Raw genomic sequence first — 57289 nt, 5'->3', positions numbered from 1 at the left:
TCCTCCTGCACCACGACGACGCCGAGGCCGTGCGCCGCCCAGGCGATCTCGACCTGCTCGCGGGTCGGGTTCTCGGGGTCGTAGCCCCGGAACATCAGCACCTCATCGGTGTACTCGTGGTTGGCCACGAGGACCTGGCGGTGGTGCTCGCCCGGCAGCGGCAGCAGGGAGAGGAAGTCGTTGTTGTAGCCGAACTGCCCGGCCTGCGCCTTGGCGGTCTGCTTCTCCGGGTCGAACGCCGGGGCGCCGCGCAGGATGGGCTCGCCCCAGCGGATGACCACGTTCTGCTGGTAGCCGGCGGGGACGGTGACGCGGTCGTCGGTGTTGGGCGCGACCGGCTGGAAGCGCAGACCGCGCGCGCCGTCGGGCTTCGGGGTGGGCTTCGGGCGCCCGTGCGCCTCGGCGACCTGGGCGTCACCGAGCGCGAGCGCGGTGCCGGCGGAGGCGGCGACGGTCACGACGGCGGCGGCGCGCATCAGGGAACGGCGCGAGAGCGCCCCCGCTATGACGTCGCCTACGTACTCGTTGCCGCTGGTGTTGGGCACCTCCTGGAAGCAGGCGTCACCGCACCGGAACCGGCAGGTCAGGGCGGAACGCCCGCCCGCGTGCGAGGGGTTGCTCAGCAGCGGCAGCAGTGTGGGCACGTCTTCCTCCGGGTGTCGATCAGCGTCCGGCGGTGACGTTATGTGCGCACATCTGCACAGCGGAGGCGGGGGAGTGAACGCCGGATGAATGCACGGCGTCCGGAGGAGCCCGGGTCGTAGGGCCCGGCAGGCGCGGCCGCTAACCTTACGTGTCCGCCCTGGCCAGGGATGAAGGACGCATATCGCCTAACTCATGCGAAGGGGTTCGCCCATGGGTATTCGGAGCATGCTGCGCAAGGTATTCGGCCGAGACCGCGCGAACGACGCCGAACAGTCCTCCGCCCCGGCGACCTCCGTCCCAGCCCAGGCGACATCCCCGGAACCGACACCGGCGGAACAAGCGGCGGCGGACCTGGTCGCGGCCTCCTTCGACAACCCGCAGGTGCCGGGGGCGCGGCGGGGCGACGACGGGGCGGAGCCCGCACCGGCGGCGGACGCGGAGCCCACGAAGGCGGAGCCGGTAGCCGAGGCACCGGCGGCGGAGGCCGAGCCCGCGAAGGCGGAGCCGGTGGACGCGAAGCCGGAGGCCGAGCCCGCGAAGGCGGATCCGGTCGTCGCGAAGCCGGAGCCGGTGGACGCGGCGCCGGAGCCGGTCGTCGCGGAGGCGGAGCCGGTCGCCGAGGCGGAGGCGCCGAAGGCCGAGCCGGAGCCGGTCGCCGAGCCGGTGGCCGAGCCCGTCGCGGAGGCGGAGCCGGTTGCGGAGGCGGAGCCGGTTGCGGAGGCGGAGCCGGTCGCCGAGCCGGAACCGGAGGCCCCGGCGAAGGCCGAGGCGGAGCCGGTGACGGCCGAGGCGGAAGCGGAGCCGGTGACGGCCGAGGCGGAAGCCCCGGCGGAGGAGTTGGCCGAGACCCCGGCGGAAGCCCCGGCGGAGGAGCCCACCGAGGTCACCACCCCGGCCACCGTCGCCCCCATCCCCGCACCCACCCCCGCCCTCTCCCTCGCCAAGGTCAAGGCCGCCGCCCCGCACCTCGCGGACGCGTACAAGGCGGCCGGGGCCGTGCTGAAGAAGCAGGGGCTCACGGGCACGCGGGCCGCCGTGTACCTGGTGGTGGACCGTTCGGGCTCGATGCGCCCGTACTTCAAGGACGGCTCCGTGCAGCGGCTCGCCGAGCAGACCGTGGCGCTGGCCGCGCACCTCTCCGAGGACGCGACCGTGACCACCGTCTTCTTCTCCACCGACATCGACGGCACCGCCGAACTCCGCCCCGCCGACCTCACCCCCGACCGCGTCGAGACGGTCAACGCGACCCTCGGCCGGATGGGCCGCACGCACTACCACCGGGCGGTCGAGGAGGTCCTCGCGCACCACGAGAAGAACGGCGCGGACCGCCCGGCCCTGGTCGTGTTCCAGACCGACGGCGCCCCCGACGCCCGTACGGCCGCGACGCAGGCGCTGGCGGAGGCGGCGGACCGCCCGGTCCACTGGCGCTTCACGGTCTGGGGCGAGGAGGACAACAAGGCGTTCGACTACCTCCGCAAGCTGCCCGGCACCGTCCCGGCCGCAGGCGTCCACTTCGCGGGCACGACCCCGCTGGAGACCCCGCACACGGCGTTCTACCGGGGCCTGCTGGCCGGCATCCAGGCGCTCTGACCCGGCGCGGACGACCCGGGGCCCGTCCGGCCCCGGGTCACGGCGGGCGAGGGGGGCCCGCCCCGGCCGTTAAAATTCGGACCATGGCGGCCACTGGAACCGAGAAGCAGGGCACGAAGGCGTTCTACGTCTCGACCCCCATCTACTACGTCAACGACGCTCCTCACCTGGGCCACGCCTACACGACCGTCGCAGGCGACGTGCTCACCCGCTGGCACCGCCAGCGCGGCGAGAAGGTGTGGTACCTCACCGGCACGGACGAGCACGGTCAGAAGATCATGCGCACGGCCGACGCGAACAACGTCACCCCCCAGGAGTGGTGCGACAAGCTCGTCACCGAAGCCTGGAAGCCCCTCTGGAAGCACCTGAACATCGCGAACGACGACTTCATCCGCACCACGGAGAAGCGTCACACGGACCGCGTTCAGGAGTTCGTCCAGGATCTCTACGACAAGGGCGAGATCTACAAGGGCGGCTACGAGGGCCCGTACTGCGTCGGCTGTGAGGAGTACAAGCTCCCGGGCGATCTCATCGAGGCCGAGGACGGCACCAAGCTGTGCCCGATCCACAAGAAGCCGGTGGAGATCCTCAAGGAGGAGAACTACTTCTTCAAGCTGAGCGAGTACGGCGACAAGCTCCTCGCCCTCTACGAGGCGAACCCGGGCTTCATCCAGCCCGAGTCCGCCCGCAACGAGGTCGTGAACTTCGTCAGGCAGGGCCTTCAGGACCTGTCGATCTCCCGCTCCACGTTCGACTGGGGCGTCCCGGTCCCGTGGGACGACAAGCACGTCATCTACGTGTGGGTCGACGCGCTGCTCAACTACGCCACCGCGGTCGGCTACGGCGCGAACCAGGAGAAGTTCGACGAGACGTTCCCCGCGAACGTCCACCTCGTCGGCAAGGACATCCTCCGCTTCCACGCCGTGATCTGGCCCGCGATGCTGCTCGCGCAGGGCCTGCCGGTCCCCGGCAAGGTCGCGGCCAACGGCTGGCTGATGGTCGGCGGCGAGAAGATGTCGAAGTCGAACCTGACCGGCATCAAGCCGCAGGACCTGACCTCGCACTTCGGCGTGGACGCGTACCGCTGGTACTTCCTGCGCGCCATCGCGTTCGGCGCGGACGGCTCCTTCTCCTGGGAGGACTTCACCGCCCGCTACACCTCCGAGCTGGCGAACGACTACGGCAACCTCGCGTCGCGCGTGGCGGCGATGGTCGGCAAGTACTACGGCGGGGAGCTGCCGGCGGCGACGGCGGACGGCGACGCGGAGCGGGCGCTCCACGAGGGCCTGGCGGCGGCGGTCGCGACGGCGGACCGGAAGATCGGCGAGGAGCTGGACTTCCAGGGCGGCATCCTGGCGGTCTTCGACTTCGTGAAGCAGGTCAACGGCTACATCACGGAGCAGGAGCCGTGGAAGGTCGCGAAGGACGAGAGCGAGGAGGGCCGGGCCCGCCTGGCGACGATCCTCTACACGGCCGCCGAGTCGCTCCGCGCGGTCGCCGTCCTCCTGAACCCGGTCATGCCGACGACCTCGCGGGCCCTCTGGGACTCCCTGGGCGCCGAGGCGTCCCTGGGCGCCCTGTCGGACCAGCGGGTCCAGGACGCGGCCGACTGGGGCCGCCTCCCGGCCGGCACGAAGGTGACGAAGGGCGCGGTCCTCTTCCCCCGCCTGGAAGACCCGAAGAAGGACTGACCAGGTCTTCTTCCGTAGCAGGTACGACACGGTGGCCGCCGCCCCGCACCGGGGCGACGGCCACCGCCGTGCCCGGAGGTCGTCAGCCGCCGACGGCGTACGAGACGAAGCCCGCCCACGCGGTCGGCGTCAGCGCGAGCTGGGGACCGCCGAGGTTCTTGGAGTCGCGGACGTGGACGGTGGCGGGGGTGGTGGCGACCTCGACGCAGGACTCGCCGTCGGTGCCGCCGCTGTAGCTGCTCTTACGCCAGGCGACTTCGATGCAGGACTCGCCGTCGTTGCCGCCGCTGTAGCTGCTCTTGAACCAAGCCAGTTCGGAGGCGTCCCCGGCAGAGGCATTGCGGATCATGTTTCTCCCAGCAGTTGCTCGATGAGGGCCAGCGACTCCCGTGGGGGGAGTGCCTGCGCCCGGATGGTGCCATATCGCAGCTCAAGGATGCGGAGCTGCCTCGGGTCGGAGACCGGACGCCCGCCGAACGCCCCGTCGGAGCGACCCACCGCCGTGCCGTCCGCGAACTTCAGCAGTTCGATCCTGCCGTCCAGACCGGAATGGACCTCGCAGTGCGTCGGCATCACCTGGAGCATGACGTTACGCAATCGGCCCACCTCCAGCAGACGTTCGAGCTGCCTCCGCCACACCATTGTGCCTCCGAGGGGGCGCCTCAGCGGAGCCTCTTCCAGCACGAAGCTGAGCGCGGGAGCGGGATCCCGATCGAAGACGGACTTCCGGGCCACCCGAGCGGCCACCATCCGCTCTACATCGCCCTGCGAGTACGGAGGCTGCGCCGCCTCAATGGCGGCCCGGGCGTGCTCCGGGGTCTGCAACAGGCCGGGGACGATGTTGCACTCGTACACCCCGATCTCGACCGCACTGGCCTCCATCTTCGCCAAGGCGCGGACCTTCTTCGGGTAGCGGACCTTCGCGACGTCGTCCTTCATCGCCGCGATCAGCCCGCCCGCGCCCAGGACCTCGTCCGCCTTGTCCAGGAACTCGGGACGGGGAATCCGCTTCCCGCCCTCCATCTTGTAGATCATGTCCTCGCCGTACCCCGTGGCCTCACCGAGCTCGGCGGCCCGCATCCCGACCGCCTCCCGCCGCAGCCGCAACTGCCGTCCTACCGTCTCGACGACGGCGACGCCCCACTCGTCGTCGGGATCGACTTCCCACCCCGGCTCGTCCGCCTCCGTCTTGAGCCGCTGCACCCCATCGTCCACCGACATACCGCACCCTTCCCTCGCCCCTTTTGATGGCGCGACACCTCTACCCGTGGCGGGGGTGCGGACAGGCCGGACAGCAGTGGACAAGCCCCGGACAGTCACCCTACGCATCGGCATCGTCACTGTTCACGGTAGTCGGGGGCGGCCACGCTCGGTGATGTGAACCAGAAGAACCCCATCCAACTCAGCCAGCCCACACACCACTTCAGCGTCCTGGTGTCCCCCACGCCACGCGGGGCCCGGCTCGCCCGGCTGCTCGCCGTGGAGTGGCTGCGGAGCTGGGAGCTTCCGTACGGCGTCGTGGACACCGCCGCGCAGGTCGTCGCCGAACTCGCCGCGAACGCCGCCACGCACGGCCGGGTCTCGGGGCGGAACTTCCGTCTCGCGCTCCTGGCGCACCCGGACGCCCTCCGGATCGAGGTCACGGACACCCGGGGAGCCGACCTTCCCCGTCTCCGGACCCGGACCGTCGACGCCGAGTCGGGGCGCGGGCTCCTGCTCGTGGAGGCTCTCGCCGACCGGTGGGGCGTCGAGCTCGGGCCCGCGCCCCGGAAGACCGTATGGGCGGAGCTCGCCTTGTCACGCCCCTGACCAGCAAGAACGGCACGTTCACCGGAGTCCGGAAACGTGGGCTCCGGTGGCTCGGGTGGTCTTTCCAAGCAACGACGAGAGAGAAAGAACCCTCACCAAGCCCCACCCCTCCCGCCCCGGGGCGGGGCGCTCACTCATGCGGGTGAAGAACACCAACTCCGCTGGATTCCGACCCGGTTGCCTGCTTTACGCTCGGCTCGACCGGCATATGACAGCAGACATACGTCGGCCCTCGCCGGGAGGGCAATCCCGATGCGAGGGCCTGACCACGAGGAAGAAGACAGCTTCCCCAATGGGTGTTCAGAACACTAGCGCGCGCCCCCGCACCGAGTCCCGTAACAGCTGGAAAAATCACCCTCCCCGGCGCCCCCACAGGCGCTCGGCGCTCGGTGGCGTCATCCACGACAACGTGCGGCACACCACCCGCTTCACGGTGATCGGCAACCACCTCTGCCAGCACGACGGGATGTCCCTCGTGGCCATCGGCGTCGCCGTGTACATCCAGTCGCTGCCCGCCGGGTCTCCCGTCGACATCAAGACCCTCGCCGCCCGTTTCCCCGAGGGCGCCGTCCGGATCGCCAACGCCCTGCGCGAGCTGGAGCTGTACGGCTATCTGCGCCGGATCCGCGAGCGCGGCGAGGACGGGCGGATCGTCACCCGGACGATCTCCTGCAACCATCCGGGACGGACCGGCGGTTCGGAGGAGCCGGAGCCGGGGGCCGAGGCCGAGCGCGGGCCGGAACCCGAGGTCAAGCGCCCCGCCCGCCGGGCGGCCGATCCGCCGCGCCGCGCCCTGCCCGCCGTACCGCAGCCCGTGTATCCGACGCCCGACCTCCTGCTCACGGCCGTCGACATCCTCGTCGGCCTCCGCCGTGTGGACCCGCGCCTGTACCTCTCCGCCACCGACGCCGAGCACCTCGCCCCGGGCGTCGCCGCCTGGCTGGAGCGCGAGCTCACCCCCGACGCCGTACGCCGCGTCCTGACCCTCGTCCTCCCGGCGGAGCCCCTGCGCCGCCCGGCCGCCCTCCTGGCCCACCGCCTCAACGCCGCACTCCCGCCCCTGCCGCCCTTCCGGGCCCGGGACGAGGCTCCCGCCGTCCGGCACCCCCTCCAGAACTGCGACACCTGCGACCACGCCTACCGCGCCCCCGAACCGGGCACCTGCGGGTCATGCGCGTCAGCGGGGTAACGCCCGAAGACACCGACGCCACCGCATGCCCACCGGCAAGATGCGGCGAGCTGCCCCATGGCACCCGCTGATGCCACCCTCCCTGCGCTCGTCCCGACCGGCCCAGAAGAAGGACCCTGCGGGACGTCCCCGAGGACGTCGCCGACCCGATCATCGAATTCACCACCCAGGGGCTGGAGAAGCGACCGGCCCTAGAGCTCTGGAGGAACCTGGTGGCCGTGGACCTCTCCTTCTACACGTCGGTCATCTCCGAGGAGATCCGTGACGAGGGCCGCACTCAGGGGCGTGCCCAGGCCAGTGCCGAGGCCATACTGATCATCCTCGAGCAGCGCGGTCTCACCGTCTCCGACGACGCCCGTCAGCGCATCACCGGCTGCGATGATCCCGAGGTCCTGCGCCGCTGGGTCGCCCGTGCCGTCACCGTCTCGTCCGTCGACGAGATCTTCGCCGACGAGGGCGCGTAACCCCGCCCACGAACGCCGAAAGGGCCCGGAACCGAGAATCTCGGTTCCGGGCCCCTCTTGCGAGCGGGTGGTGTTACCGCGCCGCGTCCGGGTGGACCGACTCCGTCACCGGGCGGTCGTCCGCCGGCTTCTCCTTCGCGACCGGCTTGCGGAGCTGGATGTTCAGCTCGCGCAGGCGGGACTCGTCCAGCTCGGTCGGGGCGCCCATCAGGAGGTCCTGGCCGTTGCCGTTGAGCGGGAAGGCGATGATCTCGCGGATGTTCGGCTCGTCCGCGAGGAGCATCACGATGCGGTCGACACCCGGGGCGATGCCGCCGTGCGGCGGGGCGCCGTACTCGAAGGCGCGGAGCATGCCGGCGAACTCGGTCTCGACCGTCTCGCGCGAGTAGCCCGCGATCTCGAAGGCCTTGAACATGATCTCGGGCTCGTGGTTCCGGATCGCGCCCGAGGAGAGCTCGATGCCGTTGCAGACGATGTCGTACTGCCAGCCCAGGACGTCCAGCGGGTCCTGGGTCTCCAGGGCCTCCAGGCCGCCCTGCGGCATCGAGAAGGGGTTGTGCGAGAAGTCGATCTTGCCGGTCTCCTCGTCCTTCTCGTACATCGGGAAGTCCACGATCCACGCGAAGCGGAAGACGTTCTCCTCGAAGCGGCCCGCGCGCTTGGCGGCCTCGACCCGGACCGGGCCCATGATCTTGGAGACCTCGTCGAACTCGCCCGCGCCGAAGAACACCGCGTGGCCGTCGGCCAGGCCGAGGCGCTCGGTGAGGACCTTGACGTTCTCCTCGGTGAGGAACTTGGCGATCGGGCCGGTCAGCGCGCCCTCCGCGCCGACGCGGACCCAGGCCAGGCCCTTCGCGCCGAGCGACACCGCGAAGTCGCCGAGGGAGTCGAAGAACTTGCGGGGCTGGTCGCCCGTCTCCGGCACGGCGAGCGCGCGGACGTGCTTGCCGGCGAAGGCCTTGAACTCGGAGTTCTCGAACACGTCGGTGATGTCGACCAGTTCGAGGTCCGTGCGCAGGTCGGGCTTGTCGTTGCCGTACTTCAGCATCGACTCGCGGAACGGGATCCGCGGGAACGGCGAGCTGACCGGACGGCCGCCGCCGAACTCCTCGAAGATCTCCGTCATCAGCTTCTCGATCGGCTGGAAGACGTCTTCCTGCTCGACGAAGCTCATCTCGACGTCGAGCTGGTAGAACTCGCCCGGCGAGCGGTCCGCGCGGGCGTCCTCGTCGCGGAAGCAGGGCGCGATCTGGAAGTAGCGGTCGAAGCCGGAGATCATCAGCAGCTGCTTGAACTGCTGCGGCGCCTGCGGCAGCGCGTAGAACTTGCCCGGGTTCAGACGGGACGGGACGACGAAGTCGCGGGCGCCCTCGGGGGAGGTCGCGGCGAGGATCGGGGTCGCCATCTCGTTGAAGCCGAGGGCCACCATCTTGGAGCGGATGGAGGCGACGACGGCGGAGCGCAGCATGATGTTGCGGTGCATCCGCTCGCGGCGCAGGTCGAGGAAGCGGTACTCCAGGCGCCGCTCCTCGTTCACGCCGTCGTCGGCGTTGATGGTGAAGGGGATCTGCTTCGCGGCGCCGAGGACCTCGACCGTGGCGGCCTCGATCTCGATCTCGCCCGTCGCGAGCTCCGGGTTCACGTTCTCCGCGCCGCGCGAGACGACCTTGCCGTCCACGCGGACGACGGTCTCCTTCGTCAGCTTGTCGAGCACCTCGGCCGCGGCGGTGCCGGGACGGGCGACCAGCTGGGTGATGCCGTAGTGGTCGCGCAGATCGATGAAGAGGATGCCGCCCAGGTCGCGCCGATTGTGCAGCCAGCCGCTCAGCCGGACGTCGGTGCCGACGTCAGAGGCGCGGAGCTCGCCGCAGGTGTGGGACCTGTACCGATGCATCGTCGTTCATCCAGTTCTTCGGGAATCTTCGGGATCCGAGAGGGATGCCGGACGGTCACGTCCAGCCGTCCCAGGGTACCGGCCCACCCAAGATCGCGATTCGAATACTCTCAGTGGCGACCTGCTGTCCGATATTCATAAAGTAGGGCAATGCGCACCGAGGACGTCCTGGCCGCCATCGCGACCGGTCTGTGGCGCTGGGACAACGCGTCCGGGGTGGTCTCCCTCGACGCCGAGGCGGCCCGGCTGCTCGGCCTGCCCGCGGAGCCGGTCCGGCTCACCGAGGCGGCCGTGCGCTCCCGCTTCCATCCGGTCGACTGGAACGAGATCGACGGCGTCGTCCACCTCGCCGTCGCCGAGGACACCCTCGCCGAGGCCCGGCTGCGGATCATGGACGAGCACGGACGGGTGCTCCGTACCGTACGGAGCAGATCGAAGCCGCTCCTGGAGGGCGACGACTACCAGCTCGTCGGCACCCTCCAGGAGGTCGCCGAGCCCCAGCCCGGCACCGCCGCCGCCACCCCCATCACCGGCGACTGGCGCCGCTCCCGCGAGGCCTTCCTGCTCGACGCGGGCCGCGCGCTCGCCGAGGCCCGCTCCACCGCCGAGGTGCTGCGGGTGGCCGCCTCGCTGTCCATGCCCGGCTTCTCGCCGGACGGGCTCGCGGTGTTCGGCGTGGCCGGCGACCGGCTGACGGTCATCGGGCACCACGGGCACAACGAGGGCGACGAGAGCCCCTTCAGCTCGATGACCCTGGACACCGACTACCCGGCGGCGGAGGTCGTCCGGACCGGGCGGGCGATCTATCTGCCGACGCCCGAGGAGTACCTGCGCCGCTTCCCGATGACCTGGCCGCTCGCGCAGCGCTTCGGGCGCCGGTCCTGGGCGTTCGTGCCGCTGGTGGTCGCGGGGCGCACGATGGGCGCGTGGATGGCGGCGTTCAAGCACCCGGTCGCGTTCACGCCCGACGAGCGCTCGGTGCTCACCACGGTCGCCCGGATGCTGGCGCAGGCGCTGGCCAGGGCCGGGGTGGCCGAGTCGGAGCGGGAGCTGTCGCTGGGGCTCCAGCGGACCATGATGCCGGCGCTGGGGCCCGGCATCCCGGGCATCCAGGTGGCCGCCCGGTACGTGCCGACCGGCGGCGGGCTCCAGGTCGGCGGCGACTGGTACGACATGATCCGGCTGCCCGGCGGGTCCGGCGCCGGGCGGATCGCCCTGGTCATCGGCGATGTGCAGGGGCACGACGTGCGGGCGGCGGGCCTGATGGGGCAGTTGCGGATCGCGCTGCGGGCGTACGCCTCCGAGGGGCACCGGCCGGACGCCGTGCTGTCCCGGGCGTCCCGCTTCCTGTACGGCGTCAACGACGGCGCGGACGGGGACGACGCGGGGACGTTCGGCGGGCCCCGCTTCGCGACCTGTCTGTACCTGGAGGTCGACCTGGAGACGGGGGTGGTGGAGATCGCCCGCGCCGGACACCCCGATCCGGCGGTACGGATGACCGACGGGACGGTGCTGCTGCGGCCCACCGCCGGTGGCCTGCCGCTCGGCATCGACCCCGACACCGACTACCCCACCACCCGGCTCAGCCTGGAGCCCGGCGAGACCCTGATGATCTGCACCGACGGCCTCCTGGAGACCGGCGGGCACGACCTGGACAGCGGCTGGGAGCGGGTCCGCGGGCTCCTTGAGGCGGACGGCGGCGAGGACCTGGAGGCGCTGGCCGACCGGCTCGTCGAGGCCGTCCACGGGCCCGGCTCGCACCACACCACCGGTCCGCTCGCCGACCGCCGCGAGGACGACATCGCGGTGCTGCTGCTGTCCCGGCAGGGCGCGGCGGCGCTGCCCGCCCCGCGCCGCACGATCATGACGGTCGCCCAGGCGGAGCCGGAGCGGATCGCCGCCGCCCGCGAGCAGCTGCGCCAGCTCCTGCACGACTGGGCGGACGCGGACCAGGTCGACTCGGCGGTCCTGATGGTCTCCGAGATGGTCACCAACGTCCTGGTCCACACCGACGGCGACGCGCTGCTCGTCGCCGAGGTGGTGTGCGGGGAGGACGCCCGGCGGCGGCTGCGGGTCGAGGTGGCCGACGCGAGCGACGAGCTGCCGCACAAGCGGCACCCGGGCGAGATGGCCTCCAGCGGGCGCGGGCTGTGGCTGATGGAGATGCTGGCGGACGCGTGGGGCGTGGATCCGCGCGGCGAGGGCAAGTCGATCTGGTTCGAGCTCCACGAGTCACGGGAGCCGGGGGAGGCGTAGCAGCCGGGCCCGGCGGGCGGTCTCCGCCGGGACGGCGCAGACTGGTGTCGTACGGCCGCCGGGGGCACCGGGAGCGCGCCATGGACACGCACAAGGTCGGCAGCGACGTCACCGTCCTCGCGGACAGCCTCGACGTGCCGGGGATCGGCCACATCCCCGTCAACGCCTTCGTCCTCACCGCCCGTGAACCCGTGGTCGTGGACACCGGGCTCTCCCTCGCCGACCGGGACTTCCTCGCCGCGCTCGGCGGGGTCGTGGACCCGGCCGACGTGCGCTGGATCTGGCTCACCCATCCGGACCGCGACCACACGGGTGGCCTCTTCGCGCTGCTGGAGGCGGCGCCCCGGGCGCGGGTGGTGACCACCTTCGCGGGCGCCGGGATCATGTCCACCGAGCGGGCGCTGCCGATGGACCGGGTGTACTTCCTCAACCCCGGCCAGGTCCTGGACGTGGGCGACCGGCTGCTCGACGCCTTCCGCCCGCCGCTCTTCGACAACCCCGCCACCGTCGGCTGCTACGACGAGAAGACCCGCGTCTGCCTCAGCTCCGACTGCTTCGGCGGCCCGATGCCCACCGAGGAGCTCGCCCGCGGCGGGCACGCCAACGACCTGCGGCCGGACGAGCTGCGGGCCGCGCAGCTCCTGTGGGCGACGGTCGACAGCCCCTGGGTGCACATCGTGGACCCGGTGAAGTACGGGCTGTGGGTGGACCTGGTCCGGGAGATGAACCCGGAGATCGTGCTGAGCACGCATCTGCCGCCCGCCGTGCGGATGACGGGCCGGATGATCGAGACGATCACGATGGCGCCGGAGGCGGACCCGTTCACCGGCCCCGACCAGGCGGCCCTGGAACGGATGCTCGCGGCCTTCGAGCCGGGCGGAGTGCCGGCCGGCTGATCAGCCGGGCCCGGGCTCGGGGGCGTCCGGGGCGTCCGGGGCCCCGTACCGGCCGCGCAGCTCGCCGAGCACCCCGAAGGCGGCGGCCGTCAGGGGGACGGCGAGCAGCATCCCGAGGATGCCGGCGACGGACGCCCCGGCGGTGATGGCGAGCATGACGACCGCCGGGTGCATCTGCACGGTCCGGCTCTGGACCATGGGCTGGAGGACGTTGCCCTCAAGGACCTGGACGGCGAGGACGATCCCGAGCGCCCACAGCGCGATGACGAAGCCCCGGTCGGCGAGGGCGACGAGGACGGCGACCGCGCCGGAGAGGAAGGCGCCGAGGTACGGGATGTAGGCGGTGACGAAGACGAGCGCGGCCAGGCCCACCGCGCCCGGAACCTTCAGGACGAGCAGGCCGGTGCCGATGAGGACGGCGTCGACGAGGGCGACGAAGGTGGTGCCCCGCATGAAGCCCTCGACCGCCTCGAAGGCGCGCCGCCCCATGGCCTCCACCATGTCGCCGGTGGAGCGGGGGGCGAGCGAGCGCAGCACGTCGGCGGCCCGGTCGGAGTCGCGCAGGAAGAAGAAGATCAGGAGCAGCGCGAGGACCGCGGTGGCGGCCATCTGGCCGACCACGCTGAGTCCGGAGATCACCCCGGACGCGGCGGTCCCGCCGAAACGCTCCAGGAGCTTCTTGGCGTTCTTGGCGAGGTCGTCGAGGGAGGTCCCGGCGGCGCCGAGGTGCTCGGCGATGTCGACGGCGGCCTGCCGCAGCGAGGCGAGGATCTGGTCGCCGGTCTCGATGAGGGCGGCGACGACGATGTACGTGGCGCCGCCGACGACCGCGAGGACGGCGATCACCGTCAGCCCGGCGGCCAGCGACCTGCTCATCCTCATGCGCAGCAGCCGGCGGTAGAGCGGGCCGAGCAGGGCGGTGCCGAGGAGCGCGAGCAGGGCGGGGGTGACGGCCGTCTTGAAGACGACGCAGAGCCAGACGAAGACCGCCGCGACCCCGGCGACGAGGAGGGCGACGGCGCACCAGGCGGCGGTGCGGCGGGCGCCCTCGGGGAGCAGCGGCGGCGGGCGATCGGTGGACACCCGTCCACCGGACCACGCCGTGCGGCGTGTCGTCCTGCGGGGGCGGCCGGACGGGTGGCTGCCCGTCCGGCCGTACGAGTACGCGTACGCATGCGAGCACGGGCACGGGCACGCCGGTACGGGCACAGGGGCGGCGCCCCCGTACCCGTACCGGTCCCGGTGGTGTTACTCGCCCATGCCGTGGACGGCCGGGATGGTGCCGAGGCGGCCGGCCTGGAAGTCCTCGAAGGCCTGGCGCAGTTCGGCCTGGGTGTTCATGACGAACGGGCCGTAGTGGGCCATGGGCTCGCGGATCGGCTGTCCGCCGAGGAGCACGACCTCCAGGTCGGGCTCGTTCGCGTCCTGCTTCTCGTCGGCGCGGACGGTGAGCGCGCCGCCCTTGCCGAAGACGGCGGTCTGGCCCTTGTGGACCGGGCGGCGGTCGGTGCCGACGGTGCCCCGGCCGGCCAGCACGTAGGCGAGGCCGTTGAAGTCCTCGCGCCACGGCAGGGTGATCTCGGCGCCGGGGCGCAGGGTCGCGTGGATCATCGTGATCGGGGTGTGGGTGATGCCGGGGCCCTGGTGTCCGTCGAGCTCGCCGGCGATGACGCGGAGCAGCGCGCCGCCGTCCGGGGAGGTGAGGAGCTGGACCTGGCCGCCGCGGATGTCCTGGTAGCGGGGGGCCATCATCTTGTCGGCGGCGGGCAGGTTCACCCAGAGCTGGAGGCCGTGGAAGAGGCCGCCGCTCATGACGAGCTGCTCCGGCGGGGCCTCGATGTGCAGGAGGCCGGACCCGGCGGTCATCCACTGGGTGTCGCCGTTGGTGATGGTGCCGCCGCCGCCCTGGGAGTCCTGGTGGTCGAAGATCCCGTCGATGATGTAGGTGACGGTCTCGAAGCCCCGGTGGGGGTGCCAGGGGGTGCCCTTGGGCTCGCCGGGCGCGTACTCCACCTCGCCCATCTGGTCCATCATGATGAACGGGTCGAGGTACTGGTAGTTGATCCCGGCGAACGCGCGGCGCACCGGGAAGCCCTCCCCCTCGAAGCCCGAGGGCGCGGTGGTCACGGCCAGCACCGGCCGTGCGACGGCGTCGGCGGGCGCGACGACGCGGGGCAGGGTGAGCGGGTTCTCGACGGTCACGGCGGGCATGGCGTGCCTCCTCTTGGTCGTCCACTTCGAGGTGAAGTTCGTACGATCTCTGGGCCTCAGAGTAGTTGAAGCTTTAACTTTCTGCCACCCGGAACGCGGAACGCCCGGGAGGTATTCCTCCCGGGCGTCCCCGACACCTGCGGCCCGCGGCCGGCCGTTCCAGCCTGCGTCAGCCGTACATCCGCCGCATCGCGAAGTCGACCATCTGCTCCACGGCCTTCGCGTCGAAGACCATCCGGTGGTCGCCCTCCATGTCGAGGACGAAGCCGTAGCCCGTCGGGAGCAGGTCGATCACCTCGGCGCCGGTGATCACGAAGTACTTCGACTCCTTGCCCGCGTAGCGGCGCAGCTCCTTCAGCGAGGTGAACATGGGGATCACCGGCTGCTGGGTGTTGTGCAGCGCGAGGAAGCCGGGGTTGTCGCCGCGCGGGCAGTAGACCTTCGAGGTCGCGAAGATCTGCTGGAAGTCCTCGGCGGCGAGGGTGCCGGTCGTGAACGCGCGCACGGCGTCCGCGAGCGAGGGCGGCGACGGCTCCGGGTACAGCGGCGGCTGCTGGGCGTAGCCGCCCTGCATACCCGCCTGCATACCGCCCTGCATCCCGCCGTGCATCGGCGGCTGCTGGGGCTGGCCGTACTGCTGCTGGGCGCCCGGATTCTGGTCGTAGCCGTACATGCGGGCCAGCCTATCGAGCGGCGGCGGGCGCGGGGGGCCCATGGATGCCCCGCCCACCCTTCTTCGCACGGCCCGGCCTCTCTTGCTAGGTTCGCGGAAGCAATCCGGCCACCACGGGGGTGAAAGATGGCGCTCGACGCCAAATGGCAGGAAATCATCGGTGAACGACCAGCCGCGATGAGCCTCGCGGGGGTCCCGGCCCCCGACAGCGGAGGCGGCGGCGGGCCCGACCTCAAGGCGGACGTCGGCCCCTGGCACAGCGCCGGCAACACCGCGGGCGAGCTCAAGACCTCGACGGCGAGCTCGGTCACCGACCTCGACACCGCGAACGAGGGCGTCGCGGGCGGCACCGCGGGCTTCGACTCCACCACCGCGCTCACCGAGATCCTCGGCACCTGGAAGACCCGCCTCGGCAACGTCCGCGACGAGGCCGGACGGCTGGAAGGCGCCCTCAAGGCCGCCGGGCGCGACTTCGGCGAACGCGAACAGGACACCCAGCAGAAAGTCGCCGCCGAGGGCGACAAGCAGAACGGCCAGTCCGCCCCGAAGAAGGAGGGCTGAGCGCCGTGCCGACCTGGCAGCAGCTCCGCGACCTCAAGCTGACCGAGTACACCGACGCCGCCGACGGCTGGGGCAAGGTCAGCTCCCGCGCCAACGCGGACAAGGACCGCGTGGACAACGGCATGTTCGCCAAGATCCACGACACCCAGAAGGGCGAGACCGCAGACAAGGCGGGCGGCGACGTCCAGCAGCTCTCCCGCAACTACCAGTACCTGCACACCGAGTGCGGCCTGGTGCGCACCGCGCTCAACGGCCTCGCCGCCGAAATGGCCTCGCCGCAGAAGAAGTTGAAGCAGGCGCTGGAGGACGCGGAGAACCTCAAGTTCACCGTGCAGGCCGACGGCTCGGTGAACTACCCCACCAAGTCCTACGTCCTCAAGGGCGACCAGACCGCCCGCGACGGCGCCCCCTTCCCGTATCTGCCCGGCAAGGCCGAGGGCATCGGCAGCGGCGACGAGAACAAGGGCAAGGCCGAGGACATCGCCCAGCGCATCGGCGACGCGCTCCGCGAGGCCGCCGAGATCGACGGGCGCTACGCCGCCGCGCTGCGCCAGCTCAAGGCCGAACCGGGGCTCACCGTCAGCGACGAGACCCTCGCCGACGCGGCCCGGGACACCAAGGCGATGCAGCAGGCGGCCGGCAAGTACGCCGACGACGACGCGATCCCGAAGGGCAAGTCCCCCAAGGAGAACGCCGACTGGTGGAACGGCCTCACCCAGGAGCAGCGCGACGAGTACGCGACCCTCTACCCGGCCTCGGTCGGCGCCCTGGACGGCATCCCCTCCGCCGTCCGCGACGACGCCAACCGGATGGTGCTCGCGGAGTCGAAGGCCCAGTACCGCCTGGAGCTCAAGACGATCCCGCCGCAGCCGCAGGAGTACCTGCCCAACCCCAGCGGGCAGTACCCGGCGGTCATCAAGAACCCCGAGTGGCGCGAGTGGGACAAGAAGTACGGCGACCGCAAGGCCCATCTGGAGAGCTCGCTCAAGGGCATGGACGCGATCGACGAGCGCTTCGCCAAGACGGGCAAGGACGGCCTGCCGGAGGCGTATCTGCTGGGCTTCTCCCCCGAGGGGCACGGCCGGGCCATCGTCGCGAGTGGAAATCCCGACACCGCCGAGCACACCGCCGTCTACGTGCCCGGCACCACCTCCAACCTGGGCAGCATCGGCGGCAACATCGACCGCATGAACAGCCTGTGGCGCGAGTCCCACGCCATGGCGCCGAACTCGACCGTCTCCACGATCACCTGGCTCGGCTACGACGCCCCGCAGGACATCGTGAAGGACGCCCCCTTCAGCCACTACGCGAACGACGGCGCCCCGGCCTACAACACGTTCATGGAGGGCCTGGAGGTCGCGCAGGGCGGCCCCGACAAGAGCCACACCACCGCCGTCGGGCACTCCTACGGAACGACCCTGATCGGCTCGGCCGCGCGCCAGGGCACCCTGCACGCCGACGACATCGTCTTCGCGGGCAGCCCCGGCGTGCAGGTCGGCTCGGCGGGCGAGCTGGACGTGCCGAAGGGGCACGTGTGGAACGAGGAGGCCGACGGCGACGCCGTACCCGACATCGGGCGCTGGGGCCACGGCGGCAGCCAGTGGCGGCTCGGCGGCGGGGTCTTCCTCATCCCGAGCGACGAGGTCTTCGGGGCGAACCAGATGGCCACGGACGGGGAAGGACACAGCGACTACTGGAACGACGGCAGCCTGAGCATCAGGAACCAGGCCGCCGTGGTCACCGGCGAATACGAACAGGTGAAGAAGGTTGACTAAGGTCCGGGCCGGCGCCGCCGCCGTGGTGGCGGCGCTCCTCACACTCACGGGATGCAGCATGTCCGATTCGAACGGTTCGAGCGGGACCGACTCCGGCACGCCCGGCTCCGGCGGCGCGAAGGTCGTCGGCGTCCGGGACCAGGACGAGGTGAACGCCGAGACCAAGAAGGTGTCGAGCGAGCTCCTCGACCTGATCGCGGTCCAGGGCTCGGCGTCCAAGGCGGGCGCGGGCGTCCGCGCCTGCGAGGGCCTGGACCGCGAGAGGTTCTACACGATGTTCCACCCCTGGAGCCTGTCGGCGAAGACCGACGACGAGCTCGCGGGAGCCATGGAGCGGCTGAAGGCGGAGCTGCCCAAGCGCGGCTGGAAGATCGTGAAGTACGGCCCCGACGACAGCCCCGCCAAGAGCCTGGAGCTGACCGCCGACCACGACGAGCGGAAGTTCGGCGTCCACGTCAGCTTCTGGAAGGCCCGCACCGTGCTGGGCAAGCCGAAGCCCCCGATGCTGATGATCGACGTCGTGTCCGGCTGCTACCAGGTCCCGGACGGGCAGAAGGTCGAGCACTACTGACCGCCGGGGCCCGGTGCGGCACGCGTCACAGACAAGTTCCCCGGATAGGGGTTGCCGTTATTACCGGTGGGTAGCATCATCGTAGAGAGCGTGGGCTACCCGCCGGTAGTCGTCGTGTACGCGTACGAGGAAACCGCCTCCCCGAGCCTTTACGGAGCCGTCGCCATGGGGCACTACAAGTCGAATCTCCGCGACATCGAGTTCAACCTCTTCGAGGTCCTCGGCCGCGACACGGTGTACGGCACCGGTCCCTTCGAGGAGATGGACGTCGAGACCGCGAAGAGCATCCTCGACGAGATCCGCCGCCTCGCCGAGAACGAGCTCGCGGAGTCCTTCGCCGACGCCGACCGCAACCCCCCGGTCTTCGACCCGGAGACCCACACCGCCCCCGTCCCCGCCTCCTTCAAGAAGTCCTACAAGGCCTTCATGGACTCGGAGTACTGGCGCCTCGGCATCCCCGAGGGCATCGGCGGCACCACCGCCCCCCGCTCCCTCGTCTGGGCCTACGCGGAGCTGCTCCTCGGCTCGAACCCGGCCATCTGGATGTACTCCTCCGGCCCCGCCTTCGCCGGCGTCCTCTACAACGAGGGCAACGAGCGGCAGAAGAAGGCCGCGCAGATCGCCGTCGAGAAGCGCTGGGGCTCCACCATGGTGCTCACCGAGCCCGACGCGGGCTCCGACGTCGGCGCCGGCCGCACCAAGGCGGTCCAGCAGGAGGACGGCTCCTGGCACATCGAGGGCGTCAAGCGCTTCATCACCTCCGGTGAGCACGACATGGAGGAGAACATCCTCCACTACGTCCTCGCCCGCCCCGAGGGCGCCGGCCCCGGCACCAAGGGCCTCTCGCTCTTCCTCGTCCCGAAGTACGAGTTCGACTGGGAGACCGGCGAGCTCGGCGCCCGCAACGGTGTCTACGCCACCAACGTCGAGCACAAGATGGGCCTCAAGGCCTCCAACACGTGCGAGATGACCTTCGGCGACCAGCACCCCGCCAAGGGCTGGCTGATCGGCGACAAGCACGAGGGCATCCGCCAGATGTTCCTCATCATCGAGTTCGCCCGCATGATGGTCGGCACGAAGGCGATCTCCACCCTCTCCACGGGCTACCTCAACGCCCTGGAGTACGCCAAGGAGCGCGTCCAGGGCACCGACCTGGCGAACTTCATGGACAAGGCCGCGCCCAAGGTCACCATCACCCACCACCCCGACGTCCGCCGCTCGCTGATGACGCAGAAGGCGTACGCCGAGGGCATGCGCTCCCTCGTCCTCTACACGGCCTCCGTCCAGGACTCCATCGCGCTCGCGGAAGCCGCCGGCGAGGACACCAAGGCCCTGCACGGCCTGAACGACCTGCTGCTCCCGATCGTCAAGGGCTACGGCTCCGAGAAGGGCTACGAGCAGCTCGCGCAGTCGCTCCAGACCTTCGGCGGCTCCGGCTTCCTGCAGGAGTACCCGATCGAGCAGTACATCCGGGACGCCAAGATCGACACCCTCTACGAGGGCACCACGGCCATCCAGGGCCAGGACTTCTTCTTCCGCAAGATCGTCCGCGACCAGGGCGCGTCCCTGAACGCGCTCTCGGAGGAGATCAAGAAGTTCCTCGCGGTCGGCACCGGCGGCGCCGAGCTGGCCGGCGCCCGCGACGCGCTCACCAAGGCCGCCGTGGACCTGGAGGGCATCGTCAAGAAGATGCTCGACGACCTCATGGCGACCGGTGAGGACGTCAAGAACATCTACAAGGTCGGCCTCAACACCACCCGCCTGCTGCTCGCCTCCGGCGACGTCGTCGTCGGCTACCTGCTGCTGCGCGGCGCCGCCGTCGCCGCCGAGAAGCTGGCCGCGGGCGCCTCCGCCAAGGACGCCGCCTTCTACCAGGGCAAGATCGCGGCCGCGAAGTTCTTCGCCGCCAACGTCCTGCCGGGCGTCACCGCCGAGCGCCTCCTCGCCGAGGGCGTCGACGGCTCGCTGATGGACCTGGACGAGGCCGCGTTCTAGGACGCGCCCTGAGTCCGCACAAGGAACGGCTCGCTCCCGGGGAGGGGAGCGGGCCGTTCTGGCTTCCCGGAGCCGCTGCGTAAGGTGAACGCATGAGTAGCGCACCTCCCCGGTTCGACCGCGGCCACACCGATGACCTCATGACCTTCCTCGCCGCCTCCCCCTCGCCGTACCACGCGGTGGCGAACACCGCCGAGCGCCTGGAGAAGGCCGGCTTCCGCAAGGTCGAGGAGACCGCCGCCTGGGACGCGACGACCGGCGGGAAGTACGTGGTCCGCGGGGGCGCGATCATCGCCTGGTACGTGCCCGAGGGCGCCGCCCCGCACACGCCGTTCCGGATCGTCGGCGCGCACACCGACTCCCCGAACCTGCGCGTCAAGCCGCAGCCCGACTTCGGCCGCGAGGGCTGGCGCCAGGTCGCCGTCGAGATCTACGGCGGACCGCTGCTCAACAGCTGGCTCGACCGCGACCTCGGCCTGGCCGGCCGGCTCACCCTGCGCGACGGCAGCCACCACCTGGTGAACGTGGACCGGCCCGTGCTGCGCGTGCCGCAGCTCGCCGTCCACCTCGACCGGGGCGTCAACGACGGCATGAAGCTGGAGCGCCAGCGCCACATGCAGCCCATCTGGGGCCTGGGCCAGGCCCACGAGGGCGACCTGATCTCCTTCGTCGCCGAGGAGGCCGGGCTCGACGCCGAGGACGTCGCCGGCTGGGACCTCATGGTCCACGCCGTCGAGACCCCCGCCTACCTGGGCCGCGACCGCGAGCTGCTCGCCGGACCGCGCATGGACAACCTCCTCTCCGTGCACGCCTGCGTGGCCGCCCTCGCCGCCGTGTCGACGCTGCCCGACCTGCCGTACATCCCGGTGCTGGCCGCCTTCGACCACGAGGAGAACGGCTCCGAGGCCGACACCGGCGCCCAGGGCCCGCTGCTCGGCAACGTCCTGGAGCGCTCGGTCTACGCCCGCGGCGGCGCCTACGAGGACAAGGCCCGCGCCCTGGCCGGCTCGGTCTGCCTCTCCTCCGACGTCGGCCACGCCGTGCACCCGAACTACAGCGAGCGCCACGACCCGACGCACCACCCGCGCCCCAACGGCGGCCCGATCCTCAAGGTGAACGTCAACCAGCGCTACGCCACCGACGGCAGCGGCCGGGCCGTGTTCGCCGCCGCCTGCGAGAAGGCCGGCGTGCCGTGGCAGTCGTTCGTCTCCAACAACGACATGCCCTGCGGCACCACGATCGGCCCGATCACCGCCGCCCGCCACGGCATCAGCACCGTCGACATCGGCGTCGCCTGCCTCTCCATGCACAGCGCCCGCGAACTGTGCGGCTCGGACGACCCGTACCACCTGGCCAACGCCCTGGCGGCCTTCCTGGAGGGCTGAGAGCGGGCGGTCACGGCCGCCTCGGCCTTCAGCAGGCCGAGGCGGCCTCTTTACGGCCCGAAATTAACTCAGTAAACTACAAAATTATGGACCTCACCATTGTCAGGCATGCGGTGGAAGCCGACGACGGGGCGAAGAAGTTTCCCATGAGCTTCCTCAAGCGCCATGCGGCGGCCGGAAGGTCGCGCCTGAGTCGTGACCTCTGCGACCAGATCAGCACCGCCCTCGAAGCGCTCGGCCTCATGACCGTTCCGAAGACACTGCCGACAAGCGAGAACGAAATTGTCTGGATCATCCAAAAAGACAGCATCCTAGGACAAACAGTCCAGCTCGCCAGCGTGCTCGTCCACCTCGACCGGCTCAACATCACGCAGATCCCCCCGCAACTGCTCGACAACTACCCCCAAGCGAAGGAGGGGTTGAGCTAGAGCGGTGACGCACGTCACTGCGGGCCGAATCCAGGGGTACTCGGGCATCCCGGCCTGCGTGAACGCCCTCAGGACGTGACCGGCGGCGCCCCACCATGCGCCGCAAGGATGGAATTCGCTAAAAAATCCCGTCCGCCATGTGCGACTCTTCCTTGGAACGCCACCATCTCGCGCATTCGGGGCCAGTTGGGGCGCACATCCGTCACGCCCTCTGGGAGTCCCCCATGAACAGCGAGCCGTCCAGCTCCGGCTTACACCCGGTCCACTACATCGCCATCTCGCGCCGGAGGGGCGAGCACTTCGCCTCGGTCCTCCCCTTCCGGCCCGACGGCCTGGCGGACCGCCTCCCGGCGGAGCGGCGCAGGCCGCGTCCGGGGCGCTCGGCCCGTTACGGGGGAGCGCCCGGCACCTTCTTCGCCGAGATCTCCTCGCTCACGCCTTCCGGGACCCTCGCGTTCCGCATATCGGCGGCGCACCCGGCGAAGGCCGCCGCCGCCGTCCTGGAGTGGCTGGCGAAGAAGGCGGGGGACGGCGACGCCTCGTTCGCGCTGATGACCACCAGCGCGGGCCCCCGCTGGTATCGGCTCCACGCGGGCAAGGCCGAGGCGCTCGGAGCCGACTCCCTCTGGCTCCTGGGGCACCGGCACCCCGAGACCGGGGCACGCGCCGCCCTCAGCCTCGCCGGGGACCACGCCTGGTCGAACCTCCAGCACCACACCCGGCGGAATGACACGTCCGACCCCCGGGTCCCCCCGACCGCTCCTCCGGGCGGGGACCACCTGATCCACCTCCACCCCTGAAGTGCACGTCGAGGGCGCCGAGTTCACAGACTCGGCGCCCTCGTCGAGTTACTCCGGTATCGACACCAGCGCTCACCAGGAGGCCCTCTCGTGGCAACCGATCCACCCACCACCCTTTCCGTAGAGGTCAGTTGGAACCGAGAGACCATCCAGGTCTCCAATATCGCGCGCCAACTCCCCGCTGACTCCACCTCCGCACAGCAGGAATCCGTCATCGACACGGCCCGGCAGAACCCCGGAGTGCCTCTCGATGACGCCGCGTGGCGGGCGATAGCCCGCGCTACCACCCGGCCGGACTCGCTCGTCAGCCAGCTGCGACCCACGGGCGACGACCCCTTCGGCGCCCTGCTGGCGGAAAGCGTCGAGGGCGCGACGGTACGGTCGGTGATCACCCGCGTACTGACCAACGAGCTCCTGCCGGGCATCCAGCCCCGCACGAGTTCGTCGGGCTCGGAGGTGCCGGACCCCCAGGTCGAAGGGCTCACCCACGGTGACGACCCCACCGCGATCGTGGAGTACCGCTACAAGGACCCCCAGCACCTCCTGGACCATGTCTGGCACACCATTTTCGCGACCCTCGAGATCAACACGTACACCACGAGCATCCTGACGAGAGCCGTCACCCGGAACCTCCTCGTCCATCCCGTCCGCGTGACCTTCGAGGACGGCACGCCGTCCTTCCACTCCCTCGTCGTCCGTGACGGCATCACGCGGCTCGCCAGCATGTGGGCGGTGATGGCCGGTCCGGGCGCGGAGCACAGCGATGCCGCGACTCTCGCCCAGCAAGCCGTGCTCGGCGCGCTGCTCAGCCATGATCTCTCGAAAAATGCCTCTGACCTGGGAGAACGCGTCTACGAGGCGCGCGCGCGGTGGCGAGCTCAGCGTCGTGAGGAGTTCACCCAGGAGATCTCCGGGGAAGTCCCGGGCCTCCTCGCGGCCCAGATCTTCCAGTCGTACACCGCGCCGGCGCAGATCGCGGTCGGCATCGAAGGCCACGCCAGCCAGATCCTGTCCCCCCAAGACCTCTTCGACGACGCCATCCGTTCCGTCCTCGCCGCGATCCACGTCGAGTTCAAGGCGTGGGACGACTCGGCCCAGAACGTCGAGGTGATCACCCGGGCGCTCAAGCGGATCATCCAGAAGCGGGATCCCCGCTGGAGCACCGATCAGCTCCAGGACGTCTACGGCCTCGCCGTGGGACGGATCGCCGTGAGCGCGCTGCCGGAGGTGTTCGGAGCCGGCGAATCGGCTCCCCCCACCGCGCTGTGGCGAGCGGTCTTCCTGGTCAACGCGCTCAGCAAGCCCGAGCTGCTCGAAGCCCTCAAGGACCAGGCCAAGTCGATCAAGGGCGGCAAGCGCTTGAGTCTGAAGGGCTTCGCGGCGCTGCTCGGCCCGGTCATCGATTTCCCGTGGCGGCAGAGGAAGCGGCTGGTCATCAGCCAGGCACGGAACGCCTGGAGCAACGGCGGGGTGCTGGCCCCCTCCGTCACCGGCGAATGGCGTCCCGTGCCCACCGACGACTTCACCAAGCTGGTGGAACCCGCGATGGGGGGAGACGACGACGCACGCTGCACCCTCGCCGTCGCCGGCGGCGTCGCCCTGATCGCGGACAAGCTGCTCACCCGCAATGTCGGCTCGTCGCTCGGAGTCCCCAAGGAGAGGGGGGGAGTGCCGTTCCGCTCCGACACCCACCTCGTCATCGACGGCCTCTCCAGCCCGGGGAACCGGCTGGGGCTGACGCTCCTGGCCATGGCAGCCAACACCTTCCGGGCCGACGGCCTCCCGCAGAACTCGGTGCCCATTCAGAACCTGACGGGCAAGGCGGCGGCCGACGAGGAGCCCTACGTCTATTACCGAGTGGACCTGGACGCCGAGGACGGGATCGCGCGGGACGCCGACGGCGTGCCCCAGTGCCTCTACGAATGGGACGTCGTGGCGGCCTCCAAGCCCGGCTGGGACAAGAAGGCCAAGATGCCTGCCCCCGCTGCCACTGAGGACACCGCTGCCCCCGAAGGCACCGAAGCGACGAGTCCGTGGTTCTCGGCCGACGCGGTGCCCGGCGACGGGTACGACGTCGAGCCGGGCGGGGCCGTCGGTTCCCCGCCCACCGGAGGCGGCCTCTTCTCGGACAGCCCTGGCAGCACGGTGTTCCCGGTCCCGGAACAGCCGAGACTGCTGCCCAGTCAGCGCGCGGCCGAAGAGCGCCATGACCTGCGCGAATACGTACACGCGGCGAGGCGCTCACTCGACCAGATCCTCATCCTGGAGGACGAGGTGAGCCACCGGAGCGCGCTCGCCCCGATCCCGCTGCTCGACGAGCTTCACGCCCTTTTGCACGGCATCCAGACCGACCTCGAGAACCTGCGGCGCGGCGTCGAGGCCGAGCAGGCGGGTTCGGCGGCCGACACCGGCGAGGCTGATGAGGAGGGCTCTGGGGAATAGCCGCCGGACGCGGAGCGGGGCCCCCGGCTCATGGCCGGGGGCCCCGCTCCGTCGTCGGTGCCGCGCCCCGGTCGGTCAGGCGTCCGCCTCGTCCATGCCCGCCAGGATCAGCGGAAGGCGGCCCGCGCCCCCGGGGGTGAGGCGGAGCGGGACGCCCCAGTCCTGCTGGTGGACGTGGCAGGCGGGGTACTCGTTGGCCGGGTCGTCGTCGCAGGACGCGGCCATCGCCGAGACGTGCAGGACGCCCTCGGTGAGCTCCGGGTTCAGGGTGAGCTCGCGGAACAGGTCCGTGCCCGTGCCCTCGCCCGCGAGCAGCAGCTCCGGCGGGGTCGAGGAGACCAGCAGCCGGGTCGAGGGGCCGTAGCGCTGGTCCAGCTTCTGGCCCTTCGGGGCCTGGAAGACCACGTCGAGGCGGAACGCGCCCGGGGCGACCTCGGTGGCCTCGCGCCGGGTGCGGTGGGCGACCGACTCGACCTGGACGGCCTCCTCGGGCAGCCGCAGCCGGGTCAGCTTGTGCCGGGCCGACTCGACGACCACGACGTCCTCGCCGACGACGACCGCGTCGGAGGGCTCGCGCAGGTCCGTGGCGAGCGTGGTGACCTCGCCGCTCGCCGGGTCGTAGCGGCGCAGCGCGTGGTTGTACGTGTCGCTGACGGCGACCGAGCCGTCGGGCAGGGCGGTCACGCCCAGCGGGTGCTGGAGCAGCGCCTGCCCGGCCGCGCCGTCGCGGTGCCCGAAGTCGAACAGGCCGGTGCCGACGGCCGTGTGCACGAGGCCCTCCGGGTCGACCCAGCGCAGCGCGCTCGTCTCCGAGTCGGCCACCCACAGGCGGTCCTCGGTGGCCGCGAGCCCGGACGGCTGCGCGAACCACGCCTCGGCGACGGGGCCGTCGACCAGGCCCTCGTTGGTGGTGCCGGCCGCGACCTCGACGGTCCCGGTCTCCGGGTCGTACGTCCACAGCTGGTGCACGCCGGCCATCGCGATCCACACCTTCCCCCGCCACCAGGCCACGTCCCACGGCGAGGACAGGTCCACGTCCAGGGCCGGGCCGGAGGCCGGGGAGCCCTGCCACCACTGGCGGCCGGTGCCGGCGATCCGCTCCGAGGTGCCGGTGGCCGGGTCGAACAGGCGCAGCGCGTGGTGCACGGTGTCCGCGACGACGACCTTGCCTCCCCCCGACTTCGTCAGGGAGGTGCCCCCAGGCAGCACGGCGAGGCCCTGCGGCTCGCGGAACTCCCCGTCGCCGACGCGGCGCACCACGGTCTCGCCGTCCGGGGCCAGCTCCACGAGCTGGTGCCGGGTGGTGTCGGAGACCAGCAGGTTCCCGGACGGCAGCAGGACCGCCTTGCCGGGGAAGCGCAGGTCGGTCGCGACCGGCTCCGGCGGCACGTACGGCCCGTCGCCGCGCCGCAGGGTGCCCTTGGCGCCGTGCTCGGCCTCCAGCTCCTCGACGAGCGCGCGCAGCGCGTTGGCGTGCCCCTCGCCGGCGTGCTGGGCGACGACATAGCCCTCGGGGTCGATGACGACGAGCGTCGGCCAGGCCCGGACGGCGTACTGCTTCCAGGTCGCGAGCTCCGGGTCGTCGAGGACCGGGTGATGCACCTCGTAGCGCTCGACGGCGTCCACGACGGCCTGGTGCTCGGCCTCGTGCACGAACTTCGGCGAGTGCACGCCGATGATCACCAGGGTGTCCCGGTGCTTCTCCTCCAGCTCACGGAGCTCGTCGAGGACGTGCAGGCAGTTGATGCAGCAGAAGGTCCAGAAATCGAGAACAACGCACTTGCCTCGCAGGTCGGCGAGGGTGAGCTCTTTGCCCCCGGTGTTCAGCCAGCCGCCCTTGCCGATCAGCTCGGGGGCACGGACACGGGCACGCTTGCGGGGTGCGGGCGCGGGGGTGGGCGCCGGGGCAGCATCGTTCATCCTTCAAGCTTGCCATTGGCCCATGAACACCGGATCACGGACGTACGACGCCGCCGTCCCGCGCAGCTACGGGATCCGCTCCACCACGGACCGGCCTCCTTGGACGCCCCGGACGAACAGGGTTCCCGTGCGCCGGCTCCCGGCGGGTGGGGCAAGCACGGACGCTGACACGTCCAGGAAGCCGTGTTCCTTGAGAATCAGCGCCCACACATCGGGTTCGTAGTCCCACCGCTTGACGACAGCGGGGTCCTCTTCGGGCCCGCGCGGGATCTTCGGCGGGCTTCGCAGGGCGTCAACTGTGCCGCTCTCGCGCCTTCGGCAGTCGATATGCGCTGGTCAGAGCCCACGATGGGCCCGAAAAACGGAGTCACACCCAGCGTGCGCCTTCCGAGCTGGGGCCGGAGTCGGGTGTCCCGTCTCCAAGGATCTGGTCCCCGTCTCGGGTGATCTGGTCCGATTCGCTTGTGGTCTCAGGTGATCTGGTTCGCCGACTGTCTCATCCGTGACAGGTGTCCGGTATGCGGCGATGACGGTTGTCGTCAGCGGATGTCGTGGTCGGGGTGGGCCTGGTCGTACACATGCCGCGCCTCAGCGATGACAGCACGGTGAGTGAGGGACCAGTCGGCAAGCGCCTTGACGAGGTGGGTCAGGCCGGCCCCGGTCTCGGTCAGACGGTAGTCGACCTGGGCGGGGACGGTCGGGTACACGGTACGCAGCACGAGGCCGTCGCGTTCGAGCCTGCGCACGGTGAGGGTGAGCATGCGCTGGGAGATGCCGTCGATGGCGCGTTGCAGTTCGCGGAACCTGCGCGGCCCGCCCGCGAGCTCGACGATCACGAGCACCGACCACTTGTCCCCGATGCGGTCCAGGACGTCGCGGATGCCGCAGTCGGGGTGGTCCTCGCGTCCGCAGGGGTCGAGGTCGGCGGGGGTGGTGGTTATCCCGGTGTGCGTGAGTGACATCGAACTGCCTTCTTGTGGCCGGTGAGCGTGCGGTCAAGGATCAAGCGTAGTTACCGATGAGAACCACGACGGAAGACTGTGATTGATCATGATCTTGGTGACCGGAGCGAACGGGAACCTCGGCTCGGCCACACTTGCGGCGCTGCGTGCTCGCGGCATCGTCGTGGCGGGCGGCAGCCGTACGCCGGACGAGGGGATGCGGCGTCTCGACTTCGATGACCACGTGAGCCTCGACCTCGCTGGGGTGTCGACGCTGGTGCTGATCTCCGCCGGTTATGCCGAGGACGACCAGGTCGTCGGACGGCACGCGGCGCTCCTTGACGCCGCCGTCAGGGATGGCGTCCGCCACGTCGTCTACACGAGCCTGACCGGTGCGGGCGATCATCTCGGTTTCGCGCTCGCGCACCGTGCAACCGAACGCCTGGTGCGGGCGAGCGGATTGCCGTGGACGATCCTGCGCAACGGCCTCTATGCCGAACTCTTCGGCGCTCTCCTGATGTGGTCCGACGACGGTGTGGAGTCCGCGTTCGGCGGTGGCGCCCTTGCTGCGGTCGTGCGAGAGGATCTCGCCGATGCCGCGGCGATCGTTGCGGCGAATCCGGCACGGCACAGCGGGCGCGTCTACGACCTCGTCGGCACGCCGATCACGGGACGGCAGGTGGCCGACCGGCTCGGGGTCCCGCACCGCATCATCAGCCTGGGTGAGTACCGGCGCAGGCTCCTCGACGAGACACCGGGGCTGCTGCCGTTCCAGCCGCCGATGCTCGCCTCGATCGCCACGAGCATCCGGCACGGCTTCCTGGACGGCGCCTCCCCCGACCTCGTCGACCTACTCGACCGCCCGGCCCGCGATCCACTGGCCACGGCCGTTGCGGTGGCCTCCGCCGCGAGGCCGGAAGCAAGCATTTAGCAGCGGGCGCCACGCGCTCGACAACGAACTGAGTCCTCCCGGCGATCGTGGCGGGAGGACTCATGTGCGTCAACAGGGCGCTTAGCCCTTCAAGGGGCGGAAGAACTTCACGGGCGACTACTGAGCGGTGGGGCAAGCGCGGACGCAGCGGTCCTTCCCCGCAGATCGGTGAGGGACAGATCGTCTCCGCCGGTGCCGGAGGTGCCGTGCGTCCGGCCGGACGGATGAACGCGGGGCCCCGGGTGGCCGGACCCCGGCGTGTCGTGGCCGGGGCCGGGGCGGGGGGCCTGGCGAGCATGACCAGCGGAACGATCATCCGATTTTTCCGTCGGGCCTTTCCGGGGAGGGTGTCATGCGGGGGTCACCGGGTGCCGGGCCGTTCGTCCCGCTGCTGCTCCCGCTGCTCCTGCTCCCGCTGCTCCTGCTGCCGCTCTGGGTCCCCTGGGCGCCCGCCGCGCGGGCCGGCGGGGCCGGGAGCGGCGGACTGAGCCTCAGCGTCACCGTCAACGGCGGCCGCACCGGCGCCGACGCCCGCCCCGTCCGGGCCGGCACCCCGCTCGTGAAGCGGTACGTGCTGGTCAACCGCGGCGAAGCCGACCTCCACCGGATCGAGATCGCCGACCCGGGCGTCCCCGGCGGCCGGGTCCGCTGCCCCGCGCGCCCGCTCACCGCGCTCCGTTCCATGACCTGCACGGCCCGCTTCCCCGCCCTGACCGGCCGCCACACGGCCATCGCCCGCGCCACCGGCGCCATCCCCTCGCTGCGCACCCGCCTCACCGCCACCGCCCGCTCCGGCTACGAGGGCGTGGCCGGGGCGCTGCGGCTGACCGAGACCGTACGGGTGGCCGGGACGCCGGGCCCCGGCGGGCGCCAGGGCCGCGCCGCCCCCGTGCCGGGCCCCGGCCCCGGTGCGGCCGGCACCCTCGTGGACGTCCGCTACACCGTCACCAACCTCGGCAGCCGCCCCGTCCACGCCGTCCGGCTCACCGACACCGCCCTGGCCGCGGGCCCCGGCGCCCTCACCTGCGGCCCGGACCGCACCGGCACCGTGCCTCTGCTCGCGCCCGGCGCCTCGGCGGACTGCGCGGCGACGGTACGGCGGGCCCCGGGCACGTACCGCAGTGCCGGGCTCGCCCGGGGCAGCGACCGGGTCGCCACGGTCGACGAGCGCGGCAGGACCGTCCCCGCCCCGGAGCTCACGGCCCGCGCCTCGGCGGAGTTCCGGGTACGGGGCGGGGCCCCCGGGACGACCGCGACGACCGGTTCGGCCGGGACACCGCCGCCGGTGGTACGGGACGGGGCGCGGCCCCCGCGCCCCGCCACGCCGTCCCCGGGGCTCGCCGCGCCCGGCGCGCCCGGGATGCCCGCCGGGCCGGTGGCCGGGCTGCTCGCGGGGCCCCGGGGGCCGGGACCGTGGGCACCGGCGGGACTGGAGGGGCTGGAGGGACTAGTAGGTCCAGCGGGTCTAGTGGGTGCAGTGGGCCCACTGGGCCCAGCAGGTCTAGTGGGTCCAGAGGTGCCAGAGGGGCCAGAGGGGCCAGTAGGCCCAGAGGGCGGCCTGGTGGGTCCAGAGGGACCGGTAGGACCCGAGGGCCTGGTAGGCCCCGGCACCGGAGCCGCCACCTCCCCCGACCGTACCGCCCTCCCGCCCGCCCGCGCCCAGGTCCCCGCCCCCGTATCCGTCCCCGTCCCCGTCGCCGTCGCCCCCGCCGACGAGGGGCTGCTGCCCCGGCTCCATCGCCGCGCCCGCGAACTCCCGCACCTCGGCGTGGTCGTGACGCTGCTGCTCCTGCTGATCCCGGCCGCGCTCGCCGCCGCCCTGTTCGGCTCCCGCCACCACTGAGAGATCCTGCGAGTCCCCATGGCCCTCCTGGAAACCCTCGTCGTCGTCCTCGGCGTCGCCGCCGTCGCCGCGCTCGCCGTGGTCGCCAAGACGCGCCTGTTCCCGATGCGCGAGGGCGACGAACCGCGCGAGGACGTCGCCGAGTACATCGCGATGATGGTCTCGGTCCTCTACGCCATCGTGCTCGGGCTCTGCCTGGTCTCCGTCTGGGACAACCGTTCCGCCGCCGACGACCAGGTGCGGGCCGAGGCGAGCGCGCTGCACCAGACGTACCTGCTCGCGGACGCCTTCCCGGCGGCCCAGCGCGAACCGCTGCGGCAGGCGGCCCGTACGTACGCCGCCCACGTCGTGGACGCCGAGTGGCCCCTGATGACCGAGCGCGCGCCCCTCGGGCCCGAGGGCTGGGCCCTGCTCGCCCGGCTGCGCGAGGCGGGCCAGCTGCACGGCACCGGCAGCACCGCCCAGCAGATCGCCGCGCAGGAGACGCTCGCCCAGATCGGCTACGTGGACGACGCGCGGCGCGGCCGGGAGGCGGCGGCGCAGGAGCGGCTGTCCCCCGTGCTGTGGACCGGGCTGATCATCGGCGGTCTGCTGACGCTGGCCTTCATGTTCCTGTTCGGGATCAGCCGCAGCACCACGCACGTGGTGATGGTGATGGGCCTGGCCGGCTTCATCGCCTTCACCGTCCTGCTCATCCACCAGCTCGACGCGCCGTTCGGCGCGATGCTCGGCGCGAGTCCGGACCCGTTCACGCGCTACTTCCCGTCCTGACGGGGAAGGCATACCGCCATGAAATACCTGGTACGGGACAAGATCTTCGCGATCGGCGACGACTACTGGATCGAGGACGAGCGGGGCCGGCACGCCTACCTCGTCGACGGCAAGGCGCTGCGGCTGCGCGACACCCTGGAGCTGAAGGACCCGGACGGGCACGTCCTCATCACGCTGCGGCAGAAGATGTTCAGCCTGCGGGACGCGATGACGATCGAGCGGGACGAACGCCCGCTCGCCACCATCCGCCGCAAGCGCCTCTCGCTGCTCCGCAACCACTACCGCGTCAGCCTCGTCGAAGGCACCGAACTCGACGTCAGCGGAAAGATCCTGGACCGGGAGTTCACCGTCGAGTACGACGGCGAGCTCCTGGCGCACATCTCCCGCCAGTGGTTCCACGTCCGCGACACGTACGCGGTGAACGCGGTCCGCGAGGACGCCGATCCCGCCCTGCTCATCGCGGTCGCGGTGTGCGTGATCCGGATGGCCGAGCGGGAACGGGAGGACTGAGACCGGGGCGGCTTTCCGCCCGCTACGGGGCCTTGGCCAGGTCCAGGGCCTGCGCCAGGTCCGCCCACAGGTCCTCGACGTGCTCGATGCCGACCGAGAGCCGCACCGTGCCGGGGCCGATGCCCGCCGCCTCCAGCGCCGCCGCGTCCAGCTGGCGGTGCGAGGTGGAGGCCGGGTGCATGACCAGGGTCTTCACATCGCCGAGCGAGGCGCTGAGCGAGGCCAGCCGGACGCCCTCCACGAAGGCCCGGCCGGCCTCCCGGCCGCCCGCGAGGTCGAAGGAGACCACCCCGCCGCCGCCCTTCGGCAGCAGCCGGGCCGCCACCGCCGCGTCCGGGTGCCCGACGAGCGCCGGGTGCCGGACGGCGGCGACCGCCGGGTGGGCGGCCAGCCGCGCCGCGAGCGCGGCGGCGTTCGCGCACTGCCGCTCGATCCGCAGCGGCAGCGTCTGGAGGCCGCGCAGGGTCAGCCAGGCGGCGAACGGGTCGGTGCTGGCGCCCTGTTCGACCGCGTAGTGCCGGACCCGGCCGTACAGCTCCTCGTCCTTGAAGACCGCGATGCCGCCGAGGACGTCGGCGTGCCCGGCGAGGTACTTGGTCGCCGAGTGCACGACGATGTCGGCGCCGTGCTCGATCGGCCGGCACAGCAGCGGCGAGGCGAAGGTGTTGTCGACGGCCGAGGGCACTCCCGCCTCCCGCGCGGCGGCGATCAGCGCGGGCAGGTCGGAGACCCGGGTGGTGGGGTTGGCGATGGTCTCCAGGTAGAGCAGCCGGGTCTCCGGGCGCAGCGCCGCCCGCACCTCGTCCGCGTCGGCCCCGGAGACGTAGGTGACCTCGACGCCCCAGCGCGCGGAGAGGTCCGCGAGCAGCGCGTAGGTCCCGCCGTACAGGCAGCGCTGGGCGACGACGTGGCCGCCGGTGCCGAGCAGGGCGAGCAGCACGCCGTTGATGGCGCCCATCCCGGAGGCGTACGAGAGGGCGGCGGCCCCGCCCTCCAGGCGGGCGACGGCGGTCTCCAGGGCGCGGACGGTCGGATTGCCCATCCGGCTGTAGAGGAAGGTGTCCGTCGAGTGGAAGGCCTCCGCCATGGCGTCGGCGGTCTCGAAGGCGAAGACGTGGCCCTGGTGCAGCGGCACGCCGAGCGGCCTGCTGCCCTTGACCTCGGGCTGCGGGGAGTGGACGGCGAGGGTCTCGGGACGGGACGCGAAGGGCGGGAAGTCGGCGCTCATGACGTCAGTCTGGGGACGGAAGGCTTGCCTCCACAGGACCAATCCCGGCAGATTGGTCCGCCGATGGATCCAATGACACCCACGGCACCCACGGCAGCCACCACGCCCACGGCAGCCACGGCACCCACGACGCCCACGGCAGCCACGGCGACCAGTTCGGCCACGGCAGCCACGACGCCCACCCCCGCCGAACTGGTCGCCTGGCTCGGCCGCTGGTCGGCCGGGCGGGGCCCGCTGTACCTGCTGCTCGCCGCCCGCGTACGCCGGCTGATCGACGAGGGGCTGCTGCCGCCGGGCGCCCCGCTGCCGCCCGACCGGCGGCTCGCGGCCGCGCTCTCCGTCGGCCGGACCACCGTCGTCGCCGCGTACGAGACCCTGCGGCAGGAGGGACGGCTGGTCCGCCGCCAGGGCAGCGGCACCCGGGTGGCGCCGGCCGTGCTCGCCGCGCCGGGCCCCCGCGTGGTGGAGACCTCCAACCCGATGTTCCTCCACCTCCTCGAACCCTCCGACGGCGTCATCCTGTTGAGCTGCGCCGCCCCGCCGTCCCCGCCACCGGAGCTGGCCGGGGCGTACGCCGGGATCGTGCTGCCCACCGACGACCTCGGCTACCACCCGGCGGGCCTGCCGGCGCTGCGGGCGGCGGTCGCCCGCCGGTACGCGGCGCGCGGGGTGCCGACCGGCCCGGACAGGATCCTGGTCACCACCGGCGCCCAACAGGGCATCGGGCTGCTCACCCGGCTGCTGCTGGCGCCGGGCGACTCGGTGCTCGTGGAGGCGCCGAGCTACCCGGGGGCGCTCGACCTGTTCCGGGAGGCGGCGGCGGTGCCCCGGCCCGTGGCGGTCGGTCCTGACGGCCTCGACGTGGCGGCGGCCATCGGGGTGATGGAGCGCCACCGCCCGGCCCTCGCCTATGTGGTGCCGCACCTGCACAACCCCACCGGGACCGTCCTGCCGCCGCTGCCGGGGCGCCGGCTGGTCGCCGCCGCCGAGGCGCACGGGGTCCCGCTCGTCGACGACGAGGTGCTGAGCGAACTCCGCTTCGACGGCGCCGCCCCCGCGCCGCCGCTCTCCGCGTACGGCGAGCAGGTCATCGGCGTCGGCTCCCTCAGCAAGTCCGTCTGGGGCGGGCTGCGGATCGGCTGGGTGCGCGGCCCGGCCCCGCTGATCGCGCGCCTCGCCCGGCTGAAGGCGCTGCACGACCTCGGCAGCGACGTGCCGGGCCAGCTCGTGGCGGCCCGGCTGCTGGACTCCTTCGAGCCGCTGCTCGCGGCCCGGCGCGCCGAACTGCGCGCGGGCCACGACCTGCTGCGGGCCGAGCTCGCCCGGCTGCTCCCGTCCTGGGAGTGCCCGCCGTGCGCGGGCGGCCAGACCCTGTGGGTCCGGCTCCCGCACGGCGACGGCGTCTCGTTCACCCAGCTCGCGCTGCGGCACGGGGTGGCCGTGCTGCCCGGCTCCACCATGGACGCGCTCGGCGGCAGCGTCCGCAGGCTCCGGCTGCACTTCCTGCTGCCCCCGGACACGCTCCGGGAGGCGGTCCGCCGACTGGCGGCGGCGTGGCGGGAGTACGCGCCGGAGCGGGAGCTCCGGCCGGAGCGCGTGCTCCCGGGGGGCCGGGTCCCTGCCGCACCCGGACTCCCGGGGGGCCGGGTCCCCGCGGCGACCAGCCTCCCTGAGGTCCGGGTCCCTACAGCACCCGGTCCTTGAGCGCCGGGAACTGCTCCCGCGTCTCCGTCACCTTCCTCGGGTCCAGCACCACCCGCAGGATCTCCTCGTCCGGGCCCGCCTCGGCGAGCACCTCGCCCCAGGGGTCGACGACGAGCGAGTGCCCGGCCTGCTCGACGCCCGCGTGGGTGCCGCCGGTGCCGCAGGCCAGGACGTACGCCTGGTTCTCGACCGCGCGCGCCCGCGCGAGCAGCCGCCAGTGGGCGAGGCGGCGGGCGGGCCAGCCGGCCGGCAGCAGGAAGGCCTGCGCGCCCGCGTCGACGAGACCCCGGAACAGCTCGGGGAAGCGCAGGTCGTAGCAGGTGCCGACGCCGACGGTGAGCTGCGGCAGGTCGACGGTGACGAGGTCCTCGCCGCGCGCCATCAGCACCGCCTCGCCCTTGTCGAAGCCGAAGCGGTGGATCTTGCGGTAGGAGCCCGCGAGTTCGCCGTCGGGGGAGAAGACCAGCGAGGTGTTGTAGAGCGCGCCGCCCGCCGCCTCGACGATCGAGCCCGCGTGCAGCCAGACCTCGGCGGCGCGCGCGGCGTCGGCCATCGCCTGGTACGTGGGGCCCTTCAGCGGTTCGGCCTCGGCCGCGAACTCCTCGTAGGCGAAGGCCCCGACGGGCCACAGCTCGGGCAGGACCACCAGGTCGGCGGCCCCTCGTTCCTCCCGCACCAGGCGCGCGACGCGCGCCCTCCGGCTGTCGACCGGTTCGTCCGGGTCTACCGCGATCTGGATCAGCGAGGCGCGCACACTACCACCGTCCTGGCATTCGAGCCGTCAACACCGGCCTACGATCGTCACACGAAAGCACTGCCGGGGTGCCTGCGGGCAGCGTAACTTAGCCACCGAGCCTCCCACGCAGTCATGTTTTCAGCCCGCCCAGCCGTACCAGCGCCGCCGAGGGGTCCCGTGACCGTCCATCCCAGCCTCCAGAACTACGCCGACGCCTGGACCCACTCGATCGAAGCGATAGCCGAGCTGGTGCAGCCGCTCGTGGAGGGGGAGTGGAATCGCGCCACTCCGTGCCCCGGCTGGTCGGTCCGCGACATCGTGTCCCATGTCATCGGCATGGAGACCGAGATGCTCGGCGACCCGCGCCCGATCCACAGCCTGCCCCGCGATCTCTACCACGTACGCAGCGACTTCGCCCGCTACATGGAGATGCAGGTCGATGTGCGGCGGCACCACACGGCGCCCGAGATGACCTCGGAGCTGGAGTACATCCTGATCCGCCGGGCCCGTCAGCTCCGCAACGAGAACCGGCTGCCCGACGCCCTGATCCGGGCCCCGCTGGGCGCCGAGCAGACGCTGGAACTGGCCTACCGGATGCGCGCCTTCGACTGCTGGGTGCACGAGCAGGACCTGAGGACCACCCTCGGCGTCCCGGGCAACCTGGACTCCCCCGGCGCGTACATCGTGCGGGACGTGCTGCTGGAGGCGCTGCCCTTCGTGGTCGCGAAGGAGGCGGGCGCGCCCGCGAGCTCGGCGGTGGTGCTGGACGTGACCGGGCCGGTGGAGTTCCTGCGGACGGTCCGGGTGGACGCGCAGGGCAACGGCTCGGTGGACGGGGCGCCGTCGCTGGGCCCGGCGGTGACGCTGATGACGGACTGGGAGACGTACGTACGCCTGGCCTGCGGCCGGGTCCGCCACACCGAGGTGGCCGACCGGGTCAAGACCGAGGGCGACGCGGACCTGGCGCGGGCGATCCTGGACCACTTCGCGGTGACGCCGAACTGATCCCCCGCCCCCCGCCTTACGCGGCGGGGACGTGCACGGCCTCGACCCGGCTGGCGACGAGCCGCTCCCGCTCCCGGCGGGTGGTGCGGGACGTGAGGCGGAGGATCTGGACGACACCGAGGACTTCGAGGACGAAGACCGAGGAGAAGGCGATCCGGTAGTCGCCGCCGGTGGCGTCGAGGAGGACGCCGACGGCGAAGAGCGTGGTCATGGAGGCGACGAAGCCGCCCATGTTGACGATCCCCGAGGCGGTGCCCTGGCGCTCGGGCGGATTGGCGGGCCGGGCGAAGTCGAAGCCGATCATCGAGGCGGGCCCGCAGGCGCCGAGCACGACGCACAACGTGATGAGCAGCCACATCGGCGCGTGGGCGCCGGGGTAGGCGAGGGTGGCCGCCCACAGCGCGGCGGTGGCGGCGACGGTGCCGAGGGCGAGCGGGGCGCGGGCGGTGTGGTGCCGGGCGATGATCTGCCCGTAGACGAGCCCGACGAGCATGTTGGAGGCGACCACGAGGGTGAGCAGCGACCCGGCGGTCCCCCGGCTCAGGCCCTGCGCCTCGACGAGGAAGGGCAGCCCCCACAGCAGCAGGAAGACCATGGCGGGGAACTGGGTGGTGAAGTGCACCCACAGCCCGAGCCGGGTGCCGGGCTCGCGCCAGGACTCGCCGATCTGGCGGCGGACGAAGGCGGCGCCCGCGTGCGGGACGGGCTCGGGCTCGTACCCCTCGGGGTGGTCCTTGAGGAAGAGCAGCAGCAGGACGAGGACGACGACTCCGGCGCCGGCGCTGCCCGCGAAGGCGGGGGTCCAGCCGAGGCCGTGCAGGAGCCGGGCGATGACGAGGGTGGAGACGAGGTTGCCGGCCATGCCCGCGAGCCCGGCGAGCTGGGCGACCATCGGTCCGCGCCGGGCGGGGAACCACCGTGTGCCGAGCCTCAGCACGCTGATGAAGGTCATCGCGTCGCCGCAGCCGAGCAGCGCGCGGGAGGCGAGCGCCATGCCGTACGTGGGGGAGAGCGCGAAGCCGAGCTGGCCGAGGGTGAACAGCAGGACGCCGATGGTCAGCACCTTCTTGGTGCCGAGCCGGTCGACCATGAGGCCGACGGGTATCTGCATTCCGGCGTAGACGAGGAGCTGGAGTATGGAGAAGGTGGAGAGCGCCGAGGCATTGACCCCGAAGCGGTCGGCGGCGTCGAGCCCGGCCACCCCGAGGGACGTCCGGAAGATGACGGCGACGAAGTAGACGGCGACCCCGACGCTCCACACGAGCGCGGCGCGGCGCCCGCCGGGCGGGTCCCCGGGGAGCGTGACGGCGGAGCCGTACCCGTTCTTCCCCCCGCTCACCGGGCCTCTCCCCGGACCAGCACCTTGACCCAGCCCAGATGCCGCCGGACGCACCCGGCGGCCCCTTCCGCGTCCCCCGCCTTGATCCGCTCCAGGATCTCGGCGTGCTCGACGATGTTCTTGGCGATCCGGTCGGGCTGCGCCTGCATCACGGCGACGCCCATCCGCAGCTGCCGGTCCCGGAGCTGGTCGTAGAGGCGGGCGAGGATCTGGTTGCCGGCGTGCTGGACGATCTCGGCGTGGAAGGCCCGGTCGGTGGCGGCGACCTCGGCGAGGTCCCCCGCCTCGGCCCGCCGCTTCTGCTCCTCCAGCAGCTCCTCCAGCCGCGCCACGAGCCCGGGCCCGGCGGGCACGGCCCGCCGCACGGCGAACTCCTCGACGAGCAGCCGGGTCTCGACGACGTCGGCGATCTCCTGCGCGGAGACGGCGAGCACGAGGGCGCCCTTCTTGGGATAGAGCTTGAGCAGCCCCTCCATCTCCAGCTTGAGCAACGCCTCCCGCACGGGCGTCCGCGACACCCCGACGGCCAGCGCGAGCTCCCCCTCGGTGAGCAGGGTGCCCCCCTCGTAACGACGGTCGAGGACGGCTTGCTTGACGTGCGTGTAGACGCGGTCTGCTGCGGGGGGCTGCCGAGTGGGCTGGGTCGCGGACGCCGGGGCTGAGGACATGGACACAGCATAGATACAACAGGGCCGCAACAGACAGGCCCGTCCGCCATGCGGACGGGCCTGTCTTCCGGGAGGCTCAGGGTGGTGCGACGTCAGCCCTCCTGCCGCCCCTTCTTCCTCTCCCACGCCTCCCGTATCTGCTTGACACCACCGATCAGGATGGCCACAGCAAGCACCCCTTCGGCCACACCCCAGACGGCAGACCAGCCACCATCCGACAGTCGATCAATAGAGCTCGCAACCATAAAGGGAGCAAACACCACGGAAAAGACAACCAACACGTAGTTCCGCACTACATACCGCCTAGCATTCCGTATCGCTGGTCAGGGTTGTCGAAAATTCCCTAAGGTAGGAAATTCTACCAGCAGCTGCACTTGCCCGTATATTTCCTACAAACGCCAATCTTCCCTTGCTCCGTCAAGGAATCATTCCATTCATTCCTAAAGCGACGGTTATTGTTCCAGTTCCTGAAGTCGTTGTACGCAGTCTGGACACCCCAAGCAGAGCCTGCACAGGTGATGAATCGTCCGCCAGACTTGAAGCAACGCTTCACTGTAGATCTCGGCGCACGCACGGCCGCGTAAATCTTTTTCACGGTACGGTAGCGACCAAAAGGCGAAAAGAGAGCCGCAGTAGAGATGGCAAACTTTCCCGACCAGTAGATCGACCGCCAGTTTGGATTCCTGCCGACGCGGTGCCTCTTATTGTTAAAGCGGTTCCACTGCTTCTTGAACCAACCGAAGCGCCCATCGAGGTCGTAGCGGTTGAGCGGGTCGCCGTTGACGTAATCATAGGCATTGGCGTTCCCGCCGTAGACCGGGTCTACGGACAGGAACCGCCCAGTAGCCGGGTTGTAAAGCCGGACGCCCATGAGAACGAGCCCCGTGAGGGTCTCACCCGAGCGCTGCTTGGCGCCGAGCCAGTTGTAGCGGACGGCGGGCTGGCCGGTGCGAGGGTTGCCGTACTCGTCGCTGTCGAGGACCAGCGGGGCGTACTCACGAAGTTCCGGGACACGACACTTGACACCGCGTAATGGACCGCCAGCCGGGTGACCGCGAGTGCGATCACCACAGAGGCGACCAAGAGCATCAGCGCATGCACGACGAAACCGACCCAGCCCGCCGCTGGGACGATCAGGAAAAGCACGCCCACCAGCGCGCTGATCACGAACCAGGTGAACCCGCAGAAGCCGGTGAAGGCATGAATACGATCCCATGCGTCACTGGACTTGGTCGAAAGACTTCCGGGCTTGGACCGCACCCTCCGCCACGCCTCACCGACCTCCTCGAAGCCGCTCTGTTCAGCCTCGCCGAAGATCGGCTTCCCGACCCGGTCCAGCACCACGGCAAGGAACGAATCGGCATGAGTCGCCAGACCGCCGCCACCCCGCGAACGAGTAACCATTCACCACTCCTCGACTACTTGATGCCGACCGGCGTACTGAAACGCCGGGTCGGGGACGACTGCCGTCCCCGACCCGGCGTTTCACGTGAAACACGCCTCGCGGGCCTTACCCAGGCGCCTACGCCCAGGTCATCAGCCGCTTCGGCTGCTCCAGGATCGCGGCCACGTCGGCCAGGAAGCGGGAGCCGAGTTCGCCGTCGACCAGGCGGTGGTCGAAGGAGAGGGCCAGGGTGGTGACGTGGCGGGGCTTCACCTTGCCCTTGTGGACCCAGGGCTGGAGCTTGATCGCGCCGACCGCGAGGATCGCGGACTCGCCCGGGTTCAGGATGGGCGTGCCGGTGTCGACGCCGAAGACGCCGACGTTGGTGATGGTGAAGGTGCCGCCCTGCATCGCCGCCGGGGTGGTCTTGCCCTCGCGGGCGGTGGTGACCAGCTCGCTCAGGGACTTCGACAGCTCCGGCAGGGTCTGGGCGTGCGCGTCCTTGATGTTGGGGACGATCAGGCCCCGCGGGGTGGCCGCGGCGATGCCCAGGTTCACGTAGTGCTTGAGCACGATCTCCTGGGCGGCCTCGTCCCAGGACGCGTTGATGTCCGGGTTGCGCCGGGCCGCGACCAGGACCGCCTTGGCGACGATCAAAAGCGGGTTGACCCGCAGGCCCGCCATGTCCTTGTCGGACCGGAGCTCCTCGACCAGCTTCATCGTGCGCGTGATGTCGAAGGTCACGAACTCGGTGACGTGCGGCGCGGTGAAGGCCGAGCCGACCATCGCCGCCGCCGTGGCCTTCCGCACGCCCTTGACCGGGATACGGGTCTCCCGCGCGCCCGGCTCGACGGCGGGGGAGACGGCGGGTGCCGTGGCGGCCGGGGCCGGGGCCGGGGCCTCGGCCGGGGCCGGGGTCTCGGCGGGGGCGGCGACCGGGGCGACGGCCGCGTGCACGTCCTCGCGGGTGATCACGCCGTCCGGGCCGGTCGGGGTGACCGTCGCCAGGTCCACGCCCAGGTCCTTGGCCAGCTTCCGCACCGGCGGCTTCGCCAGCGGGCGGGCCGCCGCCGGGGCGTGCCCGTTCAGCTGCTCGGGCACCACGGGGGCGGGGGCCGCGGCGACGGGGGCCGGGGCCGCGGGGGCGGCGACCGGGGCCGTCTTGCGGGCGCGGCGCTTGGTGGAGGTCGCGGCCACGCCGTAGCCGACGAGGACCGGCTGGCGGCCCTCCGGCTCCGGCTCGGCCTCGGGCTCGGCCTCGGCCTCGGGCTTCGGCTGCGCGGCGGGGGCCGGCGCGGCCGCCGGGGCCTCGCCGCCGACGTTCACCGAGATGATGACCTCGCCGACGTCGACCGTGGTGCCCTCGGGGAAGCGCAGCTCGTGCACCGTCCCGTCGAACGGGATCGGCAGCTCGACGGCCGCCTTCGCCGTCTCCACCTCGCAGACGACCTGCCCGTCGGAGACGGTGTCGCCGGGCTGGACGTACCACTTGAGGATCTCGGCCTCGGTGAGGCCCTCGCCCACGTCGGGCATCTTGAATTCACGGATCGTCACGGTGCTCTCCTCAGAACGCCAGCGAGCGGTCGACGGCGTCGAGCACGCGGTCCAGGCCCGGCAGGTACTCCTCCTCCAGGCGCGCCGGCGGATACGGCGCGTGGTAGCCGCCGACCCGCAGGACGGGGGCCTCCAGGTGGTAGAAGCAGCGCTCGGTGATCCGGGCGGCGATCTCGGCGCCGGAGCCGAAGAAGACCGGCGCCTCGTGGACGACGACCAGCCGGCGGGTCTTCTCCACCGAGGTCTGGATCGCGTCGAAGTCGATCGGGGAGACCGTCCGCAGGTCGAGGACCTCGACGGACTTGCCCTCCTCGGCGGCGGCCGCCGCGGCCTCCAGACAGGTCTTCACCATCGGGCCGTACGCGGCGAGCGTGAGGTCGGTGCCCTCGCGGGCGACCCGCGCCCGGTGCAGTTCGCCGGGGATGGCCTCGGTGTCGACCTCGCCCTTGTCCCAGTAGCGCCGCTTGGGCTCGAAGAAGATGACCGGGTCGTCGCTCTGGATGGCCTGCTGGAGCATCCAGTACGCGTCGGAGGAGTTCGACGGCGAGACCACCTTGAGGCCCGCGACGTGCGCGAAGAGCGCCTCGGGGGACTCGGAGTGGTGCTCGACCGCGCCGATGCCGCCGCCGTACGGGATGCGCACCACGACCGGCATCTTGATCTTGCCGAGCGCGCGGGCGTGCATCTTCGCGAGCTGCGTGACGATCTGGTCGTACGCGGGGAAGACGAAGCCGTCGAACTGGATCTCCACGACCGGGCGGTAGCCGCGCAGGGCCAGGCCGATCGCGGTGCCGACGATGCCGGACTCGGCGAGCGGGGTGTCGATGACCCGCTCCTCGCCGAAGTCCTTCTGGAGCCCGTCGGTGACGCGGAAGACGCCGCCGAGCTTGCCGACGTCCTCGCCCATGATGAGGACCTTGGGGTCGGTCTCCAGGGCCTTGCGCAGCGACTCGTTGAGCGCCTTGGCGAGGGGGAGCTTCTGAACAGCCATGGTTACTCGGCCTCTCCGTCCGCGAAGGACGCCTGGTAGGCGGCGAACTGCGCGCGCTCCTCGTCGACGAGGGCGTGGCCGTCCGCGTACACGTTCTCGAAGATCGCCAGGTGGCCCGGGTCGGGCATGGCGCGGACGACCTCGCGGACGCGCTTGCCGAGCGTCTCGCTCTCCGTCTCCAGCTCCTCGAAGAAGGCCGCGTCGGCGTGGCCCTCGCGCTCCATGTACGCCTTGAGGCGCAGGATCGGGTCCTTCGCCTCCCAGGCCTCGCGCTCCTCGTCGGCCCGGTACTTGGTCGGGTCGTCGGAGGTGGTGTGGGCGCCCATCCGGTACGTGAAGGCCTCGACGAGGGTGGGGCCCTCGCCACGGCGGGCGCGCTCCAGGGCGGAGCGGGTGACCGCGAGGCAGGCCAGCACGTCGTTGCCGTCGACGCGGACGCCGGGGAAGCCGAAGCCGCGGGCGCGCTGGTAGAGCGGGACGCGGGTCTGCTTCTCGGTGGGCTCGGAGATGGCCCACTGGTTGTTCTGGCAGAAGAACACGACGGGCGCGTTGTAGACCGCGGAGAACGTGAACGCCTCGTTCACGTCGCCCTGGCTGGAGGCGCCGTCGCCGAAGTACGCGATCACGGCCGAGTCGGCGCCGTCCTTGGTGATGCCCATGGCGTAGCCGGTGGCGTGCAGGGTCTGCGAGCCGATGACGATCGTGTACAGGTGGAAGTTGTTGGTGGTGGGGTCCCAGCCGCCGTGGTTCACGCCGCGGAACATCCCGAGCAGGTTGGTCGGGTCGACCCCGCGGCACCAGGCCACGCCGTGCTCGCGGTAGGTCGGGAAGACGTAGTCGTCGTCGCGCAGGGCGCGGCCGGAACCGATCTGCGCGGCCTCCTGGCCGAGCAGCGAGGCCCACAGGCCCAGCTCGCCCTGGCGCTGGAGCGCGGTGGCCTCGGCGTCGAAGCGGCGGGTGAGGACCATGTCGCGGTAGAGGCCGCGCAGCTCCTCGGAGCTCAGGTCGATGTCGTACTCGGGGTGCTGGACGCGCTCCCCCTCGGGCGTCAGCAGCTGAACGAGCTCGGGCTCAGCGCTCTGCGCCGCCGTCGTCTTCTTCGCGCTCGCGGCACTCGCGGTGCGCTTGGTGCCGCTGCTGCGTCGCGTCGTCTTGCGCGCGGCAGTGCTCTCCACGGTCACGTGCGTGCTCCTCCGTCGGTCCGGCCCCCGGGTTCGCCGGTAAGGCCAGTGCGGCTCCGCCTTCACCCTGCCCTTCGCACGGGGTGGGTGCGACGCGGCCTGGGGTCGGGCGTGACAGGTGCCCCGGCGAGCGCCCTGTCATAGGCACGTTACCCACAGCGCCGCATTCCCGCGAAACCCCATTTGACCTGCGATTTTGCTTGGATTTCCAAGTAAATCGAGAAAAGCGGGACTCGCCGCTGGTCAGCGGGCGTTGCGGGCAGCCCGCAGGGGCCGCCGGAACAACCGGCACGTTATCTCGGTCACCCCAGGCACGGGAAGACCGAATATGTGAGACTGGCAGCGTGCGCGAAGAAGGAAAAATCCGGGTATTTCTGCTGGACGACCACGAGGTCGTACGGCGCGGCGTCCACGAGCTGCTCTCCGTGGAGGACGACATCGAGGTGGTCGGCGAAGCCGGTACCGCCGCGGACGCCCTGGTCAGGATCCCTGCGACCCGGCCGGACGTGGCCGTGCTCGACGTCCGGCTCCCGGACGGCAGTGGGGTCGAGGTGTGCCGTGAGGTCCGTTCCCAGGACGATTCGATCAAGTGTCTGATGCTGACGTCCTACGCGGACGACGAGGCGCTGTTCGACGCGATCATGGCCGGGGCCTCGGGGTACGTGCTGAAGGCCATCCGCGGCAACGAGCTGCTGAACGCGGTGCGGGACGTGGCGGCCGGCAAGTCGCTGCTCGACCCCGTGGCGACCGCGCGGGTGCTGGAGCGGCTGCGGGACGGCAACAGCCCCAAGGGCGACGACCGGCTCGCCAACCTCACCGAGCAGGAGAAGAAGATCCTGGATCTGATCGGCGAGGGCCTGACCAACCGGGCCATCGGCGAGCGGCTCCACCTGGCGGAGAAGACGATCAAGAACTACGTCTCCAGCCTGCTGTCGAAGCTCGGCATGGAGCGGCGGTCCCAGGCCGCCGCGTACGTGGCGAGACTGCAGGCCGAGCGCCACTGAGCGCCACGGGACGCCGGGCCGCGGCCACCTCACCCGAACGGGTGTGGCACGGCCCGTCGGCCTGTCGGCCCGCATTAGGGACCTACGGCCCCGGGGAAGCGGGGCAGGGGCCCCTTTCCCGACGCGGTGCCGGTGGCGGAGAGTGGTAGCCATGTCCACCGACGAGATCCGAGCCATGGAGCTGCTCAGCCGTGTGCCGTACGGCCGGGTGGCGACGAGTATGCGGGCGATGCCTTTCGTCGCCCCCGCGCGGCACATCGTGTTCGAGGGCGACGTCCTGATCCGGATGCACCGCGGTCTGGGCTACCACCGTGCCTGCAACGGCAGCGTGGTGGCCTACGGGGCGGACAACTTCGGCGCCCCGGACGACCGGGTGTGGTCCGTGCAGTTCACCGGCACCGCCGAGGTCATCGAGCCCACCGAGGCGCAGCGGGCGGCCTTCGGGCGGGAGCCAGGCGTCGTGGACGGCGAGACCTTCGACCCGGTCTTCATGCGGATCGAGCCCCAGTTCGTCACGGTGCACAGCCTCGATTACACGTCCGAGGCGTCGGCCTCCGCCACGGAGGCGCCGGCCTCCGCCAGCGTTCCCTCCAGTAGGCGACACCTCCACCACGTAGCGTGATCTAACATCTGCGGAGTGCCGCGCTCATCTGTACTCCTGGACTTATCGGGCCCACCGGCCTCGCCGGTCGCCCTGGCCCCGCCGGTCACACCGGCCGCCCCGGACTCCCCGTCCGCTCCCGCCCCGGTCTCCTCGCCGCCCCCGCCGCTCGGCGCCCTGCTGCGCCGCTACGGGGACGCGGGCGAGCCGCTGTCCTGTGAGCCCGTCGCCCAGGGCTTACTGAACCGGGGCTACCGGCTCTCCACCACGCGGGGCCGCTACTTCCTCAAACAGCACCTGGACGCCCGCACCGCCGACCGGGACACCATCACCCGGCAGCACCGGGCCACCCTGCGCCTGCACGCCCTGGGGCTGCCCGTCGCCCCGCCGCTGCACGACGCCCGGGGCCGCACCGTCGCCGTCATCGGCGGACGCTGCTACGCCCTGCACCCCTGGGTCGAGGGCCGGCACCGCGAGGGCGCCCAGCTGTCCACCGAGGGCTCCCGCCGCCTCGGCAGCCTCCTCGGGCACGTGCACACCTGCCTGGAGCGGGTCATGGGCTCCCCGGCGCCGGACGCCGGCCACGAGAGCGCCCGCCCCGAGGACACCCTGCGGCTCATCGAGGAGCTGCTGCGGCTGGTCCGGGCCCGCCGGCCGCGCGACGGCTTCGACGAGCTGGCCGAGCACCGGCTGCGGGAGCGCCGGGCGCTGCTCGACCGGCACGCCCACCGGCGCCCGCCGGCCGCCGTCGCGGGCGGCTGGGTGCACGGCGACTTCCACCCGCTGAACCTGCTCTACCAGGGCGCCGAACCCGCCGCGATCGTCGACTGGGACCGGCTCGGCGTCCGCCCGCGCGCCGAGGAGGCGGTGCGGGCCGCCGCGATCTTCTTCGTCCGCCCGTCCGGGGAGCTCGCCCTGGACAAGGTGCGGGCCTACGCGCGCGCCTACCGGCGGGCGGCCGGGGCGGACCGCGCGGAGCTGGCCGCGGCGGTCGACCGGGTCTGGTGGGAGCGGCTCAACGACTTCTGGACCCTGCGCTGGCGCTACCAGCACCAGGACCGCAGGGCCGATCCGCTCTTCCCGGCCTTATCGGCCCTGGCCGTGTGGTGGACCCGCGAGTACGAGGCCGTGCGCGACGCCTTCGCGGGCTGAGGCCGCGCCCACCTGGCCGCGCTCCCACCCGGTCGGACCCCGGTCGGGCCCCGGCCGCTCAGCCCGTCCCAGCCGCTCAGCCCGTCCCGGCCGCTCAGCCCGTCCCGGCGGCCGTGCCCGTCGACGTGCCCGTGCTGCCCCGCGCGGTGCCGGAGGAGGTGCCCGTGCCCGAGGACGTACCCGTGGAGGTGCCGGTGGACGTGCCCGTCGAGGTGCCCGTGGACGTCCCGGTCGAGGTGCCGGAGGAGGAGCCGTCGGTGCTGCCCTCCGTCGTGCCCTCGGTGGTGCCCTCGGTCGTCCCCTCGGTGGTGCCCTCGCTGGTGCCCGTGCCGCCGTCGCTCGTGTCCGTCGGGTCGGTCGACGGGGTGTTCGTCGGCGTCGGGTTCTTCGTCGGGCGCTGGGTGGGCCGGTTGGTCGGCCGGTGGGTGTAGTCGTTGCCGCCCGACGAGGAGTCCGGCGGATCGGTCTGGTCCGAGGGCTCGTCGGAGGGGTCCGGGGACGGCGAGTCGGTGGACGGCGAGTCGGAGACCGCCGGCGGCTTCGTCCCGCCGTCGGTGCCCTTGTCGCCCGACTTGTCGATCGCGTACGCCACGCCCGCGACGATCGCGACCAGCGCGAGCGCCACGAACAGCAGCAGCTTGGCCCGGCTGCCGCCGCCGCCCTTGCCGCCGTACGCGCCGTCCTGGCCGTAGCCCCCGTGCCCGCCGTCGTAGCCCCCGTCGTCCGGGTTCATCGGCGGCAGGATCGGGCCCTGCGCGGTGTCGTGGTGCATCGGGTGGCCCATGGGGTGGCCGAGGACGGCCGTCGCGCCGACGCCGCCCATCCCGCCGCCCGGGGTGCTCATCGGGTCGGGCGCCCCGTACATCCCGTGGGGGTCGTGCATCCCGTGCAGGTCGACCGGACCGGTGTTCCACACACCGGTGTGGCCGCCCTGCTCCTGGAGCATCTGCAGCCCGTACTGGATCAGGCCGCGCATCTCCTCGGCGCTCTGGAACCGGTCGTCCGGGTCCTTCGCCAGCGAGCGCATCGCCAGGCCGTCGAGCTCCGGCGGCGAGGCGGGCGCCACCTCGGACGGCGGGACCGGCATGTCCTGGACGTGCTGGTAGACCACCGACAGCGGCGTCTCACCCGTGAACGGGGGCCGCAGCGCGAGCAGTTCGTAGAGCAGGCAGCCCGTCGCGTACAGGTCGGAGCGGTGGTCGACGGCCTTGCCGAGGGCCTGCTCCGGCGACAGGTACTGCGGGGTGCCCATGACCATGCCGGTCTGCGTCATCGTGGACTGCGCGCCGTGCAGCGCGCGGGCGATGCCGAAGTCCATGACCTTGACCGCGCCGCCGTGCGTGATGATCACGTTCGCCGGCTTGATGTCGCGGTGCACGATGCCGTGCTGGTGCGAGTAGGCCAGCGCCTCCAGGACGCCCGAGACGATGATCAGGGCCTGCTCCGGCCCCGGCGCCTCGGCGCTGATCAGCAGGTCGCGGATGGTGCGGCCCTCGACCAGCTCCATCACGATGTACGGCACGGGGCGGCCGTTGACCAGGTCCTCGCCCGAGTCGTAGACCGCCACGATCGCATGGTGGTTGAGGCCCGCGACCGACTGCGCCTCACGCGTGAAGCGGGCCTTGGAGACCGGGTCCTCCGCGAGGTCCGCGCGCAGCAGCTTCACCGCCACGGTGCGCCCGAGGCGCACGTCCTCCGCCGCGAACACCTCGGCCATGCCGCCGCGTCCGAGGCGGTGGGTCAGCCGGTAGCGTCCGTCGCCGACGACTCCGTCGGCGCCCCAGGACTCGGGAGAAGCGTCCGGCAGACCGCCACCTGCTCCGGATTCGGGTGCCATCAGTCCTCGCCGTCGTCTCTGTGCCGTGTCCAGTCGTCACGCTACAGGCTTCGTACGACATCACGGTCCGCGATGAACGGGCCATCCAACTCCCCACGCATACACCTGTGCAAATTCCGTGCCGTTCCTGTCACGCCCCCGTCACGCTCCCGGGACGGCCGCACGCGGAGGGTCACGGAACGGGTACCGAACCGGCACCCGGCTTGACGTGTCACCGCCCTCGGGCAGACTTGGCCGGGAAAATCCGGGATCAGCGCCGCCGCGCGCGCGTAGGGGGAAGCACGAGATGAGCCAGGACGGCGCACAGGGCCGCTATGCGGGCGGTTCGGTCGCGGGCGGCCGGTACCAGCTTCGCGACCTGCTCGGCGAGGGCGGCATGGCGTCGGTGTACCTGGCGTACGACAGCGCCCTGGACCGCCAGGTCGCCATCAAGACGCTGCACACCGAGCTCGGCCGCGAACAGTCGTTCCGCGAACGCTTCCGGCGCGAGGCGCAGGCGGTCGCGAAGCTGTCCCACACCAACATCGTCTCGGTCTTCGACACCGGCGAGGACACCCTCGACGGCGCCGTCATGCCGTACATCGTCATGGAGTACGTGGAGGGCCAGCCGCTCGGCTCGGTGCTCGCCTCGGACGTGCGGCAGTTCGGCGCGATGCCGGCCGACAAGGCGCTGAAGGTCACCTCCGACGTGCTCGCCGCGCTGGAGACCAGCCACGAAATGGGCCTGGTCCACCGGGACATCAAGCCGGGCAACGTGATGATGACCAAGCGCGGCGTGGTCAAGGTCATGGACTTCGGCATCGCGCGCGCCATGCAGTCCGGGGTCACCTCGATGACCCAGACCGGCATGGTCGTCGGCACCCCGCAGTACCTCTCCCCCGAACAGGCCCTGGGCCGCGGCGTCGACGCCCGCTCCGACCTGTACTCGGTCGGCATCATGCTCTTCCAGCTGCTGACCGGGCGGCTGCCCTTCGACGCGGACTCGCCGCTGGCCATCGCCTACGCGCACGTCCAGGAGGAGCCGGTCGCCCCGTCCTCCGTGAACCGCGCGGTGACCCCGGCGATGGACGCGCTGGTGGCCCGCGCCCTCAAGAAGAACCCGAACGAGCGCTTCCCCAGCGCCGCCGCCATGCGCGACGAGTGCCTGCGGGTGCTGTCCGCGGGCCAGACCGGGGCGCCGGTGATCGTCGCGGGCGGTCCGGTGCAGAGCGGTTCGGGTGTCGGCTCCGCCGTCTTCCCGCCGGTCGGCCAGACCCCGCCGCCCTCGGCGCACGGCATCCAGACCCCGTACCAGCCCACCCCGCAGCCGGGCCCCTACGGCGTCCCGACACCGGCGCCGGCGCCCTCGTACGGCTACCCGCCGCAGCAGGTCCCGACCCCGCCGCCCGCCTACCGGACGCCCGCGCCCTCGTACCAGGCCCCGGCGCCCGCCCCCGGCCCGTACACGATGCCCCAGCAGGCGTCCGGGTCCGGCGGGGCCTCCCCCTCCTCCTCGAACCGCTCGAAGATCGCCCTCGGCGCCCTCGCGCTGCTCGTGGTCGCGGGCGTGGTCACCGGGATCTCGCTCTACAACCGGGAGCCCTCGGACCCGCCCACCGCGAACGGTCCCAGCCAGGGCACCAGCGGCACCCCCGGCCACAAGGGCCCGGACCTCACCAAGACCATCGCCACCAAGAAGTGCACGGAGCCGACCGAGTCGAGCAGCGACCCGAGCATGATCGTGGTGCCGGACCTCACCTACAAGAACATCCAGTCGGTGAAGGACTGCATCCAGGCCGCCGGCTGGAAGATCAAGGCCGAGTCCTCGCTCGACGAGGCGACCTACGGCGAGGGCACGGTCATCACCCAGTACCCGCGCCAGGGCACGGACATCAAGCCGGAGGACGCGGAGTTCACCCTCCAGGTCTCCACGGGCAACCCGCCGCAGTAGAAAAGCGCCTCCCGCGCGGGAGGCGCTCAGGACCCGTCCGGATGCTCCGGGATGCCGGGTGTGTCCCCCCATGTGACGCTGAGCCGAAGAACACGGCGGCTCGGCACGGGAGGGGGTCACCCGGTGACTCCAGCGCTCCGCACGGCACGGACACGGGCCCTCGGCCCCGTCCTCGCCTGCTGTCTCACGGCGTGCGCGGTGCCTTTCGCCGCCCCGGGCGCCGCCTTCGCCTACGGGACCCGTGAGGCTCATGGGGTCCGTGAGGCTTATGGGACCCATGAGGCTTACAGGACCTATCCGGCTTACAGGACCGCTGAGGTCTACGGGGCCGGGGTCGCTCCCGTGAGCGGCGGGAGCGCCTCGGGACGGGGCGCGGCCGGGACCGGCGGGACCGCCGCCGGGGCCGCCGCCGGGACCGCCGTGGGGCACGGCGGGGCGCGCGGTACGGCCGCCGCCGGAAGCCCGGCGTCCGCCGGGGCGCCGTCCCGGAGCGGGCCGCCCCACGGACCCCACGGCACCCCGCCGTCCGCCGCGACCGGCGCGACGGGGACCACCGGAGCGACCGGAGCGACCGGAGCCACTGGTCAGGCCGGGACGCCCCCGCCGTCCGCCGCCACCGTTCTCCCGCGCCCCTCGGCCACCGGCGCCGGCACGGCGGCCGGGGCCGCGTCCACGAGTGCCCCGTCCTCGGCGACCGCCACCCGCGCGCCCGAGGGGCGGCCCGCCCCGAGCGGCGCCGCCTCGCTCGCCGGGCGGCCCGCGGGCGAGGGGCGGGAGCACCCGGGGCGGCCCGCGGAGCCGCCCTCCCCGGCCGCCTCGACGCCCCCGGAGGGCTCGGGAAGCCCTTCGCGTATCAAAACCGCAACAGAGGAAACACCTCCGGCGGCGGCCGACGAGGCGGCCGAAGCGGTACCCGAGACGGACGCCGGAGCCGGAGTCCCCTCGGCCGCGGCGCTCCCGGCGGCGGTCCCGAGGATCGGCACGCAGGCCGTCGGGAACCTGTCCGACCGGCGGATTCCCGTGCTGACGCTGGGAGTCGGGCTGGCCCTGATGGGGCTCGGCATCGGCTTCCTCGGGCTCCGGATGCGGCGCCGCTGACCCCCGCCCCGCCCGCAGCCGGGGCCCGGGTCCTCCTTGAGTCGGACCCGGGAGGTCCCTCTCAGGATGCTTGTCGGCTCCGGCATACCCGGTATACATACTGAGTATGTCGATCCGCCACGGGCTTCTCGCCCTCCTCGAACGCGGCCCGCGCTACGGCTCGCAGCTCCGCACGGAGTTCGAGTCGCGCACGGGCTCCACCTGGCCGCTCAACGTCGGCCAGGTCTACACGACCCTGGCCCGCCTCGAGCGGGACGGGATGGTCGGGCAGGACGGCGAGGACGGCGCGGGGCACGCGCTCTACGCGATCACCGACAAGGGCCGCGGCGAGCTGCGCGACTGGTTCGAGAAGCCCGTGGACCGCACCAGCCCCGCCCGCGACGAACTCGCCATCAAGCTGGCGATGGCCGTGGGCGCGCCCGGGGTCGACATCCGTGCCGTCATCCAGTCCCAGCGCCGGCACACCGTGAAGGCGATGCAGGACTACACCCGGCTCAAGGCGCAGGCCATCACGGCCGTCGAGAGCGGGGGAGCGCGCGAGCGCGACGACGTCGCCTGGCTGCTCGTCCTGGAGCAGCTGATCTTCCAGACCGAGGCGGAGGCCCGCTGGCTGGACCACTGCGAGGCACGGCTGATCCGGCTGTCGGCGGTCGCCGCCGCCACGGCCGGTTCGGGCGCCTCCGGCGGACCGTCCGGACCCTGGGCACCCGGCGGCCACGGCGGGGCCTCAGGGAGTCCGCCACGCGCCGCCACGGCCGCCTCCGCCCCGCCGGGGGCCACGGGGGCCTCGTAACCCGGCAGGACCACCGGTCGCGACAGGCCCCGCGAGGGCCCGCCCGACCCACCCGAAGTACCGCCCCACCCGACGTACCGGCGTACCCGAAGTACCGGCGTACCCGACGTACCGGCTACCGAGGCACCCGGCGCACGGACGTGCGCACGGCGCGCCGAGGTGCCGGCCGTACCGACGCACCGCTTCCGACCGCTCCGCAAGCACATCCGACCGACCCAGACCGTACGCACCGGCACCGGCATCCGCGCCGGACCGGGCACCGCCCGCGGCACCGTCCCCGGCACCGGCCCCGCGCCGTCGCCGTACCGCCGCCGGAGCCCGGCCGACGCCGCCCGGCACCTCGCCCGCGTACGCCCGAGGGGGATCCCGTCATGTCCACACAGCAGCCCGTGCTGCGTCTGCAGCAGCTGACCCGCGTCCACGGCGCGGGCGCCACCGAGGTCCACGCCCTGCGCGGCATCGATCTCGACGTCTACCCCGGCGAGCTCGTCGCCGTCATGGGCCCGTCCGGCTCCGGCAAGTCGACCCTGCTCACCATCGCCGGCGGCCTCGACGCCCCCACCTCGGGCCGGGTGATCGTCGAAGACACCGACATCACCACCGCGAGCGTCAAGCAGCTCGCGGCGCTGCGCCGCCGCAGCATCGGCTACGTCTTCCAGGACTACAACCTCATCCCGGCGCTCACCGCCGCCGAGAACGTGGCCCTGCCGCGCGAGCTGGACGGCGTCTCCGCCCGCAAGGCCCGCGGCGAGGCCATCGCCGCCCTGGCCGAGATGGAGCTCGGGCACCTCGCCGACCGCTTCCCCGACGAGATGTCCGGCGGCCAGCAGCAGCGCGTGGCCATCGCCCGCGCGCTCGTCGGCGACCGCCGCCTCGTCCTCGCCGACGAGCCCACCGGCGCCCTCGACTCCGAGACCAGCGAGTCCGTGCTCGCCCTGCTGCGCAGCCGCTGCGACGCGGGTGCCGCGGGCGTCCTGGTCACCCACGAGCCGCGCTTCGCCGCCTGGGCCGACCGGGTCGTCTTCCTGCGCGACGGCGCCGTCGTCGACCAGACCGTACGCAGCGAGGCCGACTCGCTCCTGACCGGCCGGGCGGCACAGCAGTGAACACGTGGCTCCACTCCTGGCGGGCCGCGATCCGCATCGCCCGCCGCGACGCCTGGCGCTCCAAGGGCCGCAGCTTCCTCGTCCTCGCGATGATCGCGCTGCCCATCCTCGGCGTCAGCGCCTTCTCCGTCACCATGCGCAGCTCCGAACTGCCGCCCGAGCAGAAGGCGGAACGCTCCCTAGGCGCCGCCGACGCGCGCTTCAAGGACGCCCGGGTCAGCGGCGTGCCGATCTACCAGGACCCGACGGGCGAGCGGAGCACGACCGTCAAGGACTACGAGGACGAGCCCTGGCCCGACGGCGGCACGGACGTCCGCAGGTCCATCCCGGCCGGCGCCACCGTCCTCACCGACGTCGCCGGCAGCGCCAAGCTGACCACCGCGCACGGGCTGCTGATGACCGAGGTCCGCGAGCTGAAGGCCGCCGACCCCGTCGCCCGCGGCATCATGCGGCTCCAGGAGGGCAGCTTCCCGCAGAAGAACGACGAGATCGCGGCGACCACGCACTTCCTGGAGACCAGCGGCCTGCACGTCGGCTCCACCCTCACCGCGCGCGGCTTCGACCGCCCGTACCGGATCACCGGCTCCTACGAGCTCCCCAACGAGCTCAAGAAGGACCAGGTCAACGCGCTGCCGGGGGCCTTCCTCGCGCCGTACAACAAGGCCGTCGAGAAGGCCGGGATCCCCGCGCAGGGCGTCTCCACCACGTATCTGGTGCAGAAGTCCGGTGGTTTCACGTGGAACAACGTCCAGGAGATCAACAAGAAGGGCGTGGTGGTCGAGTCCCGCGCCGTGACCCTGAACCCGCCCGCCGACTCCGAGGTCCCGCTGTACAAGAAGGACGGCTGGGGCAGCTTCGACGGCAGCCTGGCCGGCGACGCCGCCGTCCTGGCGGCCATCGCCACCATCGTCGGCCTGGCGATGCTGGAGATCTGCCTGCTCGCCGGTCCCGCCTTCGCGGTCGGCGCCCGCCGCTCGCGCCGCCAGCTCGGGCTCGTCGGCGCCAACGGCGGCGCCCGCAGCCACATCCGGGCCATCGTGCTCAGCGGCGGACTGGTCATCGGCGTCGCCGCGGCGGTCGTCGGCACCGTGCTCGCCCTGATCCTCACCTTCGTGCTCCGGCCGGTGCTGGAGGACGCCATGGGGCAGCGGTTCGGCGGCTTCACCGTCCGGCCGCTCGAACTCCTCGGCATCGCCGGACTCGCGATCCTCACCGGACTGCTGGCCGCGATCGCCCCGGCGATCACCGCCTCCCGGCAGACCGTCCTCGCCTCCCTGACCGGCCGCCGCGGCGTCCGCCACGCCAGCCGCGTCCTGCCCGTGATCGGCATCATCGCCATCCTGCTCGGTGCCGCCATCGCGCTGTACGGGTCGGTCGTCAGCGACCAGTACCTGATCGTCGCGGGCGGCTCGGCCATCGCCGAGCTCGGCGTGGTCGCCATGACCCCGGTGCTGGTCGGCCTCTTCGGCCGCCTCGGCCGCTGGCTGCCGCTGTCGCCGCGCCTCGCCCTGCGGGACTCCGTCCGCAACCGGGGCCGCACGGCCCCCGCCGTCGCCGCCGTCCTGGCCGCCGTCGCGGGCACCGTCGCCGTCGCCACCTACGCGGCCAGCACGGACGCCCAGGGCAGGGACGAATACCAGGCCCGGCTGCCGCACGGCGTCGTCGCCGCGCTCGTCACCGAGGAGGGCGGCCGGGACGTGCCCGCGGTCCGCGAGGCCGTCGAGCGCAGCTTCCCCGTGGACGTCCGCGCCGACGTCTCCCGGATCGCCGTCGGCAAGCCCGGCTGCGAGCCCTGGGGCGGCGGCAAGGGCTGCGGCCGCTTCGAGGTGGTCGTCCCGCGCGCCAACGAGTGCCCCCTGTGGGCCGCCACGTCCGACGGCTCCGACCCGTCGGAGAAGTTCACCAAGGAGCAGCGCCGCGAGCTCAGCACCAAGGACTGGCGCTGCCAGGCCAGCCCGGGCAACGGCGTCTACGTGGAGGGCGGACTGCTCGTCGCCGACGCCGGGATCCTCGGCGTCCTCGGGATCGACGACCCCGGCGCCGCCAAGGCCCTCGCCGAGGGCAAGCTGGTCAACTTCCTGAAGACGAACATCGACAAGAAGACCGGCACCGTCGGCATCAAGCTGATCACCGACACCGAGGCCGCCGACGCCGCCAGCCAGAAGAACCAGCCGGCCCCGGGCGAGGTCAAGAACCTGCCCGCCTACCAGGTGCCCGGCAACCCGCTCTCGTACGGCGTGCAGACCATCCTGAGCCCGGCCGCCGCCAAGGCCGCCGGACTGACCACCGTCCCGATGGGCGCGTACTTCACCACCGACCGGCTGCCCGACAGCGAGCAGCGGCAGAAGCTGGACGGCGAGATCGCCAAGCTGGGCAGCGATGTCGACCTCACCCTGGAGGAGGGGTACACCAGCAAGACCAGCCTCGTCCTCCTCGCGCTGACCGTCTTCGCCGGCCTGGTCACCATCGGCGCGGCCGGCATCGCCACCGGGCTCGCCCAGGCGGACGCGGAGGCCGACCTCAAGACGCTCGCCGCGGTCGGCGCCCCGCCCCGGGTCCGCCGTACGCTCAGCGGCTTCCAGTGCGGTGTGGTCGCGGCGATGGGCGTGGTCCTCGGCTCCGCCGCGGGCGTGCTGCCCGCGATCGGGCTGCGGCTCACCGAGGAGCGCGAGCAGATCGCGTTCTACGAGCAGAGCCTGGACATGGGCTGGGCGAGCTCGGACGCTCCGCCGTACGTGCCGATCGTCGTCCCCTGGGAGACGCTCGCCGCGCTCCTGGTGGCCGTGCCGCTCGGCGCCGCCCTGCTGGCCGCCCTGGTGACCCGCTCCCGCGGCGCCCTGGCCCGCCGGGCCGCCCACTAGGCGGCCGCCCGGGAGCCCCGGGAACACGCACACGCGTTCGTTGCCAGGCCGTGCCCCTGTACGAGGGTGGATCACCCCCGTACAGGGGCACACCGTGTGGTGAGGCATGTGTGCGAGAGAATGGCGGCATGGAGATGCCGAGGAATGACAGGTCGCAGGAGCACCCCCAGGTCCTCATCGTGGGCCAGGACGGGACGGCGCTCGGCGGCGCTCAGGGTGACGACGAATCCCGCGAGGTCCCGGTGACGGAAATGGTCGAACAGCCTGCGAAGGTCATGCGGATCGGCAGCATGATCAAGCAGCTTCTGGAGGAAGTCAGGGCGGCACCTCTCGACGAGGCCAGCCGCGTCCGGCTCAAGGAGATCCACGCCAGCTCGGTGAAGGAGCTGGAGGACGGTCTCGCGCCGGAGCTGGTGGAGGAACTGGAGCGGCTCTCCCTGCCGTTCACCGACGAGGCCATCCCCTCCGACTCGGAGCTGCGGATCGCGCAGGCCCAGCTCGTGGGCTGGCTGGAGGGCCTCTTCCACGGCATCCAGACGGCGCTGTTCGCCCAGCAGATGGCGGCCCGCGCCCAGTTGGAGCAGATGCGCCGCGCGCTCCCGCCCGGCGCCGGCCACGACGATGACGACGACGACCACGGCCCCGGCCACGGCCACGGCCGCGCGGTGGGCTCCGGCCCGTACCTGTAGGCGGTAGGCGCTAGGTGTATTGATCACGAGCGTTGTTGACACTGGTCTGGTCTTGAACATGGCGAAGACCTCCGGTGGGGTGGGAGCTGTCTAGGAACTCACCGCACGGAGGTCTTCGTGGCCCACCGTAATGCCCGGCTGACTGTCTTCGGTAGGAGACTGCTGGTCGAACGTGTCTGCTCAGGCCGTCCGGTCGCTCATGTGGCCGCCGAGATGGGCATATCCCGGGCCACGGCC

At 71.9% G+C, this 57289-nt stretch carries 47 protein-coding genes and 3 pseudogenes (1 of these 50 cut by a window edge); 31 read left to right on the top strand and 19 right to left on the bottom strand.

Translation table 11 applies throughout. The features are described from left to right. On the bottom strand, positions 1–644 hold the start of the coding sequence (locus ACZ6J5_RS21130) for a PhoX family protein (protein WP_469393686.1). Its footprint begins 1417 nt before the window's first position; only the first 644 of its 2061 coding nucleotides appear in the window; its start codon is at positions 642–644; the stop codon falls past the left edge of the window. Between the two features lie 211 nt (positions 645–855). Between ACZ6J5_RS21130 and ACZ6J5_RS21125 the strand changes: the two genes are divergently transcribed. Together ACZ6J5_RS21125 and metG are read left to right on the top strand one after the other, a co-directional pair. Continuing rightward, positions 856–2235 (top strand): VWA domain-containing protein, encoded by a 1380-nt coding sequence (locus ACZ6J5_RS21125; protein WP_469393684.1) that lies wholly within the window; start codon positions 856–858, stop codon positions 2233–2235. An 83-nt stretch (positions 2236–2318) separates the two neighbouring features. Continuing rightward, entirely contained in the window at positions 2319–3926 is a 1608-nt protein-coding gene (gene metG / locus ACZ6J5_RS21120) for a methionine--tRNA ligase (RefSeq protein ID WP_469393682.1), read from the top strand. A gap of 82 nt (positions 3927–4008) precedes the next feature. On the opposite strand, the gene ACZ6J5_RS21115 is transcribed toward metG, so the two are convergent. Both ACZ6J5_RS21115 and ACZ6J5_RS21110 read right to left on the bottom strand, forming a co-directional pair. Continuing rightward, positions 4009–4275: a DUF397 domain-containing protein gene (locus ACZ6J5_RS21115; RefSeq protein ID WP_469393680.1), complete on the bottom strand. Its 267-nt coding sequence runs from the start codon at positions 4273–4275 to the stop codon at positions 4009–4011. After that, positions 4272–5147 carry a helix-turn-helix domain-containing protein gene (locus ACZ6J5_RS21110; RefSeq protein ID WP_469393678.1) on the bottom strand — a complete coding sequence of 292 codons (876 nt, stop codon included), beginning with the start codon at positions 5145–5147 and terminating at the stop codon, positions 4272–4274. The genes ACZ6J5_RS21115 and ACZ6J5_RS21110 overlap by 4 nt, the downstream gene beginning before the upstream one ends. A gap of 156 nt (positions 5148–5303) precedes the next feature. Between ACZ6J5_RS21110 and ACZ6J5_RS21105 the strand changes: the two genes are divergently transcribed. The 3 genes and pseudogenes from ACZ6J5_RS21105 to ACZ6J5_RS21095 form a co-directional block, all read left to right on the top strand. Next, a complete protein-coding gene (locus ACZ6J5_RS21105) occupies positions 5304–5735 on the top strand; it encodes an ATP-binding protein (RefSeq protein ID WP_469393676.1) in 432 nt (143 codons plus the stop codon). 292 nt (positions 5736–6027) lie between these two features. Next, on the top strand, positions 6028–6924 hold the full coding sequence (locus ACZ6J5_RS21100) for a helix-turn-helix domain-containing protein (RefSeq protein WP_469393674.1): 897 nt from the start codon (positions 6028–6030) through the stop codon (positions 6922–6924). Positions 6925–7040: 116 nt separating this feature from the next. Then, positions 7041–7388: pseudogene (locus ACZ6J5_RS21095) on the top strand (hypothetical protein); the annotation flags it as partial. 73 nt (positions 7389–7461) lie between these two features. On the opposite strand, the gene aspS reads toward ACZ6J5_RS21095, so the two are convergent. Further along, positions 7462–9282, bottom strand: a complete 1821-nt coding sequence (gene aspS, locus ACZ6J5_RS21090) for an aspartate--tRNA ligase (protein ID WP_469393672.1) — start codon at positions 9280–9282, stop codon at positions 7462–7464. A 150-nt stretch (positions 9283–9432) separates the two neighbouring features. Here aspS and ACZ6J5_RS21085 point away from each other — a divergent pair, with 150 nt between their 5' ends. Together ACZ6J5_RS21085 and ACZ6J5_RS21080 are read left to right on the top strand one after the other, a co-directional pair. Continuing rightward, positions 9433–11538 (top strand): ATP-binding SpoIIE family protein phosphatase, encoded by a 2106-nt coding sequence (locus tag ACZ6J5_RS21085; RefSeq protein WP_469393670.1) that lies wholly within the window; start codon positions 9433–9435, stop codon positions 11536–11538. 80 nt (positions 11539–11618) lie between these two features. Further along, complete coding sequence (locus ACZ6J5_RS21080) at positions 11619–12434, top strand: MBL fold metallo-hydrolase (RefSeq protein WP_469393668.1); 816 nt, start codon at positions 11619–11621, stop codon at positions 12432–12434. Here the strand turns inward: ACZ6J5_RS21080 and ACZ6J5_RS21075 are convergent, their stop codons facing one another. From ACZ6J5_RS21075 to ACZ6J5_RS21065, 3 genes are all read right to left on the bottom strand, one after another. Then, positions 12435–13517: an AI-2E family transporter gene (locus tag ACZ6J5_RS21075; protein WP_469393666.1), complete on the bottom strand. Its 1083-nt coding sequence runs from the start codon at positions 13515–13517 to the stop codon at positions 12435–12437. A 165-nt stretch (positions 13518–13682) separates the two neighbouring features. After that, entirely contained in the window at positions 13683–14645 is a 963-nt protein-coding gene (locus ACZ6J5_RS21070) for a pirin family protein (protein WP_469393664.1), read from the bottom strand. Positions 14646–14814: 169 nt separating this feature from the next. Next, a complete protein-coding gene (locus ACZ6J5_RS21065; protein WP_469393662.1) occupies positions 14815–15318 on the bottom strand; it encodes an SseB family protein in 504 nt (167 codons plus the stop codon). A 177-nt stretch (positions 15319–15495) separates the two neighbouring features. Between ACZ6J5_RS21065 and ACZ6J5_RS21060 the strand changes: the two genes are divergently transcribed. From ACZ6J5_RS21060 to ACZ6J5_RS21025, 8 genes are all read left to right on the top strand, one after another. Beyond that, on the top strand, positions 15496–15879 hold the full coding sequence (locus ACZ6J5_RS21060) for a hypothetical protein (RefSeq protein ID WP_469393660.1): 384 nt from the start codon (positions 15496–15498) through the stop codon (positions 15877–15879). Between the two features lie 5 nt (positions 15880–15884). After that, a complete protein-coding gene (locus tag ACZ6J5_RS21055; protein ID WP_469393658.1) occupies positions 15885–17654 on the top strand; it encodes an alpha/beta hydrolase in 1770 nt (589 codons plus the stop codon). 58 nt (positions 17655–17712) lie between these two features. Beyond that, positions 17713–18225: a hypothetical protein gene (locus ACZ6J5_RS21050; protein WP_469393657.1), complete on the top strand. Its 513-nt coding sequence runs from the start codon at positions 17713–17715 to the stop codon at positions 18223–18225. A 165-nt stretch (positions 18226–18390) separates the two neighbouring features. Next, positions 18391–20220, top strand: a complete 1830-nt coding sequence (locus tag ACZ6J5_RS21045) for an acyl-CoA dehydrogenase (RefSeq protein ID WP_469394175.1) — start codon at positions 18391–18393, stop codon at positions 20218–20220. A 92-nt stretch (positions 20221–20312) separates the two neighbouring features. Beyond that, on the top strand, positions 20313–21605 hold the full coding sequence (locus ACZ6J5_RS21040) for a M18 family aminopeptidase (RefSeq protein WP_469393656.1): 1293 nt from the start codon (positions 20313–20315) through the stop codon (positions 21603–21605). Positions 21606–21691: 86 nt separating this feature from the next. Beyond that, positions 21692–22033, top strand: coding sequence for a hypothetical protein (locus tag ACZ6J5_RS21035; RefSeq protein ID WP_469393654.1), 342 nt, complete (start codon positions 21692–21694; stop codon positions 22031–22033). Positions 22034–22257: 224 nt separating this feature from the next. Continuing rightward, complete coding sequence (locus tag ACZ6J5_RS21030) at positions 22258–22833, top strand: hypothetical protein (RefSeq protein ID WP_469393652.1); 576 nt, start codon at positions 22258–22260, stop codon at positions 22831–22833. A gap of 90 nt (positions 22834–22923) precedes the next feature. After that, entirely contained in the window at positions 22924–25275 is a 2352-nt protein-coding gene (locus tag ACZ6J5_RS21025; protein ID WP_469393650.1) for a hypothetical protein, read from the top strand. A 75-nt stretch (positions 25276–25350) separates the two neighbouring features. Here the strand turns inward: ACZ6J5_RS21025 and ACZ6J5_RS21020 are convergent, their stop codons facing one another. Beyond that, positions 25351–27195, bottom strand: a complete 1845-nt coding sequence (locus ACZ6J5_RS21020; protein WP_469393648.1) for an NHL domain-containing thioredoxin family protein — start codon at positions 27193–27195, stop codon at positions 25351–25353. 539 nt (positions 27196–27734) lie between these two features. Beyond that, a complete protein-coding gene (locus tag ACZ6J5_RS21015; RefSeq protein ID WP_469393646.1) occupies positions 27735–28157 on the bottom strand; it encodes a winged helix-turn-helix transcriptional regulator in 423 nt (140 codons plus the stop codon). Positions 28158–28245: 88 nt separating this feature from the next. On the opposite strand from ACZ6J5_RS21015, the gene ACZ6J5_RS21010 reads away from it, so the two are divergent. The 4 genes from ACZ6J5_RS21010 (at position 28246) to ACZ6J5_RS20995 (ending at position 32191) form a co-directional block, all read left to right on the top strand. Continuing rightward, the gene (locus tag ACZ6J5_RS21010) at positions 28246–29067 is read left to right on the top strand and encodes an NAD(P)H-binding protein (RefSeq protein ID WP_469393644.1); all 822 of its coding nucleotides are present in this window, start codon (positions 28246–28248) and stop codon (positions 29065–29067) included. A gap of 352 nt (positions 29068–29419) precedes the next feature. Further along, a complete protein-coding gene (locus tag ACZ6J5_RS21005) occupies positions 29420–30910 on the top strand; it encodes a hypothetical protein (RefSeq protein ID WP_469393642.1) in 1491 nt (496 codons plus the stop codon). Positions 30911–30928: 18 nt separating this feature from the next. Next, positions 30929–31681, top strand: coding sequence for a bestrophin-like domain (locus tag ACZ6J5_RS21000; protein ID WP_469393640.1), 753 nt, complete (start codon positions 30929–30931; stop codon positions 31679–31681). An 18-nt stretch (positions 31682–31699) separates the two neighbouring features. Further along, positions 31700–32191, top strand: coding sequence for an LURP-one-related/scramblase family protein (locus ACZ6J5_RS20995; RefSeq protein ID WP_469393639.1), 492 nt, complete (start codon positions 31700–31702; stop codon positions 32189–32191). A 22-nt stretch (positions 32192–32213) separates the two neighbouring features. On the opposite strand, the gene ACZ6J5_RS20990 is transcribed toward ACZ6J5_RS20995, so the two are convergent. After that, entirely contained in the window at positions 32214–33419 is a 1206-nt protein-coding gene (locus ACZ6J5_RS20990; RefSeq protein ID WP_469393637.1) for a trans-sulfuration enzyme family protein, read from the bottom strand. A 72-nt stretch (positions 33420–33491) separates the two neighbouring features. Between ACZ6J5_RS20990 and ACZ6J5_RS20985 the strand changes: the two genes are divergently transcribed. Next, positions 33492–35123 carry an aminotransferase-like domain-containing protein gene (locus ACZ6J5_RS20985; protein WP_469393635.1) on the top strand — a complete coding sequence of 544 codons (1632 nt, stop codon included), beginning with the start codon at positions 33492–33494 and terminating at the stop codon, positions 35121–35123. On the opposite strand, the gene ACZ6J5_RS20980 is transcribed toward ACZ6J5_RS20985, so the two are convergent. After that, a complete protein-coding gene (locus tag ACZ6J5_RS20980) occupies positions 35104–35877 on the bottom strand; it encodes a nitrilase-related carbon-nitrogen hydrolase (RefSeq protein WP_469393633.1) in 774 nt (257 codons plus the stop codon). The two genes, ACZ6J5_RS20985 and ACZ6J5_RS20980, sit on opposite strands and share 20 nt — an antisense overlap. Before the next feature lie 159 nt (positions 35878–36036). On the opposite strand from ACZ6J5_RS20980, the gene ACZ6J5_RS20975 reads away from it, so the two are divergent. After that, positions 36037–36864: a maleylpyruvate isomerase family mycothiol-dependent enzyme gene (locus tag ACZ6J5_RS20975; protein WP_469393631.1), complete on the top strand. Its 828-nt coding sequence runs from the start codon at positions 36037–36039 to the stop codon at positions 36862–36864. Between the two features lie 16 nt (positions 36865–36880). On the opposite strand, the gene ACZ6J5_RS20970 is transcribed toward ACZ6J5_RS20975, so the two are convergent. From ACZ6J5_RS20970 to pdhA, 7 genes and pseudogenes are all read right to left on the bottom strand, one after another. Next, entirely contained in the window at positions 36881–38203 is a 1323-nt protein-coding gene (locus tag ACZ6J5_RS20970) for an MFS transporter (protein ID WP_469393629.1), read from the bottom strand. Then, the gene (locus ACZ6J5_RS20965; RefSeq protein WP_469393627.1) at positions 38200–38871 is read right to left on the bottom strand and encodes a GntR family transcriptional regulator; all 672 of its coding nucleotides are present in this window, start codon (positions 38869–38871) and stop codon (positions 38200–38202) included. The genes ACZ6J5_RS20970 and ACZ6J5_RS20965 overlap by 4 nt, the downstream gene beginning before the upstream one ends. 92 nt (positions 38872–38963) lie before the next feature. Then, the gene (locus tag ACZ6J5_RS20960; RefSeq protein ID WP_469393625.1) at positions 38964–39164 is read right to left on the bottom strand and encodes a hypothetical protein; all 201 of its coding nucleotides are present in this window, start codon (positions 39162–39164) and stop codon (positions 38964–38966) included. 65 nt (positions 39165–39229) lie between these two features. Further along, a pseudogene (locus tag ACZ6J5_RS20955) lies at positions 39230–39862 on the bottom strand (RHS repeat-associated core domain-containing protein); the annotation flags it as partial. A 531-nt stretch (positions 39863–40393) separates the two neighbouring features. Continuing rightward, positions 40394–41788: a dihydrolipoamide acetyltransferase family protein gene (locus ACZ6J5_RS20950; protein WP_469394173.1), complete on the bottom strand. Its 1395-nt coding sequence runs from the start codon at positions 41786–41788 to the stop codon at positions 40394–40396. Positions 41789–41819: 31 nt separating this feature from the next. After that, entirely contained in the window at positions 41820–42800 is a 981-nt protein-coding gene (locus ACZ6J5_RS20945; RefSeq protein WP_469393623.1) for an alpha-ketoacid dehydrogenase subunit beta, read from the bottom strand. Positions 42801–42802: 2 nt separating this feature from the next. Further along, the gene (gene pdhA, locus ACZ6J5_RS20940; protein ID WP_469393622.1) at positions 42803–43981 is read right to left on the bottom strand and encodes a pyruvate dehydrogenase (acetyl-transferring) E1 component subunit alpha; all 1179 of its coding nucleotides are present in this window, start codon (positions 43979–43981) and stop codon (positions 42803–42805) included. A 344-nt stretch (positions 43982–44325) separates the two neighbouring features. Between pdhA and ACZ6J5_RS20935 the strand changes: the two genes are divergently transcribed. The 3 genes from ACZ6J5_RS20935 (at position 44326) to ACZ6J5_RS20925 (ending at position 46738) form a co-directional block, all read left to right on the top strand. Then, positions 44326–44985 carry a response regulator gene (locus ACZ6J5_RS20935; protein WP_469393620.1) on the top strand — a complete coding sequence of 220 codons (660 nt, stop codon included), beginning with the start codon at positions 44326–44328 and terminating at the stop codon, positions 44983–44985. 151 nt (positions 44986–45136) lie between these two features. Further along, positions 45137–45607 (top strand): pyridoxamine 5'-phosphate oxidase family protein, encoded by a 471-nt coding sequence (locus tag ACZ6J5_RS20930; RefSeq protein ID WP_469393618.1) that lies wholly within the window; start codon positions 45137–45139, stop codon positions 45605–45607. A gap of 156 nt (positions 45608–45763) precedes the next feature. After that, complete coding sequence (locus ACZ6J5_RS20925; RefSeq protein ID WP_469394171.1) at positions 45764–46738, top strand: phosphotransferase; 975 nt, start codon at positions 45764–45766, stop codon at positions 46736–46738. A gap of 94 nt (positions 46739–46832) precedes the next feature. Here the strand turns inward: ACZ6J5_RS20925 and ACZ6J5_RS20920 are convergent, their stop codons facing one another. Continuing rightward, the gene (locus ACZ6J5_RS20920; protein WP_469393616.1) at positions 46833–48575 is read right to left on the bottom strand and encodes a protein kinase domain-containing protein; all 1743 of its coding nucleotides are present in this window, start codon (positions 48573–48575) and stop codon (positions 46833–46835) included. A gap of 286 nt (positions 48576–48861) precedes the next feature. Here ACZ6J5_RS20920 and ACZ6J5_RS20915 point away from each other — a divergent pair, with 286 nt between their 5' ends. The 7 genes and pseudogenes from ACZ6J5_RS20915 to ACZ6J5_RS20885 form a co-directional block, all read left to right on the top strand. Further along, a complete protein-coding gene (locus ACZ6J5_RS20915; protein ID WP_469393615.1) occupies positions 48862–50505 on the top strand; it encodes a protein kinase domain-containing protein in 1644 nt (547 codons plus the stop codon). 342 nt (positions 50506–50847) lie between these two features. Further along, a complete protein-coding gene (locus ACZ6J5_RS20910) occupies positions 50848–51603 on the top strand; it encodes a hypothetical protein (RefSeq protein ID WP_469393614.1) in 756 nt (251 codons plus the stop codon). Between the two features lie 106 nt (positions 51604–51709). Next, positions 51710–52396 (top strand): PadR family transcriptional regulator, encoded by a 687-nt coding sequence (locus ACZ6J5_RS20905; RefSeq protein WP_469393612.1) that lies wholly within the window; start codon positions 51710–51712, stop codon positions 52394–52396. A gap of 371 nt (positions 52397–52767) precedes the next feature. Beyond that, positions 52768–53502 (top strand): ABC transporter ATP-binding protein, encoded by a 735-nt coding sequence (locus ACZ6J5_RS20900; protein WP_469393610.1) that lies wholly within the window; start codon positions 52768–52770, stop codon positions 53500–53502. Next, a complete protein-coding gene (locus tag ACZ6J5_RS20895; protein WP_469393608.1) occupies positions 53499–56363 on the top strand; it encodes an ABC transporter permease in 2865 nt (954 codons plus the stop codon). Before ACZ6J5_RS20900 ends, ACZ6J5_RS20895 begins: the two co-directional genes overlap by 4 nt. Positions 56364–56491: 128 nt before the next feature. Continuing rightward, a complete protein-coding gene (locus ACZ6J5_RS20890; protein ID WP_469393606.1) occupies positions 56492–57052 on the top strand; it encodes a bacterial proteasome activator family protein in 561 nt (186 codons plus the stop codon). A 117-nt stretch (positions 57053–57169) separates the two neighbouring features. Beyond that, positions 57170–57289 (top strand): annotated as a pseudogene (locus ACZ6J5_RS20885) (IS481 family transposase); the annotation flags it as partial.

This window comes from Streptomyces sp. NPDC042100 (assembly GCF_055582325.1).
The sequence above is the reverse complement of the archived record's forward strand: the minus strand, read 5'-3'. Positions and strand labels throughout refer to the sequence as shown.

Excerpts from the sequence above, each read along its gene's own strand:
- metG (WP_469393682.1), top strand. The coding sequence starts at position 2,319 with ATGGCGGCCACTGGAACCGAGAAGCAGGGCACGAAGGCGTTCTACGTC.
- ACZ6J5_RS20905 (WP_469393612.1), top strand. The coding sequence starts at position 51,710 with ATGTCGATCCGCCACGGGCTTCTCGCCCTCCTCGAACGCGGCCCGCGC.
- ACZ6J5_RS21100 (WP_469393674.1), top strand. The coding sequence starts at position 6,028 with ATGGGTGTTCAGAACACTAGCGCGCGCCCCCGCACCGAGTCCCGTAAC.
- ACZ6J5_RS21020 (WP_469393648.1), bottom strand. The coding sequence starts at position 27,195 with ATGAACGATGCTGCCCCGGCGCCCACCCCCGCGCCCGCACCCCGCAAG.
- ACZ6J5_RS21050 (WP_469393657.1), top strand. The coding sequence starts at position 17,713 with ATGTCCGATTCGAACGGTTCGAGCGGGACCGACTCCGGCACGCCCGGC.
- ACZ6J5_RS21040 (WP_469393656.1), top strand. The coding sequence starts at position 20,313 with ATGAGTAGCGCACCTCCCCGGTTCGACCGCGGCCACACCGATGACCTC.
- ACZ6J5_RS21085 (WP_469393670.1), top strand. The coding sequence starts at position 9,433 with ATGCGCACCGAGGACGTCCTGGCCGCCATCGCGACCGGTCTGTGGCGC.
- ACZ6J5_RS20920 (WP_469393616.1), bottom strand. The coding sequence starts at position 48,575 with ATGGCACCCGAATCCGGAGCAGGTGGCGGTCTGCCGGACGCTTCTCCC.
- ACZ6J5_RS21070 (WP_469393664.1), bottom strand. The coding sequence starts at position 14,645 with ATGCCCGCCGTGACCGTCGAGAACCCGCTCACCCTGCCCCGCGTCGTC.
- ACZ6J5_RS20915 (WP_469393615.1), top strand. The coding sequence starts at position 48,862 with ATGAGCCAGGACGGCGCACAGGGCCGCTATGCGGGCGGTTCGGTCGCG.
- ACZ6J5_RS21035 (WP_469393654.1), top strand. The coding sequence starts at position 21,692 with ATGGACCTCACCATTGTCAGGCATGCGGTGGAAGCCGACGACGGGGCG.
- ACZ6J5_RS21000 (WP_469393640.1), top strand. The coding sequence starts at position 30,929 with ATGGCCCTCCTGGAAACCCTCGTCGTCGTCCTCGGCGTCGCCGCCGTC.
- ACZ6J5_RS21115 (WP_469393680.1), bottom strand. The coding sequence starts at position 4,275 with ATGATCCGCAATGCCTCTGCCGGGGACGCCTCCGAACTGGCTTGGTTC.
- ACZ6J5_RS21005 (WP_469393642.1), top strand. The coding sequence starts at position 29,420 with ATGCGGGGGTCACCGGGTGCCGGGCCGTTCGTCCCGCTGCTGCTCCCG.
- ACZ6J5_RS20945 (WP_469393623.1), bottom strand. The coding sequence starts at position 42,800 with ATGGCTGTTCAGAAGCTCCCCCTCGCCAAGGCGCTCAACGAGTCGCTG.
- ACZ6J5_RS20965 (WP_469393627.1), bottom strand. The coding sequence starts at position 38,871 with ATGTCCTCAGCCCCGGCGTCCGCGACCCAGCCCACTCGGCAGCCCCCC.
- ACZ6J5_RS21110 (WP_469393678.1), bottom strand. The coding sequence starts at position 5,147 with ATGTCGGTGGACGATGGGGTGCAGCGGCTCAAGACGGAGGCGGACGAG.
- ACZ6J5_RS21045 (WP_469394175.1), top strand. The coding sequence starts at position 18,391 with ATGGGGCACTACAAGTCGAATCTCCGCGACATCGAGTTCAACCTCTTC.
- ACZ6J5_RS20890 (WP_469393606.1), top strand. The coding sequence starts at position 56,492 with ATGGAGATGCCGAGGAATGACAGGTCGCAGGAGCACCCCCAGGTCCTC.
- ACZ6J5_RS20930 (WP_469393618.1), top strand. The coding sequence starts at position 45,137 with ATGTCCACCGACGAGATCCGAGCCATGGAGCTGCTCAGCCGTGTGCCG.
- ACZ6J5_RS20990 (WP_469393637.1), bottom strand. The coding sequence starts at position 33,419 with ATGAGCGCCGACTTCCCGCCCTTCGCGTCCCGTCCCGAGACCCTCGCC.
- ACZ6J5_RS20985 (WP_469393635.1), top strand. The coding sequence starts at position 33,492 with ATGACACCCACGGCACCCACGGCAGCCACCACGCCCACGGCAGCCACG.
- ACZ6J5_RS21060 (WP_469393660.1), top strand. The coding sequence starts at position 15,496 with ATGAGCCTCGCGGGGGTCCCGGCCCCCGACAGCGGAGGCGGCGGCGGG.
- ACZ6J5_RS21065 (WP_469393662.1), bottom strand. The coding sequence starts at position 15,318 with ATGTACGGCTACGACCAGAATCCGGGCGCCCAGCAGCAGTACGGCCAG.
- ACZ6J5_RS21125 (WP_469393684.1), top strand. The coding sequence starts at position 856 with ATGGGTATTCGGAGCATGCTGCGCAAGGTATTCGGCCGAGACCGCGCG.
- ACZ6J5_RS20995 (WP_469393639.1), top strand. The coding sequence starts at position 31,700 with ATGAAATACCTGGTACGGGACAAGATCTTCGCGATCGGCGACGACTAC.
- ACZ6J5_RS21015 (WP_469393646.1), bottom strand. The coding sequence starts at position 28,157 with ATGTCACTCACGCACACCGGGATAACCACCACCCCCGCCGACCTCGAC.
- ACZ6J5_RS21080 (WP_469393668.1), top strand. The coding sequence starts at position 11,619 with ATGGACACGCACAAGGTCGGCAGCGACGTCACCGTCCTCGCGGACAGC.
- aspS (WP_469393672.1), bottom strand. The coding sequence starts at position 9,282 with ATGCATCGGTACAGGTCCCACACCTGCGGCGAGCTCCGCGCCTCTGAC.
- ACZ6J5_RS20950 (WP_469394173.1), bottom strand. The coding sequence starts at position 41,788 with ATGCCCGACGTGGGCGAGGGCCTCACCGAGGCCGAGATCCTCAAGTGG.
- ACZ6J5_RS21030 (WP_469393652.1), top strand. The coding sequence starts at position 22,258 with ATGAACAGCGAGCCGTCCAGCTCCGGCTTACACCCGGTCCACTACATC.
- ACZ6J5_RS20900 (WP_469393610.1), top strand. The coding sequence starts at position 52,768 with ATGTCCACACAGCAGCCCGTGCTGCGTCTGCAGCAGCTGACCCGCGTC.
- ACZ6J5_RS21010 (WP_469393644.1), top strand. The coding sequence starts at position 28,246 with ATGATCTTGGTGACCGGAGCGAACGGGAACCTCGGCTCGGCCACACTT.